This window comes from Streptomyces sp. NBC_00659 (assembly GCF_036226925.1).
Lineage (GTDB): Bacteria > Actinomycetota > Actinomycetes > Streptomycetales > Streptomycetaceae > Streptomyces.
On record NZ_CP109031.1, the window covers coordinates 6,314,461 to 6,371,184 of the forward strand.

Genomic DNA, 56,724 nt, shown 5'->3' on the forward strand with positions numbered 1-56,724 from the left:
CCCGTCCGGTCCCTCGGCCACCGGCGGCCGCGCCGATTCACCGTTCCACGGCACCGCGCAGAACAACTGCCCGCCGGGGGAGCGCAGTACGGCCCACCCGTCGTGGTCCGCGACGACCGTGGCACCCAGCCGCAGTGCCCACTCCACCAGCGCCGGTACGTCCTCCACGGACAGGTCGAGATGCGCGCCCCCGACGCCGTCCCCGACACCCTGGGCCTTCACGCACGCGTCCCCCTCGCCGGGCAGCAGCGTCACGAACTCCCCCTGGTCGCCCCGGGGTTCGGGCAGTTTCGTGCCGGTGACCGCCGTCCAGAAGCCGAGGGCCGGTCCGAGCTCCGCCGCGGGCCGGTCGACGAAGACGTGGGTCCACCGGACGGCCGGCCCCGTGGTCACCGGGGGCTTGCCCGTCTCACCGTCCGTACGGTTCATACCGCCTCCCCGGCGATCAGGGCGCGCAGCGACGCCTTCATCCGTGCGACGAAGGCGTCGCGGGTCCCGGGGGAGAGGACGTCCAGGGAGAGATACGGGTTGAGGTCCTCCAGCTCGACGAGGAGCAGCTCGCCGCCGGGTGCCCGGCAGGCGTCCACGCGCTGGATGCCGTACGCGATGTCGTTCCATTCGACGAACCGCTGCGCGAACTCCCGGTCCTCGTCGGTCGGTTCGTACGGCTCCAGGGCCCAGCGCCGCTCCGGGTCGGGCGCGTACAGGGCGTACTGGAGGGTGTGGTCGACGAAGTAGAACGACACCTCGTAGCGGAAGTCGACGCGCGGCTGGACGAGGAGGTCGCCGAACGGCAGGGAGGCGAGTTTCTCGCGCGGAACGAACTCCAGGCCGATGGAGTCCGCCCCCTGCCTCGGTTTCACCACGTACATGGCGGCCTCGGGCAGCAGGTCCAGGTCCTGTGCGCGGTCGACGGTCGGGATGACGGGGAATCCGGCCGCGGTCAGCTCCAGCAAGTAGCCCTTGCCGGCCATGTCCCCCTTGCCCGAGAGCTGGTTGTAGACGCGGACCCCCTCCGCGAGCGCCCGTTCGCGGAACGCGTCGTACGCGGCCTGGTGGTGCAGGACGGGCCCGCTGTTGCGTACGACCACGGCGTCGAAGCCGGTCATCAGCGCGGCCGCGTCCAGCGGGTGGCACACGGCGATGTCGAAGTCCTCGCGCAGCCGGGAGGTCAGGGCGATGTCCTCGTCGCAGTACCGCCGCCCCTTGGCCGGATAGGCCAGGTCGCTGACGAACAGGACGCGGGGGCGTGCGGACGGCACGGATGGCTCCTCGAAGCGTTCGGACGGTTCGCCCCGCGGGCCGATCATGGCCGCGGAACACGGACGTAGTGTCCCTCCCCCTTGATCCCGGCCTCCCGTCGCCCCCGTCAGCGGGCGGCGCGCTTCTCCGCGAAGCGCAGGAGGTTGCCCGCCGGGTCGCGGAAGGCACAGTCCCGCAGGCCGTACGGCTGGTCCTCGGGCTCCTGGACGACGTCGGCGCCCGAGGCGCGGACCCGCTCGAAGAGCTCGTCGCAGTCGGTCGTCGAGAAGATCACTCCGCGCAGCATCCCCTTGGCCAGCAGTTCGGCCATGGCCTGCTTGTCCGCGGGAGAGGCGTCCGGGTCCGCCCCCGGGGGCTCCAGGACGATCTCCACATCCGGCTGGAGCGGCGAGCCGACGGTGACCCAGCGCATTCCCTCGAACCCGACGTCACCCCGGACCTCCAGGCCCAGCACGTCACGGTAGAAGGCGAGCGCCTTGTCGTGGTCGTCGACGGAGATGAAGCACTGGGACAGTTTCAGATCCATGCGTCCAACCTAGTGCCGCGACAGGCAACGTTCGCCCCGTCGCGGCGCCCGGCACGCACTCTCGCCGCACCGGCCGAAAGCCCAAGTACATCCAGTACGAGGACTTCCGGCCGGCACACCGAGAGCACGCACCGGGCGCCGCTCCTTGAGGGCAAACATTGCCTGCCGTGGCACTAGAGCCTGCCGTTCGCGTCACGCGGCCGGACGTGGACAGGACGGCGGACCCCAGTGCCCCGACAGGCACTAGAGACGCGTCCCCGGTTCCGCCTCCGGGTTGCGGTGGCGGGCCGGGCGGGTGAGCCGGCGGGCCACGCAGGAGGGGATGGGGGCGCCGTGGTCGTGCGGGCGGGCCCGGTACGCGCTCGGGGTCTCGCCCACCAGCTCCGTGAACCGCGAGCTGAACGAGCCGAGCGAGGTGCAGCCCACCGCGAAGCACACCTCGGTCACCGTCAGGTCGCCGCGCCGCAGCAGAGCCTTCGCGCGCTCGATCCGCCGGGTCATCAGATACGTGTACGGCGTCTCGCCGAAGGCTTCCCGGAAACTGCGCTGGAAGTGTCCGGGCGACATCAGCGCGGTGCGCGCGAGCGTGGCCATGTCCCACGGCTCGGCGTACTCGCGGTTCATCCGGTCGCGCGCCTGCCGCAGCCGGACCAGGTCTTCGAGCGGTCGGGGATTCGCCACCTCCCCAGAATGGCACACGGACCGCCGCCCCCCGGGGGATCACTGGCCCGGGGGACGGCGGTGGTCGTGCGTACGCGGGGGTGTCCGTGCCGTCAGGCGGCGAGGACCTTGGCCTTGGCCTTCTCGAACTCCTCGGCCGTGATGTGGCCGTGGCTCTTGAGGTCCGCGAGCTTCGCCAGTTCGTCGGCCTTGCCGGTGGTACCGGCGGTCTCGCGGATGTAGGAGTTCATGTCTTCCTGGTTCTTCTGGATGCGCTTCATCTCGCGCTCACCCATTCCGCGGCCCCGTGCGATCAGGTACACGAAGATGCCCAGGAAGGGCAGGATGACGACGAAGACGCACCAGCCCGACTTGCCCCAGCCGCTCAGCGAGTCGTCGCGGAAGATGTCCCCGATGACGCGGAAGAGCAGCATGAACCAGAGGATCCAGAGGAAGAACCACATCGTGGTCCAGAAGACGTTCAGCAGGGGGTAGTCCGCTGCCAGATTGAGCGTCGAGCCATTCATGGTCGAACTCCTGTCGGTTGTGCGACATCTCCGCGGGCGTGACGTCTTGCTTCGGCTCCAGAGTGCGGTCACCCCCCGCCCCGGCGGATCACCCTCCGCGGGTGAGCTCGCGGATCCGCCTCCGCGGGCTCCTCGACGACCGGCGCCGACGCCGTTCCTGGTACCGGCACCCGCCACGGGGATGACACCGGTACCGGCATCCGCCACGGCGACGGCTCCGGCATCGGCGACGGCGCCCGGCGGATCCGCCCCAGCCGGTCACCCCCGGAAGCCTCGGCGGGGCCGTTCATCCGTCGCCCTGAGGCGCCTCGCGCCCACCGCGCTCCTCGCCTTCCTGAAACTGCCCGCGCACCTCGCGCCCGTCACGCTCCTCCGCGAGGGCGTCCCGGAGGCGGGGGAACCGGGCGTCGAGCTCCTCGTCCACCCAGGTCAGCCGCCTGGTGAGGGGCGCCCCGCCGCGGCCCGCCCCGCGCAGGTCCTCCAGGAGGGTCCGGAGGCGGATCAGGACCATCGGGGAGTTCCGGGCGGCCGGGATCACCTCGTCGACGGCGATCCGCAGGAAGTCCTCCCAGCCCGGCAGCGGGACGACCACGCGAAGGCTGCCCGCGCGGTCGGTGATCTCGCGGGGCCGGGCCCGCGCCGGGACCGGCCGGCGCAGCAGATCGTCCACGGCGTCCAGGGCCTGGACCGCCGTGGCGGGGTCGTTGACCGCCGGGGACAGCGCCCTGAGCGCGATGTCGGCGAGCAGCCGGAAGGCGAGTCCGGGGTCCTGGTCGAAGACGCGTTCGGCGCCGGTCTCCAGACCGCGCAGCACGGCGGAGGCGGCCAGTTCGCCGCCGTACACCTCGGCGACGGTCGTGCCCTGCTGCACGGTGGTGCCGGGCGTCACCCGGAGCACGACGACCGCGTCCACCGCCCGTGCCGCGCCCGCCAGCAGGTCCTCGTCCACGCGTTGCAGCACCGCGCCGCCCTTCGGCCAGCGGACCGTCGAACACGGCCCGCCCGGACCGGCCGGGTCTCCCAGGTCTCCCCGGGTGCCCGGATACAGGACGTCGAGGTTGTGCCGGCCCCGTTCCGTGATGGAGCCGAGCACCGGGGCCAGCTGGATCGCGGCGACGGCCCGCAGCAGGAGGGCGCGCAGCAGCGTCAGCAGAAGGAGCAGCAGGACGCCCGCGCTGATCGGCACGACCACCGAGACCTCGTCCCGGTTGGCGATGGTCAGGGCCGCGGTGGCACAGAAGACGGTCAGTCCGACGGCGAAGGCGAACGTCCGCCACACGATCGGCGCGTCCCGGAAAAGGGTGAGCCGAGGGGTGAACGTGGTGGCCGCCCACTGCACCACCAGGAACAGCACGGAGAAGATGACGGTGGCCGCGCCGAGCACGCCGAAGCCCGTCGCCAGCAGCATCTCGGCCACCTGGCGGGACGGCAGCACGGGTCCTCGGGTGAACTCCGGGACGAGGAGGCCGAGGCCCAGTCCGATGCCGATGAACAGCAGTTGGAGGAGGCCCGCGCGCCACCACCGCCGACGGCGGAACGCGGCGTGGCCGGTGCGGACGGAGGTGCCCCGGCCGGCTGCCGCGAGAGCGTTCATCGGCCATCCTCCGAGGCGGTCCCGGGGGCCGCCGGAACGCGGACCCGCCTCCCCAGGTTCGCCGCCCGCGCGGTCACCCGCATCACCCGTCGAAGGTGAGCCCCCGTGCGGCGAGGGCCCGCTCACCCTTTTTCGGCCTTTTTCGTCGCCCGGAGGGCGTAGCGCCGGGGTACGGGTGGAAGGTGGAGTGGCGAGGGTGTGAGCGGGAGAGTTCCGAGGTGGGCGGATGTCGCCCGCACCGGGGGATGTCACATCGGCGCGGGCGGCCGACGATGGCAGAGCTTCGCAGCGGACCCCGCGCCCCGGCCCCGAGGGAAGTGCTCGTATGCGCTATGAATTCCGCATCGCCGGCATTGTTTCGGACACGCTCGCCTCGGCCTTTTCCGAACTCGACAAGGTCCGTACGAAGGAGCAGACCCTGTTCTTCGGCACCGTGATCGACGACGCCCATCTCTACGGACTGCTCACCCGGTTCCAGGCCCTGGGCCTTCGGGTGATCGAGATGCGTCAGCTTCCCGTGTGACCGAGTCGGCATGCGCCCATGACCCGCGTGGAGACCGCGGGACGCCCACCGCCCCAGGAAAGCAGTACGCACCCGGACCGTAGAGCCGCCGGGAACGGCGGCTCTACGGTCCGGGTGCGTACAGACGGGCGACGCGATCCGCGCGGACGCGGCTCGGACGCCCGGACGAAGGTCAGGCCTTCTTGGTCTCCCAGAAGATCTTGTCGATCTGGGCGATGTAGTCCAGCGCCTTCTGGCCCGTCGCCGGGTCGGTGGACGCCTTCGCGGCCGAGAGGGCCTTGAGGGCGTCGTTGACCAGCTGGTGCAGCTCCGGGTACTTCTCGAAGTGCGGGGGCTTGAAGTAGTCGCTCCAGAGCACCGACACGTGGTGCTTGGCGAGCTCGGCGCGCTGCTCCTTGATGACCGTGGCGCGAGCCTGGAAGTGCGGGTCGTCGTTGCCGGCCATCTTGTCCTGAACGGCCTTGACCGACTCCGCCTCGATGCGGGCCTGGGCCGGGTCGTACACGCCGCAGGGCAGGTCGCAGTGCGCGCTGACCTTGACCTTGGGGGCAAACAGGCGGGAGAGCATTGAGCTGTCCTTCCTCGTGATCGTCTTCTCAGGTGGGACATTACTCCGTGGGAGACGCTATTTCGCGAGTGCCCCCATGGGCTTAGGACAAAAGTCCGGGGTGAAACTGGGACTGGTGGAGGATAGGACCGGGGAGGTGCCGGTGATGCCGGAGCTGTCGCAGGAGACCGAGCGGGGGAAGGCTCTGCTGCCGTTCGGGGCGGCGGAGGTGACGGGCCCTTCGATGGTGCCCACACTCCAGCACGGGGATCGGCTCGTCGTTCAGTGGGGGGCGAGGGTGAGGCCGGGCGATGTCGTCGTCCTGCGCCATCCGTTCCAGCAGGACCTGCTCGTCGTGAAGCGGATCGCGGAACGGCGTGAGGGCGGCTGGTGGGTGCTCGGGGACAACGCGTTCGCGGGCGGGGACAGCACCGACTACGGAACCGTCCCCGAGGAACTCGTCCTCGGGAAGGTGCGGTTCCGTTTCCGGCCGCCGAAAGCGGGTCAGCGGTCGCCGTTCGCCGTCGTCCGCTGGGTGCTGGTGGCCGCGAGGCCGGTGCTTCCCGTCCGGTCCGCCTCCAGGCGCTTGCGGGCTCGGTAGGCCGCGACGTTGGCGCGGGTCGCGCAGCGGTCCGAGCAGTAACGCCGGGAGCGGTTGGTGGAGGTGTCCAGGTAGGCGTTGCGGCACGGGGCGGCCTCGCACAGGCCGAGACGGTCCACGCCGTACTCGGTCAGATGGAAGGCGAGGCCCATCGCCGCGATCGCCGCGTAGCCCGCGGTCGCGTTCGACGGGTGATCCGCCAGATGCATGTGCCACAGCGGGCGGTCGTCGTCGTCGCGGTGGTCGTGCCCCGAGATCTGCGGGCTCACCGGGAATTCCAGGAGCAGGGAGTTCAGCAGGTCCACCGCGAGGGTCTCCTCGCCGCCGGCCGCCGCCTCGAAGACCGCGCGCAGCCGTCCCCGTACCGAGCGGAAGCGGGTGACGTCGGCCTCCGCGGCACGGCGGGCAGCCGAGGCGTTCCCCCCGAACAGGTCACGGACGGCCTCGACGGAGGTCAGCGAGTCCTTGCCCCGGGCCGGTTCCTCGGTGTTGACGAGGCGGACGGCATAATCCGAGTAATAGGCCAGTTCCACTTGTAGTCCTTACGGAGGCGCTCTATCGTCGTGACGGTGGTCAGGTAACAGCTGATCGCCCTTACAGGGTATTACGTCGTCGACTGGAGGAGGGGCCTTCATGGCCATCGGCACCGGAACCGACTGGCATGCCTGGCAGCAGAGCTGGGACCGGCAGCAGGAGTGGTACATGCCGGACCGCGAGGACCGCTTCCGGGTGATGCTCGACATGACCGAGGCGCTCGTCGGACCCGCGCCCCGCGTCCTCGACCTCGCCTGCGGGACCGGCACCGTCACCGCCCGGCTGCTCGCCCGCCTCCCCGGAGCCACCAGCACCGGCGTCGACCTCGACCCCGCCCTCCTCGCCATCGCCGAGGGCACCTTCGCCGGCGACGACCGGGTCTCCCTCGTCACCGCCGACCTCAAGGACCCCCGCTGGCGCGAGCGGCTGCCGTACGACACGTACGACGCCGTCCTGACCTCCACGGCCCTGCACTGGCTGCACAGCGAACCCCTCACCGTCCTCTACGGCCAGATCGCCGGACTCGTCCGTGACGGCGGTGTGTTCATGAACGCCGACCACATGATCGACGAGACGACACCCCGGATCAACGCCGCCGACCGCGCCCAGCAGCACGCCCGCAGGGAGCAGGCCAAGAAGGACGGCGCCCTCGACTGGGCCGACTGGTGGGAGGTGGCCGCCCAGGACCCGGTCCTCGCCGGCCCCACCGCCCGCCGCTTCGAGATCTACGGCGAGCACGCCGACGGGGACACCCCCTCCGCCGACTGGCACGCGCGCGTGCTGCGCGAACAGGGCTTCGGCGAGGCCCGCCCGGTGTGGCGCTCCCCCTCGGACGCGCTGGTGCTCGCGGTCAAGTAGGCCACCCGCGAACCCTGTTGGAGGCGGTACGGAAAATCCGTACCGCCTCCACTGCGTCCCGCGGCGCCGGGTTCCAGGTGAAGCAGCGGGGAGGGCACGACAACGGGGGAACCGGAACGGGGGCATGAGGAAGGGGCGGTACGGGAGACCCGTACCGCCCCTTGTTCCCTGCGCTCAGGAGTGCCGACGTCCCGGTCAGAGGACCTTCGACAGGAACGACTTCGTGCGCTCGTGCTGCGGGTCCGTCAGGACGTCGCGCGGGTTGCCGGCCTCGACCACCACACCGCCGTCCATGAAGACCAGGCTGTCGCCGACCTCACGGGCGAAGCCCATCTCGTGCGTGACGACGACCATCGTCATACCGGACTCGGCGAGGTCGCGCATGACGTCGAGGACGTCACCGACCAGCTCCGGGTCCAGGGCCGAGGTCGGCTCGTCGAAGAGCATCAGCTTCGGATCCATCGCCAGCGCGCGGGCGATCGCCACCCGCTGCTGCTGGCCGCCGGACAGCTGCGAGGGGTAGTTCTTCGCCTTGTCGCCCAGTCCGACGCGCTCCAGCAGTTCCATCGCTCGGTCCCGGGCGTCCGACCTCTTCGTGCCCTTCACCTGCATCGGCGCTTCCATGACGTTCTCTACGGCCGTCATGTGCGGGAACAGGTTGAAGCGCTGGAAGACCATGCCGATGTCACGGCGCTTCAGAGCGACTTCGCTGTCCTTGAGCTCGTAGAGCTTGGAGCCCTTCTGGCGGTAGCCGACCAGGTCCCCGTCGACGTACAGCCGCCCGGCGTTGATCTTCTCCAGGTGGTTGATGCACCTCAGGAAGGTCGACTTGCCCGAGCCGGACGGGCCGATGAGGCAGAACACCTCGCCGGTGTTCACCTCCAGGTCGATGCCCTTGAGGACCTCCACAGGACCGAAGGACTTGTGGACGCTCTCCGACTTCACCATCGCGGTCATGCCTTGCCCCTCTCACTGCCGAGCCCGAGCATGTTCGTCTTGATCTTGTGGAACACGGTCGGCGGCAGGCTGCGGCTGGAGCCGCGGGCGTAGTAGCGCTCCAGGTAGTACTGGAAGACGCTGAACACGCTGGTCATGGCCAGGTACCAGATGGAGGCGACGAACAGCATCTCCATCACGGCGTACGACGTGGAGCCGATCGCCGAGGTGGAGCGCAGCAGCTCGTTGTACGTGACCGCGTACACCAGCGACGAGGTCTTCAGCATGTTGATGAACTCGTTGCCGGTCGGCGGCACGATGACACGCATCGCCTGCGGGATCACGATCCGGCGCAGCGTCTTGGTGTGGCTCATGCCGAGCGCGTGCGCGGCCTCCGTCTGACCCTCGTCGACGGCCAGCAGGCCGGCGCGGCAGATCTCGGCCATGTACGCGGCCTCGTTCAGACCGAGACCCAGCAGGGCGCACATGAACGGAGTCATGACGTCCGTCATCTCGTTCTTGTAGATCGGACCGAGATTCAGAACGGGGAAGATCAGCGCCAGGTTGAACCACAGCAGCAGCTGGACGTACACCGGCGTGCCGCGGAAGAACCAGATGTACAGCCAGGCGACCGAGCTGGTCACCGGGTTCTTCGAGAGCCGCATCACCGCGAGGACGACGCCCAGCACCACGCCCACGATCATGGCGAGCACGCTGATCAGCAGCGTGCGGCCGGCGCCCTGGACGACACTGGACACGAAGAGCTGGTCGCCCACCGTGGACCACATGATGTTGCCCTGGGAGAAGGCGTAGATCAGCGCCACCAGGAGCGCGACGACGATGATGCCGCTGACCCACCGGCCCCAGTGCCGGACGGGGATCGCCTTGATGGCTTCCGGGGACGGCCCGGACGCCCCGCTCTTGGACACCGCGTCGCCCGGGGGCGGGGTGTCCGAGGGGGACTTGTCGAGATTGTCAGTCACGTGACTGCCCTTCAGTGGTGCGCTCGGCTTACTTGCCGCCGTTGATCGCGGACTGCTCGATCGCGCCGGACTGGGCGCCCCACTTCTCCAGCACCTTCTGGTACGAGCCGTCCTTGATGATCGCGTCGACGGCTTCCTTCAGCACGTCACGGAGCTCGGTGTTCTTCTTGCTGAGGACGATGCCGAAGGGGCCGGCGTCGTACTGCTTGTTGATGACCTCGAAGGCCTTGCCGCCGTCGGCCTTGTTGGCCAGGTCGACCGCCACCGGGTAGTCGTTGATGCCGGCCACCGCGCCGCCCGACTTCACGCGGGTCTGGGCCTCGGTGTCGTTGTCGAACGACTCGATGTTGATGGCCTTCTTGCCGCCGTCCGTGCACTTCTTGGACTGGTCCTTGAGGGCCGTCTCGTACGTCGTGCCCCGCTGTACCGCGACGGTCCTGCCGCAGAGGTCCTCGAGGCCCTTGATGCCCTCGGGGTTGCCCTTCTTCACGTAGATGGCCGTACCGGCCGTGAAGTAGTCCACGAAGTCGACGCCCTCGCCGAGCTTCTTGCCCTTGTCGTCCAGGCCTTCCTGGCGCTGCTTGTTGTCCGTGATGGACGACATCGCGATGTCGTAGCGGCCGGAGTTGACGGCCGTGATCAGGCCGTCGAAGGAGCCCGAGGTGAAGGTGAACTTCACGCCGAGCTGCTTGCCCAGCGCGTCGGCCAGGTCGGGGTCGACGCCGACGATCTTGCCGCCGTCGACCGACTCCATGGGGGCGTACTCGGCGTTCGTGCCGACCTTGATGACGCCCGCGTCCTGGATCTTCTTGGGCAGCTTGGAGAACAGCGGAGCGCTGTTGGACTTGGCGGACTCCGTGGAGCTGCCGCCGCCGTCGTTCGTCTGGTCACCGCAGCCGGTGAGGATCAGGGCGCCGGCGACCGCGATCGCACCGACCGCTGCTATCCGGGACCGGGCGGTGGTACGACGGGTGGTGCGTGCGGTCATGAGGGTTCCTCCGGCGGATCAGGGAGTAGCCGATAGGTCGACGGAAACACACACCTTCGAGTGTCGCGACCTCGTGTAATGACGGCATCTTGCCATTCGGACGGCGGGATTCACGGTGCCCGCCATGTCAAAATCGGATAACGGGTGACCCCCGAACCATTACCGGCCGGTCACGTACGACCGGATCATGTGCGGGAATCGTCCCCTCCGGCCGGAAGATCTTCGGTGCCGCGCAAGAAGCGGAAGACCGCTAGGCGGCACTCACACCCGAACGAGGACATATCCGGAAGTGTCAATGGATCCAGGCATGAATCATCTCACCGCCATGTGATCTTGGCTCTATGGACTCGTCCTCGGCACCGTCCGTCCGGTAAGAAGGTTCTTTACACCCCTCATCCGGGGCTCAGGGCGCGTGTGCGGCGCGCCCGTCGCGCAGCGGCCCGTACGCAACCACGGCGGCAGGGCCTGCGCGGTGCCCGCCCACCCCTCAACCAGGAGTGGTCACCCTCAAACAATGAAGACTTAAGGGGTAAAACAAAGTGGCAGCGGAGATCGTCAATCCTCGCAGCGACAGCAGTACGGATCACGAAGGCGGGGCCGAGCCCCTCGATGCCTTCGACCCGGCTTTCGCGCTGCACCGCGGCGGCAAGATGGCTGTGCAAGCCACTGTGCCCATCCGCGACAAGGACGACCTGTCCCTGGCTTACACGCCCGGCGTCGCGAAGGTGTGCAGCGCGATCGCCGAGCAGCCGGAACTCGTCCATGACTACACGTGGAAGTCGTCCGTGGTCGCTGTGGTGACCGACGGGACGGCAGTGCTCGGGCTCGGTGACATCGGCCCGGAGGCCTCGCTCCCCGTCATGGAGGGCAAGGCCATCCTGTTCAAGCAGTTCGGCGGTGTGGACGCGGTGCCGATCGCGCTCGCCTGCACCGGCGTCGACGAGATCGTCGAGACGGTGGTCCGGCTCGCTCCCTCGTTCGGCGGCGTCAATCTGGAGGACATCTCGGCACCGCGGTGCTTCGAGATCGAGCGCAAGCTCCAGGAACGACTGGACATTCCCGTCTTCCACGACGACCAGCACGGGACCGCGGTCGTCACCCTCGCGGCCCTGCGGAACGCCGCCCGGCTGACCGGGCGCTCGCTCGGCGACCTGCGCGCGGTGATCTCCGGAGCGGGCGCGGCCGGTATCGCCATCGCCAAGTTCCTGCTGGAGGCGGGCCTCGGCGATGTCGCGGTCGCCGACCGCAAGGGCGTCGTGTCCCGTGACCGGGACGACCTGACGGACGTCAAGCGCGAGCTCGCGGAGATCACCAACAAGGCGGGGATCTCCGGTTCGCTGGAGGAGGCGCTCGCGGGCGCCGACGTCTTCATCGGTGTCTCCGGCGGTACGGTGCCGGAGCCGGCGGTCGCCTCCATGGCGAAGGGGGCCTTCGTCTTCGCGATGGCCAACCCGAACCCCGAGGTGCACCCCGACATCGCCCACAAGTACGCGGCCGTCGTCGCGACCGGGCGGTCGGACTTCCCGAACCAGATCAACAACGTGCTGGCCTTCCCGGGAATCTTCGCCGGTGCGCTCCAGGTCCGGGCCTCCCGGATCACCGAGGGCATGAAGATCGCGGCCGCCGACGCGCTGGCCGCGGTGGTCGGGGACGACCTCGCCGCGGACTACGTCATCCCCTCGCCGTTCGACGAGCGGGTGGCTCCGGCGGTGACGGCCGCGGTGGCCGCCGCCGCCCGTGCGGAGGGCGTCGCCCGCCGCTGACGTGGTGTCCTGCTTGGCCCCGCCGGGATGGTTTCCTCCCGGCGGGGCCATCTTTTTGCCCGCCTTTTGTCCGCGGGAGGAGAGGGCGAGGAGAGGCTGTCGCCCGGTGGGGCTTGCGCCGGGGGTGCCGCGGGACGCGTGTCACACGGGGAGTCGGTTCCCCAGGCCGGGGGCGGAGCCTATCGTCGAGGTCATGTTCGCTGCCTACGCCACCCGAATCGACCGTGACCAGCCGCTGAACGGCCTGGAGTTGGGGGAGCGCCCGGCCCCCGGACAGAGGCCGGGCTGGACGACCGTGAACGTACGGGCCGCCTCCCTCAATCACCATGATCTGTGGTCGCTGCGCGGCGTCGGCCTCGCCGAGGACAAGCTGCCGATGATCCTCGGCTGCGACGCCGCCGGAATCGACGAGGACGGCAACGAGGTCGTCCTGCACTCCGTCATCGGCCAGAGCGGGCACGGGGTCGGCCCCGACGAGCCCCGGTCCATCCTCACCGAGCGCTACCAGGGCACCTTCGCCGAGCAGGTCTCCGTACCGACGTGGAACGTGCTGCCGAAGCCCAAGGAACTGTCCTTCGCGGAGGCCGCCTGTCTGCCGACGGCCTGGCTGACGGCGTACCGCATGCTGTTCACCAACGCCGGGGTCCGGCCCGGCGATTCCGTGCTCGTCCAGGGTGCCGGCGGGGGCGTGGCCACCGCCGCGATCGTGCTCGGCAAGGCCGCCGGGCTGCGGGTCTTCGCCACCAGCCGTGACGAGGCCAAGCGGAAGCGGGCGCTCGAACTCGGAGCCGTCGAGGCGCTGGAGTCCGGGGCGCGGCTGCCGCAGCGGGTCGACGCGGTCATCGAGACGGTCGGCGCCGCCACCTGGTCGCACTCGGTCAAGTCGCTGCGTCCCGGCGGCACCGTCGTCATCTCGGGTGCCACCAGTGGCGACCGGCCCTCGCACGCCGAGCTGACGCGGATCTTCTTCCTCGAACTCAAGGTGGTCGGCTCCACCATGGGAACGAAGGACGAGCTGGAGGACCTGCTGGCCTTCTGCGCGGCCACCGGTGTGCGGCCCGTCGTCGACGAGGTGCTGCCGCTCGACCGGGCCCGCGAAGGGTTCGAGCGGCTGGAGTCCGGCGATCTGTTCGGGAAGATCGTGCTGACGGCGAGCTGACAGAGGGTTGTTCCAGAGGGTTGTCGCGGCGGGTCCGGGTTTCCGGGCCCGCCGTTTCGCGTGTCCGGTGTCCGGTGTCCGGTGGGTGTGGTGCGGGTGCGCCCCGGCGGTGTCAATTTTGGTTGACAAGAGCGAGGTGTCAACGTAGGTTGACGTCATGACCGAAGCAACGGATCTTGCCGAGCGCGCGGGTGACCGCGATCCGCGGATCGGGCTGCGGGCGGTCTCCGCGCTGCGGAGGCTGCTGGAGCAGTTGGAGGCGGTACAGGTGCGCAGTGCGCGCCATCAGGGCTGGTCGTGGCAGGAGATCGCCGCGGAACTCGGCGTGAGCAGGCAGGCAGTGCACAAGAAGTACGGGAGGCAGTGATGTTCGAACGCTTCACGAAGGATGCGCGTGCCGTCGTCGAGGGCGCGGTGTCGCACTCCGGGCGGGTGGGCGCCGAGACGGTCGAGGAGGAGCACATGCTGCTGTCCCTCCTGGACCGGGAGGGCAGCCGGGGTTCCTTCGCGCTGACCTCGCTCGGGGAGTCCGGGTTCCGGGAGTCCCTGGAGCGGGACCTCGCCGAGGCGCGGCGAAGGGGCGGACTCTCGCGCGCCGACGCGGACGCCCTCTCGGGGCTCGGCATCGACCTGTCCGAGATCGTCTCCCGGATCGAGGAGGCCCACGGAGAAGGCGCCCTGGAGTCGGGCGGGCGGGGCGGGAACGGCAGGCGGGCCCGTCGTCGGCCCTTCGGGCAGGGGGCGAAGGACGTGCTGGTACGAGCCCTGCGGATCGCTGCCGCGCGACGGGACCGGCACATCGGGGACGAGCACCTGCTGCTGGCGATCACCCTGCGGGGCGGGGTCGCCGCAGAGGTGCTGGCCGATCACGGTGTCACCTACGAGTCGGTGACACGAGTGCTGTACGGCGGCGCCGGGGCGGCCGGCGAGGGCGGTGTGGCGCAAGCGGGGTGAGCCACGCGAGCAGGCCGGCGTGACCGGCGTTACCGGTGCGACCGGTCGGTGCCGTGCGCCGTCCGGCCGGCGCGCGGTGGACGGCCGGGGTGCGGGCTGGGTCCCGCGCGGGCGGGTGTGTCTCGTACGGACCGGTGGAGCCGTGCGGACCGGTGCAATCCGTGCGGCCCGGTGCGACGTGTGGCCCGGTGTACCCGGGCCGGCGAAGGCCGCTGAGCCGTGCTCGACGCCGGCCGGTGACAACCGGGGTGACCGGGCCGGCAGGGCCGCGTGTGTGGTCCCGCCCGGCCGGTCGCCCCGGCGCCCGTGAGGAGGGCCGGGGCGTCGAGGGTCGCCGGGGGAGTTACGGCCGCCTGCCTCGCAGCGTCGAGCCGATGTGGGCCGCCGCTGTCGACAAGTGGCGGCGGATGTCGCCGAGTTGGTCCTCGGTGACACCGTGGTCGCGGGACGCGTCGCGGATGTCGTCACGGAAGCGGTCCAGCAGACGGTCCAGGTCCCGGACGGGGTTGCCCGTGGAGTCCTCGTGCGCCCAGGCCGGTTCGTACTCGGCGGGAAAGTCCTCCGCCGTGGCCGAGTACTCCGGATCCACGGGCGCTCCGGACGGCGTGCGGCCGAATCCGAACTCCTTGCCGAGGTCCTTCCCCAGGTCCTTGCCGAAGTTCTTCCCGAAGTCGCCGAACTCCTTGGCCAGCTCGGTCAGCCCCTCGCGCACGCCCGTCGGCCAGTCCCCGCGCGCGAAGTGGTCCTGGACCTGGTCCTGGACGTGCTTGGCCATGCGCTGCATCTCCTCCTGGGCCTGCGCACGGGCCTTCTCCTGGGCCTCCTTGGCCTGGCGGCGGGCGCGCTGCGCCTCGTCGCGGGCGCGACGGCTCTCGTCCTTCGCGCGGCGGGCCTGTTCCTTCCACTCCTGACGGACGCGCCGCATCTCCTCCTTCGCCGCCCGCCACGACTCCCTGTCCTGGAAGTCGTCGAGGCCGCCGGACCCGCCCGCCCGATCGTCCTGCTGCCCCGGCCGGGCGCCGGCCCTGGAGCCGTGGCGTGCCTCCGTGGCCGCCGCCCGCATCTCGCGGCGCAGGTCACCGGCAGCGCCCCGGACGTCCGCGCGGATCTCCGCCGCGAGCTCCGCGACCGACTCGCGGATCTCCAGCTCCAGATCGGCCAGTTCGCCGCTGCGGTCGGCCAGTTCGGCGCGGCCCGCGTCGGTGATCGCGTACACCTTGCGGCCGCCCTCGGAGGTGTGCGTGACGAGTCCCTCGGCCTCCAGTTTCGCCAGCCGCGGGTAGACGGTGCCCGCCGAGGGCGCGTACAGGCCCTGGAAGCGCTCCTCCAGGAGGCGGATCACCTCATAGCCGTGGCGCGGGGCCTCGTCCAGCAGCTTGAGGAGGTACAGGCGCAGTCGGCCGTGGGCGAAGACGGGGGCCATGTCAGAGCACCTTCTTGTCGGTCGAGGAGCCGGCCGGACGGCCCTCGGTGGCATCGTCGTCCGGTGTGCCGCTCGCTGTGCCGTCAGCGGTGTCCGTCGCGGAGTGGTCGTCGGCGGTGGTGGCGGAGTGGTCAGCGGTGTCCGTCGCTGTGTCGTCAGTGGTGGCGGGCGCGGAGTCGCCTGCGGTGTCGTCCGCCGAGCCGCCCGTCGCGTTGTCCGCCGAGCCGCCCGCAGTGGCGTCCGGGGTGGTGTCCGCGGTCGTTGCCGGGCCGGCCGAAGGCGCCGCGTCCCGCGGTTGGGGGACCTCCTCGTACGGCTCGTCCTCCGTCGGGGGCCTGCGCAGCAGGGCGATCGAGCCCGAGACGGTCATCGCCCTCAGCCTGCCGTTGCCCGCGCCGAGGCGGCCGGTGATCTTCTTGGCGCCCCACTGGCCGTTGACCCGCAGGTCCTCGAACGCACTGGAGACGCTGCCGCTGGCGGTGTTCGCCTCCACCTCGGCGTCCGCGGGATGGGGGAGCCGGATGGCGATCTCGCCCGAGACGTTCGACAGCCGGACGTCGGTCGGCGTGCCCGTGGCGTCGAGGTCCACGATCATCGAGCCGCTCACCGACTCGGCCCGCACGGAGGTGCCGGAGCCCTCGACGACGGTCAGGTCCCCGGAGACCGAGTTGAAGTGGAGGTCGCCGGTGACGGCCTGGGCCTCCAGGTTCCCCGAGACGGTCTCCACGCGCACGGGGCCGGAGACGCGGACGAGCGTGGTGTCGCCGGTGACGCCCTTCACCTGGACCCGTCCGTCCGTCCCCGAGACCACGGCGGCGGCGCCGACCACGCCCACCTCGACGTGCGTGCGCGCCGGGACGGCGAGCGAGACGACGGCCGCGCGGCGCCAGCCCTTGCGGTCGAGCCACTTCAGGAAGCCCTTCCAGGGAAGGTCCTCGTAGGCCACCGTGAGCGTGCCGCCCTCCTGGGTCACCTGGAGGGGAGGGCCGTCGAGCTCCGACACCTCCAGCCGGGCGGAACTCTCGTCGGTTCCCACGACGTTCACTGTTCCGTTGACGATGCGCACGTGCAGCGTCTGCACTGGGCCGTCGAAGGAGAGCTTCTTCGGCTCTGTCACGGACCACTCGGACATGGTGCAGACCTCCTCGAACGGACCGGACCCTCGTACGAGTCCGAGCTCGACACGCCATATCGCGTCTCTCATATTCACGATATATCGCGGATATCGAAAGTCAAGACACCCGTTCTGGGGATCATTGGTGCATCAAAGTGGGCAATTCGCCCTAAAGTGGGGCTATGTCGACTCCCTCCGGCGCGTCCAGGGGCGACCGTCCGGCCCCCGGCGCCCTGCTGTTGTGCCGGGCCCGTCCGGAGTCGGTCGGTCCCGCCGTCCATCTGCTGCGCGAGCGGATGCTGCTCGCCGGGGCGGGCCCCGACTGGAGCGTGCTGGTCCCCGAGGGCAAGCCCTGGCAGGAGGGCGCGGAACCCGTGGACCGCGTGCTCACCGGCTGGGCCGCGGCGCTCGCGGTCGGCGCGCCCTGGCCCGTCCTCGCGCTGTGGTGGGACACCGACCGCAGCGGGTTCACCCTGGCCTCGGGCTTCCGTCGCACCGTGGGCTACGAATGGCTGGCGAACGGCACCCCGGTCGGCGAGGACGAGGCGATGCGCACCTTCGCCGCCCGCCTGGGGCTCGACCCGGTGCTCGACATGCAGGTCCTGGAGCCGCTGACGCAGCCCGACCCGGAGGCCGACGCCCACGCGCGCGTGAGCGGGCTGCTCGCCGTCCTCACGCGCGCGGGGGTGCTGCTTCCCGCCGGGATCGACCCCGGGGAACCCGTGGAACAGCTCCGTGACGCGGTACGGATCCGGCCGGACGCCGAGCAGATCGAGTGGACCGGCTGGCGGGCCGCCGTGGGCGCCGAGCTCGACGTCGTGGAGAGCGGCGGTCTCGGACCCTGGCTGCGCGGCCCGAGGGCCCGCACCCTCGCCGCGGCCCAGCTCGCCGTCGGCCTCCCGCTCACGGCCTGGGGGATCCGGCGCCACAGCGGCGGCTGGATCGTCGCCGGCGCGGTCCTGATGCTCCGCGGTGCCCTCGGCCTGGCGTACGACCACCTGCGCGCCTACGACTGACCGTCCTCGCGCGGGAGCGGTGCCCCGGGCTCGCGCTCCTACTCGTCGTCCTCGTCCTCGTCGTCCAGTCGGGCCAGCCAGGTCGCCAGCCGCTCCACCGGTACCTCGAAGTCCGGATTGAGGTCGACGAACGTACGCAACTGCTCGGCGAGCCACTCGAAGGTGACCTCTTCCTCGCCGCGCCGCTTCTCTAGTTCCTCGATGCCGCGGTCGGTGAAGTACATGGATGGTGCTCCGTCGGTGAAAGGGAAGTGGAACGCTGGGAAAAGGATAGGCGGGGTCAGGAGGCGGGTGGAGGGCCTCTGTCGTGCGCGGGCCCCGGCCGCTAGCCTGCAAGGTCGGCTCGAACCACGGGGGCGTGGGGGAACGGGGGATGCCATGAGTGACGCGGTGACGCGCATCGCACGGATCGAGATGCCCGACGGAACACCGGTGTGGGCCCGGATCTCGGGGGCCGACGAACTGGAGGATCCCGGCGGCGAGCTGTCGCTGACGGACGTCGGCTTCGCGGAGCGTGTCGAGGCGCAGGTCGAGAGCCTGCACGCGGTGATCACCGGCGTCGCGCGCTCGCTCGCCGCCCCGCTGCGCGCGGTGCGGCCCGACGAGGTCAGCGTCGAGTTCGGCATCGAGCTGACGGCGAAGGCCGGCAAGGTGGTCGGGCTGCTCGCGGACGGCGAGGCCAAGGCGGGCATCACCGTGACGCTCACCTGGAACGGTGCGCCGCCCGACCTGGAAGGAGATGGGACCGGCGTCCCCCACGCGGGGCCACCCGGTCCGGCGGGGGACGGGACCGCCACCCCGCACGCGGGCGCGTCTCCCGGCGCCCCGGCGCACGGTGGAGCCACCGACCCCTCCGGCGGGGGCGGAGCATGACGGACGGGCACGCCCCGGGCGCACCGGGCGGCCCCGGAAACGCTCACCGTGCGCTGCGTGATCTCGTCATGGCCGCCACCGTGCGCATCCATCGCGCGGGCCCCGGGTATGCCCTCGACGAACCCGGCACGTTCCTCGGGAGCGGCTTCTTCATCGCTCCGAACTGGGTTCTGACCTGCGCACATGTGGTCCGGAGCGGGGAGGGGAACGAGGTGCGGGTGGTGTACGAGAGAGGGCCGGGCCGCGGTACGTCCGCGGTCACCGGCGAGGTCGCGACGGTCCTCCCGGACCGCGCGGGGCTCCCGGCGCGCGGCACCTGGCCGTCCCCCGACCTCGCCCTGGTACGGCTGCGCGAGCCGGTGGACCACGACTGCGCGTACGTCACCGAACGCCCGGCCGCCTACTACGAGGAGGGCGTCGTCCTGTACTCCGGCTGGTCCGTGGTCGGCGGGGAGCTGCGCCGGCTGAGCGGCACCTGCACGGTCCAGGGCACGCTCGGCGGCTGGTCCGACGACGAGCAGATCCGCCTCGGCGGCGACGTGCTGCCGCCCGGCGTCTCGGGCGGGCCGGTCGTCGACCCCGTACGCGGTGAGGTCGTCGGAGTCCTGAAGTCGCGCACGGACCGGGGGCTCGGCGGCACCTGCACGGGGGTGGAGCAGTTACGGTCCCTGCCGGTGCCGGCCGAGGAGACGGCCGCCGAGCACGACGATCCGTACCACGCCGTCTTCCACGCCCACGACCGCTACCACCGGGACCGGCAGCGCCACCCGGACACCGACCGCAGCACCTGGGCCGACGTCCAGAACCAGCTCGGCGCCCGGCCCGGCCGCGCCCTGAGCCCCGAGGAGCGGACGCAGCTGCTCGGCAGGCTCGCCGATCTGCCGCCGCCGGCCAGCACCCGCGCCCTGCTCGGCCTGCTCGAATCCCTCCTGGGCGACCAGGCGGCGATCCCGCATCCGGCTCCGCGCGGCTGGCGCGACGGACTCGGGGCGCTGTACGAGAGCTCGCGCCAGGACGCCGCCCTCGACCTCGTCCTCGACTACGCCATGCGGGCGATGTCCGCCGACCGCCCCTTCGTCACACCGGGCACCCGGGCCGCCGAACGGGCGCTGTGGGAGTGGGTGCGGCAGACCGCCGAGGGCCGTCCGGGCCCCGCGTACCGGCGCCGCCTCGGTCAACAGTGGATCGAACGGCTCCAGGTGGCGCCCCGTGGCCCCTCGGCGGCGGAAGCAGAGGCGGCGCACGGCACCGCGTACGGCGCCGGCCGTGCGCCCCGTCTCTTCGTCCTGCTCGAACTGGAGCAGCTGGGCTGGGAGCCGGGCCGCTGCGACTGGCACGTCTCGGTGGGCCGACCGACCGGAGAGGTGGTGCGGCTGCGTGACGGCGAACGCACCCCGCTGGAGGAGCTGCCGGCCGTTCTCGCACCCGTCCTGACGGAAGCCTTCCGTCAGTGCGACGAACCCGGACGGCCCGCCGACCTCCAGGTGGCCCTGCCCCATCTGCTGCTCGGACTCGACGTCGACACCTGGCAGTTCGGGCCGGACGAAGTGCCGCTCGGCGCCCACCGGCCCGTCGTCGTGCGCTGCGCCGACCGGGAACAGCTTCCCGAGCCCGCCGACGCGGCCGCCCGGGCCGGAAAGACGCTCCCGGCCGACGAGGAGCGGCACGAGCGGGAGGCCCGCTGGCGGTGGATCCACGAGCACGGCGCACAGGCCGAAGTACTCGACTGCGAGGACGGGTTGCGGGTACCCGTACCAGTGGCGGAGTCGTTGCGCGGCCTGCCGCACAAGACCGTTCCCGTGCTCTGCCGCTACGGCGACCACCGGTTCGAGGACGACCCGGTCGCGCTCGTGCGGATCGTGCACGGCGGATACGGCGTCGCCCTGTGGCGGCGCTGGCGGGGGCAGTCCGAAGCGGTCTGCGGCGAGTTCCACCGAAGAGCCGGCGACACGGTGGCGGGCGCGGGCGGCGCGGACCGCCTTCCCGAACTGGTGCACGCCCTGCGGGCCGGGCTGCGCGAGGGCCGGCCGGAGACCTACTGGGCCCATGGGATCGCCCTGTTCTACGACGACCCGCGCCGGCCCCTGCCCGGGACCGGGGACCTGCTGGAGGCGCCATGACCGCATCGCTCGACCCGCTGTCGCGCGACGCTCGAACCAGGCCGAAGTGGGCTGCTGTGAGCCCCTCTTGGGGCCTTACGAGGCCCTCCGCGGGTCGATACGGTGAGGCGACGATCGACGGCTGCCGGGGTGGACGAGTGACGACGAGGACTGGGCAATGACCGATTCCAGCGAGTGGCTCATCTACCGAGGCGCAGGCGAACCCCACGACGGCCTGAACCGGCTTCCGGCCCCACCGCCGTGGCGTGACTTCGCGAGCCGGGACGCCGCCGGGAGCGACGGCGACGGCTCCGAGGACCGCAGGCTGGGCGCGTACCGGCATCTGGCCGAACTGCACCGGCCCGGCGCCGAGGAACTCGAAATGATCAACGCGGCGCTCTATCTGCGCCGGCCCCTGCTGGTCACCGGCAGCCCCGGCGCGGGCAAGAGCACGCTCGCGCACTCGGTGGCGTACGAACTCGGCCTCGGCAACGTCCTGCGCTGGCCGATCGTCAGCCGGTCCACGCTGCGGGACGGCCTCTACCACTACGACGCGATCGCCCGGCTCCAGGACGTGCAGCTCGCCGCGCCGCACGGTGGCGACCCGGCCGCGACCGGCGCCCCCGGTTCCGTCGAGGGCATCGGCAGCTACATCCGGCTCGGCCCGCTCGGCACCGCGCTGCTGCCCTCCGAGACCCCGCGCGTGCTGCTCATCGACGAGCTGGACAAGAGCGACATCGACCTGCCCAACGACCTCCTGAACGTCCTGGAGGAGGGCGAGTTCGCGATTCCCGAGCTGGAACGCGTCGCCGACCGGCTGCCCGGCGGCGAGGCCGCGGTGCTCACCGACGACGGCACCAAGGCGCGGGTGCGCGACGGCCGGGTGCGCTGCCACGCCTTCCCCTTCGTGGTGCTCACCAGCAACGGCGAGCGCGACTTCCCCGCCCCGCTGATGCGCCGCTGCATCCACCTCGAACTGGGCCGCCCGGACCACAAGCGGCTCGCCACCTTCGTACGCGCCCACCTGGGCGACGAGGCCGCGCGGGTCGGGGACGATCTGATCACCCACTTCCTGGAGCGCTCACGCAGCGAACTCGTCGCGGCCGACCAGCTGTTGAACGCCATCTACCTCACCGACGCCGCGGCCCCGCCCAGCCGGGACCGGCTCGCGGACCTGCTCATCCAGCGACTCGACCGCCCGAGGTGACGCGCTGATGACCGGCGGCGACCCGATCGCCGAACTCATCGCCCGGATACGGCAGGCCGGGCTGGATCCCGATGCCCGCCAACTGGCCGACGCCCTGTGGCTGGCGCGCTGGTCGCGCCCGCCGGACCGGGCCGGGACCGAGTGGGGGAGCGCGCCGGCGTCCGGTCACAAGGGGGCGGCCGAGGACCCCGCCGCCGGGCGCCGGGACACGCGGCGGGAGGAACGGCCACCGCCCGGCGACCGGCCCGCACCGGCCCGGCGGGACACGGAGACGGACCGGCGCGTCGCGCTGTACCCGGTGCCGCGCGACGGCGCGCCGCGCGGCTACGGGCAGGGCCGGTCGGCGGTGCTGCCGGTCGGCGTACCCGCCGCGCCCGCGTTCCCCTCCCCGCTCGAACTCCAGCGCGCATTACGCCCGTTGCAGGGCTACCGCACCGCGGCACCGCCCCTGCGTGAAGTCCTCGACGAGACCGAGACCGCCGAACGCACCGCCCGGGCCGGCGGACTGGTCCTGCCGGTGTTCCGCGGGGTGACCCGGGCCGACGCCACCCTCCAGCTCGTCATGGACGCCTCCTCGTCCATGCGCGTGTGGGACCGGATGTTCGCCGAACTGGAGCAGGTCTTCAGCGGGCTCGGCGCCTTCCGGGACATCCAGGTCAGCCACCTCCACCAGGGCCCGGACGGAGAACCCGCCGTCAGCCGCAGCCCCGAGCCCGGCACGGCCCCCCTGCACTCCGCCGACCGGCTGAGCGACCCGACAGGCCGCCGCGTCACCCTCCTCGTCAGCGACTGCGCCGGCCCCCTGTGGCACAGCGGCCACGCCCACAGGCTCCTGCACCACCTGTCCCGGCTCGGCCCCGCCGCCGTACTCCAGCCGCTGCCGCAGCGCATGTGGAACCGCACCCGGCTTCCGGTGTCGTACGGCGAACTGACCCGCGGCGAAGCCCTCGCGGGCGCCGCCACACTCAAGGTCCGGCTGCCCGCGGGCACCCCGCCGGAAGCACGCGACGGCGCGCTCCCCGTGCCCGTCCTGCCGCCCGAGCCCGCCGCGCTCGGCGCCTGGGCACGCCTGCTGTCCGGAGCCGGCGCCGGACCCGTGGCCGGTGCCGTCGGCTGGGTGCGCAGGCACCACGAGTCCGCCCGGAGCACCCGGCCCGGACGCCGCATGTCCGGGCTCGAACTGGTCAGCCGGTTCCGCTCCAACGCCTCCAAGACCGCCGGACGACTGGCCGGCTATCTGGCCGCCGCCCCGCTCAGCCTCCCCGTGATGCAACTCGTCCAGCGCACCATGCTCCCCGACTCCGGGCCCGCCGAACTGGCCGAGGTCCTGCTCAGCGGTCTGGTCTCACGCGCCAGGACCGAGGAGTACGGCGCGGACGGCACCCAGTGGTACGAGTTCGCGCCCGGCGCCCAGGAAGCCCTGCTGTCCCCGCTGGGCCTCGACGAGGCCATGCTGGTGCTCAAGCACTGCTCCGAATACATCGAGCACCGCTTCGGCAAGGGAGGCCCCAACTTCCCCGCCCTGGCGCTCGCACAGCTCGGCGAGGGCGGCTCCGGACCGCCGTTCTCGCCCGGCGCCGGATATCCGGGCGAGAACGGCGACAACGGCGGCGCCACCCTCGTACCCCAGCCCTTCGCCGAGGTCGCCGCACGGGTACTGGAGCGATTCATGCCGCTGCCGGAACACTTCGCCACCTACGCGCCGGCCCGCGGCCCCGACGGCCCGCCCGACCAGCGGCCCACCCACCCCGCCGTGCACAGGGCCCGCTCACTGGCCGGCCAGTTCGGCAGCGACGGCATGGTGCAGGACCTCATCGACGCCGTCCAGCTCCTGCGCGGCGCGACCGAACACGAACCGGTCCCCGGCGCCGACCCGGAACTGTGGGCCGAGTACGCCAACTGCGTACTGCTGCTGTGGGAGGTACAGGGCGGCGCGGACCTGCTGCGCGAGGCGGAGGCCGCCGCCGAACGCGCCGTCGCGCACCCCCGCGCCCTGCGCGAGAGGGCCAGCCTGGCCAGGGTGCTGCACGCCGCCGCCACCGACCGCAGGCGGCGCGGCGACCGGCGCGGCGCGCTCGACCTGCTGCAACGCGCCGACCGCGAGTACGCGGTGGCCTGCGCCGCGCCCGAACTGGACGCCGCCGAGGCCCTGCGGCTCACCCTGGAGCGGGTCCGGGCGCTGGAGGCGCAGTGGCGCCTCGGCGGCGACAGCGCGCTCCTCCAGGGCGCGGTCGGCATGCTGGAGGCGTTCGCCGACGCCTGGCCCGACCGGCGCAGCCGCCCCACGGGACTCCCGCTCGCCCACGGCCGTGTCCTGCTGCGCCTGTCGGGCGCCACGGCCGATCACGAACAGGCCAGGCTGTACGCGGAGCAGGGCGCGCGCTCCCTGCGCGCCGCCCTGGAAACCGGCCCCGAGGACACGCCCGCCGCCGGTGAGTCCTCGCGCGTCCGTATCCTCCTCGATCTCGTCGACGCGCTCCTGAGGTCCGGCGGCGCGCTGGACGACGCCCGCGACCATGTCGAGGAGGCGCTGGCCCTGACCCGCGAACAGGGGCTGCGTTCCGCCCTGCTGGTGCGCGCCGGGCGCATCCACGTCGCCCGGTACGCCGACACGGGCGACCCGCGCGAACTCCAGGACGCCGCCGCACGGTTCGAGCAGGCCTCCCGCGGAGTGCCCCGGGACGCCCCCGCGCACGCGGACGTCCTCGCCGAATGGGGCGAGGCACTGCTGCGGCACGCCGTGCCGGATCAGGGACGCGCCCCGAGCGAATCGCTGTACCGGGCCATCCGCGTGCTGCGGGACTGCCGCACCGAGACACCGGCGGGCAGCACCGAACTCGCCCACCGCCTGCTGCTGCTCGGCCGCGCGCTGATGCTGCGCTACCGCGCCCGCGGTGACCGGGTCGACCTGCGGGAGGCCGAGCACCTGTTCGGCCTCGCGGCCCTTGAGGACGGCCCGCCGCTCACCACCGCCCGCTGCTGGCTGGAGCTCGGACAGGCCCAGATCGAGGCGTACCAGAGCCTCGGCCGCAAGGCGCGGCTCGACGAGGCCGTCGACGCCTTCCGGGCCGCGGCCGAGTCGGCCCGCGAGGCCGAGGAGGAGGCCGAGACGGAGCGCATGCGCCAGGAAGCCGTGGAACTGGCCGCTCGGGCACAGCACTGGCGGGGTATGTCCTATGAAGCGGCGGCGCGTCCGCGTGCCGCGCGCGAGGCCTACCGGGCCGCCCGGACCGAGTGGTCCCGGCTGCCGGACGGTGTCGCGAGCACGGGCGAGCCGACGGCCCGGCAGACGGCACAGCGGCTGGCCGAGCTGGAGTGAGGAGCGCCTGCCGGCGGCCGCCGGGGCGGAGTCAGGGAAGCCGAGGGAGAAGACATGGGCGCACGCGACGACGTACCGGACGGCGCACGGGACCGCGAGAGCGCGGGGGAGCGGCTGCCGCAGTCACCGGGCCCGCGAAAGACCCCGGGCCCGCGAAAGACCCCGGGCCCGCGAAAGACCCCGGACCCGCGAAAGACCCCGGGCCCGCGAAAGACCCCGGACCCGTCACAGGCGCCGGGGCTTGAAGGAGCGCCGTGCGGTCCGACGGAGGTGCCGGATCCGGCGGAGCTTCCCGAGCTGCTGGACCTGGATCTGGCGGAGCTGCGGACCGTTCAACACCCGGTGCTGGCAGAGGTACTGGCCGATCTGCGGACGCGGTCCGGACAGCCGAGCGAGATCCTGTGGGGGTTCAACAGCGCTTTCTGAGCGGCAAAGCGAGGGAGGGCTCGGTCAAACACCACTCACGAGCAGCCAGTTCCGGTCTCCCCTCGTGAATGAACCGGACAACTTCGACGGGGTGACGTTTGTGTCCGGTCCGCGGCCGGGAATGTCGCCCCGTACGGGCAGGGGGCCGTGGCGCGGTTCGCGGCGTGGGATCGCGCGGCCGTACAGCATGGGGGTGCCGGAGTGTCTGCAGAGGTGACCTCCCCGATCCCCGTGATCTCCGTGCCGCACCTCGAACCGCCTTTGCCCGAACGGGCCCTGTCCGAACCGCCAAGACCCGAACCGCCTTCTCCCTTCCGGCAGTTCATCGTCAAGATGCACGGCCGCTGCAACCTGGCCTGCCGCTACTGCTACCTCTACGAGGGCCCCGACCGCACCTGGCGCGGCCGCCCCACCGCGGCCCCGCCCGGCGTCCTGGAGCGGACCGCGTCGAGGATCGGCGAACACGCCCGCGCCCACGGCCTGACGGCTCTGTCCCTGGTCCTGCACGGAGGTGAACCGCTGCTGGCGGGCGTGGACACCCTCGCCCGGTTCACCGGCCTCGTCCGCGACCGGGTCCCGGACGGCTGCACCGTGCACGCCACCGTCCAGACCAACGCCACCCTGCTCACCGAGCGGCGGCTCGCCGTCCTGGCCGGGCACGACATCCGCGTCGGCATCAGCCTGGACGGCGGCCTGCCCGAGCACAACACGCTGCGCACCGACCACGCCGGCCGCCCGTCCTGGCCCGCGGCCGCACGCGGCGCACGCCTGGTCGCCGAACGCCATCCGGAGGCGTACGCCGGGATCCTCACCGTCGTGGACCCCACCACGGACCCGGTCGAGCTGTACGAGTCGCTGCTCGCGCTGCGGCCGCCGGCCCTCGACCTGCTGCTCCCGCACGGCAACTGGTCCGCGCCGCCACCCCACCGGGAGGGCCCGGGAACTCCCTACGGCGACTGGCTGTGCGCCGTCTTCGACCGCTGGTGGCAGGCCGGGCGACGCGAGACGCGGGTACGGCTCTTCGAGGAGTGCGTCGCGCTGCTCCTCGGGCTGCCCGCCGCCACCGAGTCCCTCGGCCTCGCGCCCTTCGACGCCGTCGTCGTCGAGACGGACGGCTCCATCGAGCAGGTCGACTCCCTCAAGTCCTGTTACGAGGGGGCGGCCAGGACCGGCCTCGACGTCTTCCGGAACAGTTTCGACCAGGCCCTGCGCCACCCCGGCGTCGCGGCCCGGCAGGCGGGCGCCGCCTCGCTGGCCGCGGCCTGCCGGGCCTGCCCCCTGCTCACCGTGTGCGGCGGCGGACACTACGCGCATCGATACCGGGCCGGACACGGCTTCACCAACCCGTCCGTGTACTGCGCCGACCTCCAGCGCTTCATCCCCCATGTCGCGGGGAGGCTGGCCGGGGCCGCCGTCTCCGCCGCTTCCGAAGGAGACGTCCCGTGATCCTGCCGGCGGTCCCGGACCGGGCCGTGGACGAACTCGGCCGCACCGAAGGCGGTCCCGAGACCCTCGGGCTTCTCGTCCGCGACCAGCACACCCGACGGCTGCTCCTGCTCCGCGCGGTCCTCGACGCGGCCGAGTCGGCCGGCCCGGGCGTCTGCCCCGCCGCCGCCCTGGCCCGGCTGCGCGAGGACTGGGCCCTGCTGGAGGAGGCCGAACGCCTGGAGCCGTCCGCCCACCGCCGGGGACGGCCGTACCGGGACGGTCCGGTGTCCGGGCGGCCGGACGGGTCCGTGCCGGTGTCCGAGGGGCCGCGTGGGTCCGTGCCGGTGTCCGAGGGGCCGCGTGGGTCCGTGCCGGTGTCCGAGGGGGGTGCGGTGCCCGGGAACCGTCCACCGCCGTCCCCTGTCCGGGCCCTCCTCCTCCACCCGTTGACCGGTCCATGGGCCCGGGACACCCTGCGCGCGCTCAGGTCCGGAACGGGCCCGCTCACGGGCCGGGACACCCGTGAACCGGCCCGCGCGCTCGCCCACTTCGGGTCACTCGCCGCCGTCGCCGCCGCGCGGGCCGGGGTGTCCTACGCGGTACGGCTGACGGCTCACGACGGTGTGCTGACGCTGCCCTCGCTCGGCGCGCTGCGCACCGGCGGTCCCGGTTCCGGGGAGACGGAGGTGGCCGTCGTGCACCGGAGGGGGCGGCTGACGCTCCGGCGGCCCGGCGAGGCGGACGTGGTCGTCCGCCTGCAGAGCGGTGCCGGCGCCTGGTCGGAGGCCGCCGCCTGGACGTCGGCGTACACGCTGCCCGGTCTCGTGCTGGACTCCGCCGCCGTACCGCTGGACGACCTCGACCCCTATCGGACCGCGCGCGGCGGACCCCGCCCGGACACCCTGAGCGGCCCGGCCGTCCTCGACGAAGCCGACCGCAAGCACTGGCTGCACACCTGGTCGGGCACCGCCGCGGCGCTCGGACTCGGCGGCGAGCGGCGCCTCGCGGAAGCGGTGACCCTGCTCCGCTGTCTGGTCCCGCTGGCCGCCCCGCCCGGCTCGGTGCCGGGCGGCGCCGGCGGAAGCTGCAGCGGCACCCGGCGGGAGGCCTTCGGCGCGGTGCTCAGCAGCGCGCCGGCGACGGCGACCGTGTTCGCGGCCACCCTCGTCCACGAGATCCAGCACACCAAACTCGCCGCGCTCAGCGAGATGATGACGCTCCATCACGCAGGTCCGGAAGCACGCCACTTCGCACCCTGGCGCCCCGATCCACGCCCCTACGACAACCTTTTGCAGGGCGCCTACTCCCACCTCGCGCTGGCGGACTTCTTCCAGCGCAGCGCGCTCGCCGCCACGCTCCCCACCCTCCGGGACGCCGCCTGGGCGGAGCACGCGCGCTATCAGGCACAGGTCGGGGCCGTCCTGCCGGCGCTCGTCGGATCGGGTGATCTCACCGTGCGGGGACGCAAGTTCGTCGACCGCATGGTCGAGGTGTACGAACGGCTCGCCGAGCAGCCGCCGCCGCGCGGACACGCGGCGCGCGCGACGGCGTACGTACAGGCGGCCCGGGCGCTGTGGACCCGGCGCCACGCACCGGGCGAATGAACCGCATGCCTCCAGGGGGCGCGGCGCGGGGTCGGCCGAGTCGGACCGGGCCCGCCGAACGCGCCCCGCGCGCCCGTCGAACACCTCACGCCTCGCCCCGATTGGGCCATCCTCGCCGAAAGCCGCGGGTTCCCGGACACGGGAGGGCCAGTGCGCCAAGATCGTCGCTGAACACCTTTGAAAAGGAACCGTGGAGCAAGCGACCGGTGTGCGTCGGCGCCCTATCGCCGGCCCTCGCGGCGGTTCTAAAATCACGCGCGGGGAGGCCGCTGCATGTCTGGAGTTCGTACGCCGGTCGGGCCAGCCGAAAGGGGGTCCGCGAAGCAGACCGTCACCATCAGCTTCGCCGGTTTCAACCGGGCCTGGGCGGCCTGGATCGGGGACCGTCTGGAGCGGCGTGGACAACGCGTGGTGTACCAGCGCTGGGACTCCCCGGCCGAGGTGCCCCTCGTCGACCTGCTGCGGGACCTGACCCTGGCCAAGGGCCGCATCCTGATCGTCGTCAGCGAGTGGTACTTCCAGCTCGGCCCGCGCACCCACGAGGAGTGGAACGCCGCGCTGCGCGAGGTCGTCGCGCCCGACCCGTCCCGCTTCGCGGCCGTCTCCGTCACCAACAGCACGCTGCCGACGGCCACCACCGTCCTCGGCGCGGTCGACCTGAACAACATGGGCGCCGACGAGGCCGAGCGCCGCGTTCTCGAACGCCTCGACCTGCCCTCCGAACCTCTCCCCGAGTCCGTCGAAGGCGCCCGGCGCGGCCCCCGCTTCCCGGCCGCGATGCCCGAGGTCTGGGGCGGAGTGCCGCGTCGCAACACCCGCTTCACCGGCCGCGAGCCGCTCCTGAACGACGCCTACCACCTGCTCCAGGGCGCCGAGGCGGGCGCGGGCGTGGTCACGCTGCACGGCATGTCCGGCGTCGGCAAGACCCAGCTCGCCGCCGAGTACGTCTACCGCTTCGGCTCCGAGTACGACGTGGTCTGGTGGGTCAACGCCGAGAAGCGGGTCACCTACCGGCGCCGACTGGCCGAACTGGCACCGCAGTTGGGCCTGTCGACCGGGGCGGAGTACGGCGAACGGCTGCGCGCCGTACGCGACTCGCTGCGCCGGGGCGACCCGTACTCCCGCTGGCTGCTGATCCTGGACGGCGCGGACGAGCCCGACCAGATCTACGACCTCGTCCCCACCGGACCCGGCCACGTCCTGATCACCTCGCGCAACCCCGAGTGGAGCGAGCACAACAGCAAACTGCTGGAGGTGCCGGTCTACGCCCGCGACGAGTCCGTCGCCTTCATCCGCCGCCGCGCACCCCGCCTGACCGAACCCGAGGCCGACCAACTCGCCGAAGCCCTGGAGGATTTGCCCCTCCTGCTGGACCAGACGGCCGGCTGGCTCAACGACTCGGAGCTGTCCGTCCAGGAGTACATCGCCCTGCTGGACGGGGGCATCGACCAGGACGTCGTCAAGATCTCCGCCGACTTCCCGGTCGCCTTCCAGACCGCCTGGTCGATACTGCTGAACAAACTCCGCGACACCGTCCCGGAGTCCGTCGACCTGCTCCGCCTGTGCACCTTCTTCGCGCCGGGGTTCATCCCCGTACGCCTGCTGAAGGAGATGCCGCACGACCAACTGCCGGAACAGATCGCGGGTCTGCTCAACGATCCGCTGCTGTGGAACAAGGCCATCAACCAGCTCCGCCAGTACTCCGTCGTCCGCCTGGAGTCCCACGAGGCGGCCGGCGACGAGGCGGCCTCCTCCGGCGAGTCCCTGTATCTGCACCGCATGGTCCACCAGATCGTCCACAAGGACATGCCCGACGAGGACCGCCGCGAGTTCATCGACGTGGTCCGCCGCGCCCTGGCCGCGGCGGACCCGAGGCGCCCGACGGACACCCGGCTGTGGCCGGGGTACGCCGAGATCGTCCCGCATCTGAAGTACGCCGACGTCCTGCAGAGCAAGGACCCGGCGGTGCAGGGGCTGGTCTTCAACTGCCTCCGCTACATGTACCTCTCGGGCGAGTACGTGGCCGGCATCAAGCTCGGCGAACGCGCCATGGAGGCCTGGCGGATCCTGCTCGGTGAGAACCACGCACGGGTCTGGGAACTGACGCACCACTACGCCAACCTGCTGCGCGTGGTCGGCGACTACCAGCGCACCGAGGCGATCGAACGCGCCGCCGTCGAGCACCTGCGCGAGGAACGCGGCCCCCAGGACCTGGAACACCTCCGCGCCGCCACCGGCCTCGCCGCCGACCTGCGCGGCCTCGCCCGCTACGACGAGGCACTGGAACTCTCCCAGTGGATCTTCACGGCCTACCGGGACCTCCTGGGCGACGCCGACTCCCGCACCCTGGGCGCCCAGAACAACCTGGCGGTGTCCCTGCGCCTGCTCGGCCGTTTCGAAGAGGCCCTGGACATCGACCGGCGCACCATGGAGTCGCGCAGACAACTGCTGCGCGGCCGGCATCTGTGGACCCTCTCCTCCGAGATCCACTACGCGACCGACCTGCGCCACCTCGGCCGTTACACCGAGGCGGAGTCCATCCAGACGGAGAGCGTGCGCGAACACCGCATCGTCATGGGGGCCGACAACCCGCAGACCCTGGACGCCGAACACAACCTGGCCCTGTGCCAGTACCGCAGCGGCGACCGCCGGGCCGCGGGGGCACTGTTCGCCCGTGTACTGGAGCGCTGTGAACGCGTGCTCGGCGAGACCCACCCGCAGACCCTGCGGTTCGCCGCCACCACGAGCTGCTTCGTGCGCGAGCACGGCGACATCGACCAGGCGAGGGAGATCGGCGAGTCCGTCATCGCCCGCTACGAGATGATGCTCGCCGAGGGGCACCCCTACATCGCCGGTGTCCGCGCCAACCACGCCCTGGTCCTGCGGAGCGTCGGCGAACGCGATCACGCTCACGTCGCCATCGACGAGGCACTGGCCGACATGACCGTGGCGGTCGGCGAGAACCATCCCTGGACGCTCGGCTGCGCCATCAACGCCGCCGCCCTGCGCAACCTCATCGGCGACCCGGAGTCGGCCGCGGCGCTCACCCAGGACACGGTTGCCCGTGCCACCGAGGTCCTCGGCCGCACCCACCCGCTGACGCTCTCGGCCCGCATCGCCCTCGCCGCCGATCTGCGCGGCCTGCGGGACCGCCAGCAGGCCGAGAAGGTCGAGCAGGCGGCCCTCGACGACCTGGCGGCCACCCTGGGCCCCCAGCACGTCCACACCATCTCCGCCCGTTCCCGCAACCGGCCCTTCTGGGACTTCGAACCGCAGGAGACGTGAGGGAGACATGAGGCCCGTGCCGGATCGTCCGGCCCCGGCACCGCCCAGAAACCAAAAGGCCCGCCCCCGAGTCCACCAGGACTCGGGGGCGGGCCCCTTCACGCTGTCGTGCCGGAGGCCTACGCCTCGAACACCTCACGCACCAGCTGCTCCTGCTCCGCCTGGTGCCGCTTCGCGGAACCGACGGCGGGGGAGGAGGAGTGCGGACGCGAGATGCGGCGCAGGCGCTCGGCGCCCGGGACGTCCGCGCCGACCGCCAGGTCCAGGTGGTCGATCAGGTTGAGCGCGATGAACGGCCAGGCACCCTGGTTCGCCGGCTCCTCCTGGGCCCACAGGTACTTCTCGGCGTTCGGGTACTTGGCGATCTCCGCCTGGAGCTCGGCACCCGGCAGCGGGTACAGGCGCTCGATACGGATGATCGCCGTGTCCGTGGAGCCGCGCTTCTTCCGCTCGGCCTCCAGGTCGTAGTACAGCTTGCCGGCGCAGAACACGACCTTGCGCACGGCGGCCGCCTCGACCGAGTCGTCACCGATGACCGGGCGGAACTGGCCCGACGTGAACTCCTCCGCCTTCGACGCGGCGGCCTTCAGGCGCAGCATCGACTTCGGGGTGAAGACCACCAGCGGCTTGTGGTGCGGGTTGTGCACCTGCCACCGCAGGAGGTGGAAGTAGTTCGACGGGGACGTGGGCTGGGCGACCGTCATGTTGTTCTGCGCGCACAGCTGGAGGAAGCGCTCGATCCGGGCCGAGGAGTGGTCCGGGCCCTGGCCCTCGTAGCCGTGCGGGAGCAGCAGGGTGACGCCGGACGTCTGGCCCCACTTCTGCTCGGCGGCCGAGATGTACTCGTCGACGACCGTCTGCGCGCCGTTGACGAAGTCGCCGAACTGCGCCTCCCACATCACCAGCGCGTCCGGGCGGGCCAGCGAGTAGCCGTACTCGAAGCCCATGACCGCGTACTCGGAGAGCAGCGAGTCGTAGACGTTCAGGCGGGCCTGGTCCTCCGAGAGGTACTGGAGCGGGGTGTAGTCCTCGCCCGTGACCCGGTCGATCAGCACCGCGTGACGCTGGCCGAAGGTGCCGCGGCGCGAGTCCTGGCCGGACAGCCGGACCGGCGTGCCCTCCAGGAGCAGCGAACCGATGGCGAGGGTCTCGCCCATGCCCCAGTCGATCGTGCCGTCCTCGATCATCGCCGCGCGCCGCTGGAGCTGCGGGAGCAGCCGCGGGTGCACGGTGACGTTGTCGGGGATGTTGACCTGGGACTCGGCGATCCGCTTCACGATCTCCTGGGAGACCGCGGTGGACACGGCGACCGGGAACTCGGCCTGGACGTCCGGGACATGAGCCTCGGGCGCCTGCGCGACGGCCTCGCGGACCTCGGTGAAGACCTTCTCGAGCTGACCCTGGAAGTCCTGGAGCGCCTGCTCGGCCTCTTCGAGGGTGATGTCGCCGCGACCGATGAGGGACTCGGTGTAGAGCTTGCGCACCGAGCGCTTCTTGTCGATCAGGTCGTACATCAGCGGCTGCGTGAACGCCGGGTTGTCGGACTCGTTGTGTCCGCGGCGGCGGTAGCAGATGAGGTCGATCACGACGTCCTTGTTGAACGCCTGACGGAACTCGAACGCGAGCCGCGCGACACGGACGACGGCCTCGGGGTCGTCACCGTTCACGTGGAAGATCGGCGCCTCGATCATGCGGGCCACGTCGGTGGCGTACATGGAGGAGCGCGACGACTCCGGGGCGGCGGTGAAGCCGACCTGGTTGTTGATGACGATGTGGACCGTGCCGCCCGTGCGGTAGCCGCGCAGCTGCGACATGTTGAGCGTCTCGGCGACCACACCCTGGCCCGCGAAGGCCGCGTCACCGTGCAGGGCGACCGGCAGGACCGTGAAGTCCGTGCCGCCCTTGTTGATGATGTCCTGGCGGGCACGGACGATGCCCTCGATGATCGGGTCGACCGTCTCCAGGTGGGACGGGTTCGCGGCCAGCGCGACCTTGATCTGCTCGCCGTCCAGGCCGGTGAAGGTGCCCCGGGCGCCCAGGTGGTACTTCACGTCGCCGGAGCCGTGCATCGACTTCGGGTCGAGGTTGCCCTCGAACTCGCGGAAGATCTGCGCGTACGACTTGCCGACGATGTTCGCGAGGACGTTCAGGCGGCCGCGGTGGGCCATGCCGATGACGACCTCGTCCAGACGGGACTCCGCGGCGCTGTCGATGACGGCGTCGAGGAGCGGGATGACGGACTCGCCGCCCTCCAGGGAGAAGCGCTTCTGGCCGACGTACTTCGTCTGCAGGAAGGTCTCGAAGGCCTCGGCGGAGTTCAGCCGGCGCAGGATGCGCAGCTGCTCCTCGCGCTCCGGCTTGGAGTGCGGGCGCTCGATGCGGTCCTGGATCCACTTGCGCTGCTTCGGGTCCTGGATGTGCATGAACTCGATGCCGGTGGTGCGGCAGTACGAGTCGCGCAGCACGCCGAGGATGTCGCGCAGCTTCATCAGGGACTTGCCGGAGAAGCCGCCGACGGCGAACTCGCGCTCCAGGTCCCACAGCGTGAGCCCGTGCTCGGTGATGTCGAGGTCGGGGTGCTTGCGCTGCTTGTACTCCAGCGGGTCGGTGTCGGCCATGACGTGGCCGCGGACCCGGTAGGAGTGGATCAGCTCGAAGACGCGGGCGGCCTTCGTGACGTCGTCGTCGTGGCTGGCGTCGATGTCCTTGAGCCAGCGGACCGGCTCGTAGGGAATCCGCAGCGACTCGAAGATCTCGTCGTAGAAGCCGGTCTCGCCGAGCAGGAAGTTCGCGACGATGCGCAGGAACTCGCCGGAGGCGGCGCCCTGGATGACCCGGTGGTCGTAGGTCGACGTGAGCGTCATGACCTTCGCGATGCCGAGCTTGTTCAGGGTGTCCTGGGAGGTGCCCTGGAACTCCGCCGGGTAGTCCATGGAGCCGACGCCCATGATGACCGACTGTCCGGGCATCAGGCGCGGGACCGAGTGGACGGTGCCGAGGCCGCCGGGGTTGGTCAGCGAGACCGTGACACCGGTGAAGTCGTCCATCGTCAGCTTGCCGTCACGGGCGCGGCGGACGATGTCCTCGTAGGCCTGCCAGAACTCGAAGAAGTTCAGCGTCTCGGCCTTCTTGATGCCCGCGACGACCAGCTGGCGGTCGCCGTTGGGCTTCACCAGGTCGATGGCGAGGCCGAAGTTGACGTGCGGAGGCTTGACGAGGGTGGGCTTCCCGTCCTTCTCCACGAAGTGCCAGTTCATCGACGGCATGGCCTTGATGGCCTGCACCATCGCGTACCCGATGAGGTGGGTGAAGGAGATCTTCCCGCCCCGGGCGCGCTTCAGATGGTTGTTGATGACGATGCGGTTGTCGAAGAGCAGCTTCACCGGGACCGCGCGCACGGACGTGGCCGTGGGCAGCTCCAGGGAGGCGTTCATGTTCTTCGCGACGGCACCGGCGGGACCGCGCAGGGTGACGTACTCGGGGCCCTCGGGCGCCTCGGTGGCCGGAGCCGCCTGCGGCTTCGCGGCGGCCGGAGCGGCCTTCACGGGAGCCGGGGCCGCGGCGGCGGGCTTCGGAGCCGCGGGAGCGGCGGCCGGAGCGGGCGCGGCGGGCGCCTGAGGAGGAGCCTGGCGCGCCGCGGGCGGCACGGGAGCGGCCGGCGCGGCCGTGGTGGTGGTCCCTGCGGCCCCCGCGGCCGCAGTACCCGCCGGCGCCGAGGCGGCGGGCGCCCCGGGCTTGTAATCGGCGAAGAAGTCCCACCAGGCTCGGTCTACGGAATTCGGGTCCTGGAGGTACTGCTGATAGATCTCGTCGACGAGCCACTCGTTGGCACCGAAGGCGGCCGCGGGGTTCTTCCCGGCGGCTTGGTCATCGGTCGAGATACTCGAGTTACTGGGGGACTGTGGCGACACGGCGCTAACCGCCCTCTTCCGCTTCGCAAGGTGATGGACAGCGGGAATAAAGGCTACGCCTCCCTGGCCGAGAAGGTCAGGCCGGGCCCGTCCAACGTCGCGTAAGTCACATCGGAATCTGTGTTTCACCCATGGAAATGGCGGGAAACAAGCGTGGTTCCGCAGGGGAATGGGTACGTCGGCCCGAGGCCGCGGCACAGTTCACGCGGTCCTGTGCCTGATCACACGTGTACGCCGGCGGCGACAGCGGTGGATCTTGCGGCTCCGGTTCGAACTTTACGTCAACTTGGCAGAGAAGGAAGTCCCGGAAGGATGACCTGGATCCGGCAACCCCGCTGAGATTCGGCCACACCTATGCGTCCGCCGTGCAGATCCACCGCCCAGCGGGCGATCGCGAGCCCCAGGCCCGTACCGCCGTCGCTGCCCGGACCGTGCGGCGCGGGCACCCCGCCGCGGTTGAACCGCTCGAAGACGCGGTGCCATTCCGACTTCGGAATGCCGGGCCCCTCGTCCAGGACCTCCAGGGCCAGCGACTCGGGAAGGTCGCCCCGCCGGGCCCGTACCGTCACCCGGCCGTGCGGCGGGCTGTGCTTGACCGCGTTGTCGATGAGATTCGCCACGACCTGGTGGATCCGCTCCGGGTCCGCGTGCGCGGTCAGCTCCGGCGGGGACACGTCGAGGTGCAGATGGACGTCCTTGCGGGTGTGACCGCCGCCGGAGCCCGAGGTGAGGTCCGCGCGCGCGGAGGCGACCATGTTGGCCTCCTTCAGCACCCCGGACAGATACGGCCACACCTCGAAGCGCCGCCTGCGCAGCGGTACGACGCCGTTGTCCAGCCGGGACAGGTCGAGGAGGGTCTCCACCAGCCGCCCCAGGCGTTCCGTCTGCTTCAGCGCGGTGCGCATCGTCTCGGGATCGGCCGCCGAGACGCCGTCCACGACGTTCTCCAGGACCGCGCGCAGACCCGCGATGGGGGTCCGCAGCTCGTGCGAGACATTCGCCACGAGCTCCTTGCGCTGACGGTCCTGGGCCTCCAGCTCGTCGGCCATGAGGTTGATCGTCTGGGCCAGGTCGCCCAGCTCGTCGCGCCGGTCGTCCCGCACCCGGCGGGTGTAGTCCCCGTGCCAGATCGAGCGGGCCACCGCGTTCATCTCGTCCAGCGGCGCGGTGAGCGAGTGCGCGACGAACTGCGTGATCAGCAGGGTGGCGATCATCGAGAACACCGTGATGAAGCGGAGCTCCGTCTTGGTGTGTACCGCGATCATCGACAGACCGGTGGTGATGAGCACGGAGATGACGACGAGCGCGCCCAGCTTCGTCTTGATCGAGAAGGGCCGCACCTCGCCCCAGGAGCCCGAGCTCCTGCGCTCACCGGACGCGCGCTCGCCGAGCCCGCGTCCCCGTTCTCCGAGTCCGCTCATCACATCAGCCCCTCACCCGGGTCCCGGTCACCCGGGTCCCGACCCTCCTGCGGAGTCCCGGCTCAGGGAGTCGGGGTCTCCAGTGCGTAGCCGACGCCGTGCACCGTACGGATCCGCTCGGCACCGATCTTGCGGCGCAGCGCCTTGATGTGGCTGTCGACGGTCCGGGTACCGGAGGCGTCCGCCCAGTCCCACACCTCGGCGAGCAGCTGCTCGCGCGAGAGTACGGCACGCGGGGTGTTCGCGAGGCAGACCAGGAGGTCGAACTCGGTCGGAGTGAGGTGTACGTCCTCGCTGCGGACCCGCACCCGGCGCTGCGCGTGGTCGATCTCCAGCTCGCCGAGCCGAAGGATGCCGCTGCGCGGAGTGGAGGCCGCGACGACCGCGCGCTCGACCCTGCGGAGCAGGACGTGCACCCGGGCCGCGAGCTCGCGCATCGAGAACGGCTTGGTCATGTAGTCGTCGGCGCCGACTCCGAGCCCGACCAGCATGTCGGTCTCGTCGTCGCGCGCGGTGAGCATCAGCACCGGCACCGGGCGGGCGGCCTGCACACGCCGGCAGACCTCCAGACCGTCGAAGCCGGGCAGCATGATGTCGAGGATCAGCAGATCGGGCTGCCATGCCTCGGCGGTGTCGACGGCGGCCGGGCCGTCACCCGCGGTTTGCACGAGGAATCCCTCGGCTCGCAGACGGGCCGCGATGGCGTCGACGATCGTGGGGTCGTCCTCGACGACCAAAACCCGGCGCTGAGCGCCCGGGGTCGCCGCCGTGCCGTTCTGGGAGGTGTGTGTCTGCTCCATCGCCCGCCCCTGAAGTGTGCTTTCCGGAATCCGTGGGGTGATCCCATGACTGCGCTTGACGCTTGAATGATCCGCGTCAGGCAAGCAGGGTACGGGCAGTGGGTGCGGCTCGGCTATCCAGGCCTCACCGCGAGATGCACCACGTCGGGAACGCCCCGGGCAACGGGGATCACTTCGGTACGGACCTGTCGGAATCCGGCATTCCGCAAGGTAACTTCAAATTCCGGAGAGGGCTGCGCCGACCACACGGCGAGGACGCCGCCAGGCCTCAACGCCCTTGCGCAGCCTGCCAGTCCGGACGCACCGTACAGTCCCGCGTTGCCTTCGGTGACCGTCCAGCCGGGTCCGTTGTCGATGTCGAGACACAGGGCGTCGAACGTGTCGGAGATCTCATTGACGTAGTCGACGAGGTCCCTCTCGACGATGTCGGTGCGCGGATCGGCGAGCGCCTCCGCGGACAGTTCGGCGAGCGGGCCGCCCCGGTGCCAGTCGATGATGGCCCGTTCGCGCTCGACAACTGTGATGCGCCCCCAGTGACGGTCGGCCGCGGCGTGCGCCAGCGAGAACCCGACGCCGAGCCCGCCGATCAGCACGCTCGGCTCCGGGCGCCCGTCCAGCGCGTCGTACGCCGCGTCCATGAGCAGCCGCTCGGAACGCCCGTCGGAGGTGTCCATCAGGAAGCATCCGTTGGCGATGATCTGGAGCAGTGCTCCGTGGCGCCGCAGCACGACCTCGCCGTACGGGCTCTGACGGCGGTCGATGACTTCGGGAGTCTCGTACGAGGCGGTCATGGCCGCCATCCTGGCATTTTCACCTGTACGGGTCGCGGGAATCGGCCGGGGGCGGGGAGATGGCGTGAAGGGGTGACGGCGGGCGCGGCGAGGTTGACGCGGCGCCGAGCCGGAGGCCCCGGACGCGGCTCAGGCTGGCCCTCGACGACCGCCGACCCGAGCCTCCGTCCTTACCGGCCGGGCCTCCACGCTCACCGGCTGGGCTTCCGCTCCCACGGGCTGGGCCTCCGCCTTACCGGCCGGGCTTCCGCCCTCGGCCGACCGAGCCTCCGCCCTCCGCCGGCGGATGGGGAGATGGCGTGAAGGAGTGACGGCGGGCGCGGCGAGGTTGACGCGGCGCCGAGCCGGAGGCCTCGGGCGCGGATCGGGCCGGCCCTCGGCGACCGCCGACCCGAGCTGTCGCCGTCCGCCGGCCGGGCTTCCGCTTTCCGCCGGCCGAGTCTCCGCTCCCACCGGCCGAGCCCTCGCGTCCGTCGGCCACTCCCCGAGCGGCCGTCCATCGGTCACTCCCCGAGTGGCTCACGGGCCTCTTCGTCCGCCCCCTCGCGGACAAGAAGCGACCCGTTGAGCCGTAAGAGGGACGGCCGGGCGCCTGTTCAACGGCGGGGTGCCCCGTTCTGGGCGTCGGACGCGGACTGCCAGGCCTGCACGCCCGCCAGGGAGGCCTCCTTGGCCTGTCGCCACTTCATGGCCGCCACCTGCGAGGGAGGCACATCCATGGCGCGGAGCATGCGCCGGCCCGCGGCGAACACGGCGGCGGCCGCGATGACCATGCCGGTGCACGCCACCAGGGCACCGGCCGCGGTGAGCACGGCACCGGCCGTGACGAGCCGGGTGTCGATCTCGAGCTTGTTCTGGGCGAGGTGATGGTTCATGACTCCAACCATCCGAGGCCGGTGGCCACCTCGCATCCCGAAGACGGCCCGGGAGGCCCCGAAGCGCACGAGGCCGGGACGCCCGCACCGGGTTCACAAGCGATCGCTCACAGCGAACGGCCTCCGGGGAACATTGCGGAGTCCCCGTGCATTGAGTCGGCATAGCTCAACTTGACTGCCGAAGGGGAGATCATGGCTTCGACGTCCGCATCACTCACTCTGCCCGTGCTGCCGCTCGACGACGAGGTAGTGCTGCCCGGAATGGTGGTTCCGCTGGATCTGAGCGACCCCGATGTGCGGGCCGCGGTGGAGGCCGCTCAGGCCGCCGCCCGTTCAACGCCCGGGAAGCCTCAGGTACTCCTGGTGCCGCGTATCGACGGGACCTACGCGAGCACCGGTGTGCTCGGCACGGTCGAGCAGGTCGGCCGGCTGGCCGACGGTGACCCGGGCGCGCTGATCCGAGGGCGTGGGCGCGTGAGGGTGGGCGCGGGGACCACGGGTCCCGGCGCGGCACTGTGGGTCGAGGGCACCCGGGTCGAGGAGACCGTGCCCGACCCGCTGCCCGGCCGGGTCACCGACCTGGTGAAGGAATACAAGGCCCTGGCCACGAGCTGGCTGCGCAAGCGCGCCGCCTGGCAGGTCGTGGACCGGGTGCAGCAGATCGACGACGTTTCCGCCCTTGCCGACAATTCCGGTTACTCACCGTTCCTTTCCGTGGAACAGAAGGTCGAGCTGCTGGAGACCGCCGACCCGGTGGCCCGGCTGAAGCTCGCCACCGAACAGCTCCGCGAGCACCTCGCCGAGCAGGATGTCGCCGAGTCCATCGCCAAGGACGTCCAGGAGGGCGTCGACAAGCAGCAGCGCGAGTTCCTGCTGCGGCGCCAGCTGGAAGCCGTACGCAAGGAGCTGCGCGACCTCAAGGGAGAGGAAGGAGAGGACGAGTCCGGCGACTACCGCGCCCGTGTCGAGGCCGCCGACCTTCCCGAGAGTGTCCGCGAGGCCGCCCTCAAGGAGGTCGAGAAGCTGGAGCGGTCCAGTGACCAGTCGCCCGAGGGCAGCTGGATCCGGACCTGGCTCGACACCGTCCTGGAGCTGCCGTGGAACGAGCGGACCGAGGACGCGTACGACATCCGGGGCGCCCAGGCCGTGCTCGACGCCGAGCACGCCGGTCTGGACGACGTGAAGGAGCGCATCACCGAGTACCTCGCCGTGCGCAAGCGGCGCTCCGAGCGCGGTCTCGGAGTCGTCGGCGGCCGGCGCGGCGGCGCCGTCCTCGCGCTCGTCGGCCCGCCCGGTGTCGGCAAGACCTCACTGGGCGAGTCCGTCGCGCACGCCATGGGCCGCAAGTTCGTCCGCGTCGCCCTCGGCGGCGTCCGGGACGAGGCCGAGATCCGCGGACACCGCCGTACGTACGTCGGCGCGCTGCCCGGCCGGATCGTGCGCGCCGTCAAGGAGGCCGGGTCGATGAACCCGGTGGTCCTGCTCGACGAGATCGACAAGGTCGGCTCCGACTACCGGGGCGACCCGGCGGCGGCGCTGCTCGAAGTCCTCGACCCGGCGCAGAACCACACCTTCCGCGACCACTACCTGGAGGTCGAACTCGACCTCTCCGACGTCGTGTTCCTCGCCACGGCCAACGTTCTGGAAGCCATCCCGGAGGCACTGCTCGACCGTATGGAGCTGGTCCGCCTCGACGGCTACACCGAGGACGAGAAGGTCGTCATCGCCCGGGACCACCTGCTGCCGCGCCAGCTGGAGCGGGCGGGCCTGGAGAAGGACGAGGTCGTCCTCGACGAGAGCGCGCTGCGCAAGCTCGCGGGGGAGTACACCCGGGAAGCGGGCGTGCGGAACCTGGAGCGGGGCATCGCGCGGCTGCTGCGCAAGGTCGCGGCCCAGCACGAACTGGGCCGCCGGGAGCTGCCGTTCACGGTGAAGGACACCGACCTGCGCGAGCTCATCGGGCGTCCGCACCATGTGCCCGAGTCGGGGCAGGACCCGGCCGAGCGCCGTACGGCGGTGCCCGGCGTCGCCACGGGTCTCGCGGTCACCGGCGCGGGAGGTGACGTCCTCTATGTGGAGGCGTCGCTGGCCGACCCGGAGACGGGCGCGGCCGGTCTGACCCTCACCGGCCAGCTCGGGGACGTGATGAAGGAGTCGGCGCAGATCGCGCTCTCCTTCCTGCGCTCGCACGGCGCGGAGCTCGAACTCCCCGTCGGCGATCTGAAGGACCGGGGCGCGCACATCCACTTCCCGGCGGGCGCGGTCCCCAAGGACGGCCCGAGCGCGGGCGTCACGATGACGACCGCCCTGGCGTCGCTGCTGTCGGGCCGGCTGGTCCGCACCGATGTGGCCATGACGGGTGAGGTGTCGCTGACCGGCCGTGTCCTGCCGATCGGCGGGGTGAAGCAGAAGCTGCTCGCCGCGCACCGGGCGGGTGTCACGACCGTGATCATCCCCAAGCGCAACGAGGCCGATCTGGACGACGTCCCGGCCGAGGTCCTGGAGAAGCTCGACGTCCACACCGTCACGGACGTCCGCCAGGTCCTGGAGCTGGCACTGGCGCCGGCGACGAACAGCGCTGTGCCGGAGGTTTCGGTGGCCGCGTGACGGAGGCTGCCGGAAGGGAAGGCCCGGGTCCCGTGAGGGAGGCCCGGGCCTTCGCCGTGCCGCGCGTCGGGCGCCTTCGCCGTACGCCGGCTGTCCTGCCGTACGTCAGGCGCCTGTCAGCCGTTGGCCAGTGCCTGCACCCGGTCGAGCGCACCGTTGAATTTGTCGTGGTCCCCGACCGTCGGGCCCGACGACGTGTACTGCCACATCGTGTAGAAGCCCCAGCCGGCCGGGAGCGTCCCCGGATCGGAGGCGTACCGCGCTATCCACAGGGGATGGGCGGACGCGAAGCCGCCGTAGTTGCCGGTGCACTGGGTCCACCAGCTCGCGGCCGTGTAGATCACCGCGTCACGGCCGGTCCTGGCCCTGTACTGGGTGAGGAAGCTGCTGATCCAGCTGACCATCGCGCTCTGCGTCTTGCCGTAGCAGGCGGCCCCGTACGGGTTCCACTCGATGTCGAGCGTGCCGGGCAGCGTCTTGCCGTCGCCCGACCAGCCGCCGCCGTGGTCGACGAAGTAGTTGGCCTGGGTGGCGCCGGTCGTCGTGTCCGGGGTCGCGAAGTGGTACGACCCGCGGATCATGCCGATGTTGTACGCGCCGTTGTACTGCTGGGCGAAGTACGGGTTCGTGTAGTACGTCCCCTCGCTCGCCTTGGTGTAGGCCCACCTGACCCCGCTGTTCCACAGCGTCGACCAGGCGACGTTGCCCTGGTAGCCGGCCACGTCCACACCTTCTGTCTGGGTGGCGTCACCGGTGGACGGCGTGCCGTCCTGACCGTCGTGGTCGATGACCCCCATGCCCATCCGGGCGGAGCCGCGGGCGGGGGTGTCGGCGGCGGAGGAAGGGAGGGCGGAGAGGAGGGAGAAGGCGGCGAGCAGGGTTCCTGCCACGAGCATTCGCAGGCGGCGGGCGGTTCCGGATCCGTGCACGGACATGTGCGTGCCTCCGAAGGGCGATGGAGCTCCGGAGCCCGGGGGAGCTCGGGGGAGCTCGGTGGGGGGAAAAGCGCGGGCATGCGTGCCCCGGGGGGATCAGGTCGTCCTTGACCTGGGAGTGGCGTGCGCATGCCAGTAAAGGTGTCTGATAAAGAAGCTACGCACGTAGACGACGGTGTGGGAAGAGGGGCCGGGGGCTGCCGTTGGTCTACGCCTGCGAAATACTGGCGGAGCTGCGACAACGGCGAGTTCTGGCAGAAACTTTCAGGATCGGGAAACCGGGTCAGGGGTGCTGACGTGCACGAGGGCGGAAACGACGGCGGACGTCCGGTCGAATCCGGCGTGTCGGGAAATGGTATGGACCGGCCCGCGGCGCACGGCGGTGTGGAGCGCGAGTTCCTTTCCCTGGAACGCGAGTTGACCGTGTTTCTGCGCCGCGCTCGCGCCAACCAGGGGGAGATGGCCCGCGAGGTCCATCCTGACCTGGAGTCCGCCGCGTACGGGCTCCTCGTCCGTCTGGAGGAGTGCGGTCGCCAGCGCGCCACGGAACTCGCCGCCTACATCGGCGTCGGCAAGGCCACGATGTCCCGGCAGCTGCGCGCCCTGGAGGAGCTGGGCCTGGTCGCGCGCGAACCCGACCCCGCCGACGGCCGCGCCTGGCTCGTCCACCTCACCGATGAGGGCCGTGGACGTGTCTCCAGCGTTCGCGAGGCCCGCCGGGCCCGCTATGTCCGCCAACTCGCCCACTGGGACCAGAACGAGGTCGCGGAACTCGCCCGCCTGCTGAACCAGCTGAACCGCGGCATGGAGAGGTAGCACCGCCCGGTCGACATCCGCACCTCAGGACAGCTCTCCGCGCGGTTCCCCGAAGGGCGCGCCGTGCAGTGCCGTCCACGGTTCCCCGCGCGGTTCCCCGAAGGACAGCTCTCCGCGCAGCGCCCTTCGCGGTTCCCCTCGCGGCCCCGCTCACAGGTCCACGAACACCACCGTCGCGTCGTCGTGCGTCTTGCCCCGCCGGGACCCCGGCCGCTCCGCCGCGTCCGAGCGCTCCAGGCGCCGTACGCGCTCGACGAGCGAGGCCGAGCCCTCTTCGCGCACGAGAGCGAACAGCTCGGTCCAGTCGCCCGCGTGGAACCTCTCCACCCACCGGGTGGCGCCGTCCGTGAGAGCCGTCAGGGCGCGGACCGAGGACCGGGGGAGGGTGCCCGCCACCGCGCGCGAGGCGACCGAGGGGTCCGCGGCGGCCGTGAAGAAGCCGCCCTCCTTGTTGCGGACGGTGGAGTCGGCGACGGCGTCCGAGGCGAGGGCCGTGCGCGGGAGCCGGGAGAGGCGGTCGTCCAGCAGGGCGGTGACCTCGCCGGAGGGGGATTCCACCAGCAGGGCCGAGTCCGAGAGGATCAGGTACTCGACCCGCGACGCGGACCACCGCGCGAGGACCACGGTTGCCTGGGGCGTACGCGGGTGAGAAAGGTCACAGGTGCCGGCGTGTGCGTCGGCGACGCGGCGAATCGCCCGCGCCAGGACCTCCCGCAGGGGTAAATCCCCCTGCGAAACGGACAGTTCGGTCAGCGCGCCGCCGAGCCGCGCGGAGAACCAGTGGACCGAATGCAGACAGCCGTCGCCACCCCGGGGCGGCGTCACCCCGTCGAGCGCGACCAGTGAACCGCCCTGTCCTGAAGCGGGAAGCCCGACCGATGCGAAGTCCTCATTGGGGTGGTCCGGGTCTCCGGGCTCCGACACGAGTTCAGTGCGCATTCCGCCAGTCTGCACGAGCCCTTCACAAGGGCGCCGGAAGGATGCCGGGCAACGCCCGACGTGCGGTTCAGCAGCTCAGGCGCCGGGTTTGGCATGGAATGATCGACTCCGGCAAAACGTGGCGGCGAATACTGCCAAAGCCCGTCCCCGACGTCCAACCGGCCCGCCGCGCGGGCCCGCAGCGGGCACCGGGGAGACTTGCCCGCCAACTCCCCTCCGATGTTCACTCCTTCGGGTGGCGGGTCAGATGATGCGGGACCACTGCCCACCGGCACTGGGAGGGTCGGGAGCCGTACCGGGCGTACGCCCCGATTGACGGGACGTCACCCGGGCCCCAAATGGGTACACGAGTCAGGAATGCGAGCACCGGTGCAGAAGACGCGGCCGAGGCGCACAGGCAAGAAGACGGCCTCCAACTCCACAGAGGGTGGCGCCGTCGGCGACGCCACCGGCTCCACGGGCCGGGGCAGGACCGCCCATGTACGCAACCGGCTGATCGTGGCCGTGGCGGTCGTCGCGGCCGCCATCGCCGGAGCCGGCGCGCCCATGGTCCTGTCGGCCTCACAGCAACTGAACGATTCCCAGAATCTGGTGACGCTCGCCCAGCGCACCCAGCAGGCGCTGACCCTGGCGCACGCGCTGGCCGACGAGCGCGACGAGGTCACCTCCTACGTCGCCGCCGGCAGGCCCAAGGCCAAGGCGCCCTCCGAGCGGCGCAGCGCCCTGGTCGACCGGCAGGTCGACGAGCTGCGCGCGGACGCGGACGCCCCCGCCGCGCTGCTCGAGGACCTCGACGGCATCCCGACACTCAGGCGATCGGCGCTCACCGGGAAGAGCTCCGCCCTGGAGGCGCACCAGGCGTACTCCGGCGCCATCGCCGAACTCCACGCACTCGCCGAGGACCTGGCCGACCGGATGCCGCCGCGCGCGGGCGCCGGTTCGCACGCCCTCGCCGAGCTGGACACCGCCGTCCAGCAGTCCGCCGCGGCCCGCGGACTGCTCCTGGCGGCCCTCGGCATCCCGCACACCACCCAGAGCGTCTACAACCCGGTCACGGGTCTGACGAGCACCACGAACACCTCGTCGGCCGCCGACGCCAAGCAGCGCGACGCGCTGAGCGCCGCCGCCCAGCAGGCGCGCCTCCGCTCCGACGCGGCCATCGCGGACTTCCGCGAGACCGCGCCCAAGCAGGCCGTGACGTCGTACGACTCCACGGTCACCGGCCCCGACGTCGGCTCCGCGGACAAGTACCTGGCCAACCTCACCGCGCAGCCGAAGCTCTCGGACTCCGCGCTCGGCACCGGCGTCAAGAAGCTCGACGCCGCCCTGTCGGCCCGGATCGAGCTGATGCGCGGAGCCGAGGCCTCCCTCAACGACCACCGCACCAAGAACGTCGAAGCGCTGCGGGACGACGACGTCACCGCGCTGGAGCTCCGCGTCACCCTGCTCGGCGTCCTGATGCTGGTCGCCGCCGGCATGACGATGGCCATGGCCCGCAGCCTGACCAGGCCACTCGCCGTCCTGCGGCTCGGCTCGGCCCGGCTCGCCGCCGACCCGGCCTCCGGAGAACCGGTCAAGTTCACCGGCCGCAACGACGAGTTCGCCCAGGTCGTCCGCTCCGTCAACGCACTGCACGCGCACGCCACCGGTCTGCACGAGCGGATCGCCACCCTCGAGAGCGACCGCAAGCACCTCGTCGGCCAGCGCCAGCAGATGGCCGACGAGCGCGACCGGCTGCGCTCCGAACTCGCCGAGGCGGCGGCCAACCTGGAGCAGGTGCGCGGCACCATCCACAGCACCTTCGTGAACCTCGCGCTGCGCACCCTCGGCCTCGTCGAGCGCCAGCTCGGCGTGATCGAGGGCCTGGAGGAGCGCGAGCAGGACCCGGACCGCCTCTCCACCCTCTTCAAGCTCGACCACTTCGCCACCGTCATGCGGCGGCACAGCGAGAACCTCCTCGTTCTCGCGGGCGCCGAGCACGTCCAGCACCACGCGGGCCCGGTCCCGCTCGTCGACGTCGCCCGTGCCTCGGTCAGCGAGATCGAGCGGTACGAACGGGTGCGGATCGCCGCGCTGCCCCCGCACGCGCACATCGCCGGGTTCGCCGCCGACGACCTCAGCCACCTGGTGGCCGAACTCCTGGAGAACGCCACCTCGTTCTCGCCGCCCGACGTGCCCGTCGAGCTCTCCGGCTGGCTGCTGGAGAGCGGTGACGTGATGCTCTCCGTGCAGGACGAGGGCATCGGCATGACCGACGACCGGATGAGGCACCTCAACGCCCGCCTCTCCGAGTTCGACCCGGAGGACACGTACGACCAGGAGAGCGGCGAGGGACTCGGGCTCGGCCTGTACGTCGTGGCCCGGCTCGCCCACCGGCACGGTGTACGGGTGAAGCTGCGAGAGCAGAAGCAGGGCGGGGTGGCCGCCGTGGTCGTCCTCCCGAAGGCGCTGCTCGCCGCCGCCCCCGCGTCCACCGTCCCCGCCTCCGTCAGGCTCGCCGGCGGAGCCCCCGCGGTGGCCCTGCCGGGCGCGGACGCCGAGGCCAACTCCAACGTGCTGCGCGGCCGTTCGATCCTGCGCGCCTCGGTCGTGGCCTCGGCCGATGCCGAGGACCCGCTGATCGCGGCGGCCGAGGCGGCCATCGAGGAGTCCGCCACCGAACCGGAGGCGGTGCCCGAGCGGACGCAGGCTTCCGGGTCCGGGCCGGCCGTGCAGGCTCCGGTCATCCCGGCGCCCCGTGAGCCCGAGCCGGAGCTCACCTCCGAGACGACGATGGAGCTGCTCCTCCCGGAGCTCGCCCCGCAGGCCCCCGCGCAGGACGCCGCCGAGGAACCGGCCGCCATGGCCGCCACAGCCGTCACCACGGGGACGGCCGACGCACCCGGCCCCGGATCCCCCGAGCCGGCCCAGGCCCTCGCCGGGGACACGACGACCGCACGCCCGGACACGACGACCACGCGCGCGGACACCACGCCCGCCGGTGTCACGGAGACCGCCTCCCGCACGGACGGGACGGCCCCCGGTGTCACACAGACCGCGTCCGACCCCCGTGTACCGGCCGCGGAGCGCACTCCGGCGGCGGACGTCCCCCAGGGAACGGCCACCGAGGCACTCGCGGGGTCCGCGGCCGACACCCCGGCCGCAGGTCCGGCAGCCGCCGACCCGTACGCCATCGGCCCCGACGACCACGAGCGTGTTCCCGACGAACACCCCAGGGTCACCGACAAGGGCCTGCCCAAACGCACACCGAAGATCTCCGCCCCCGCGACCGCACCGCGCCCCCGCGTGGGCGGCGTGGACGCCGACGCACTGCGCCGCAGGCTCGGCGGGTTCCACCGGGGCGCGATCGAGGGCCGACGCGATGTGGAGGCCGAGATCGCGGACCGGACGGCGGAGACCCCCACGCCCGAAGGACAGACCCCGCCGGCCCCCGCACCCGCACACGCGCCCGCAGGACCCGCGTCCACCGATCACCGGACCGGCGCACAGGACGTAGAAGCATCGGGGGGCACAGCCGAGGAGGCAAGCAGTTGACCGCGACCAGTACCTTCGGCCTGAGCAGCGAAGCACGTAACCTGCACTGGCTGCTGACCAATCTCGTCGAGGAGGTGCCCGGCCTCCAGTCGGTCGCGGTCGTCTCCTCCGACGGCCTGCTCCTGCTCTCCTCCGACCCCGGCCACAACGCCGAGGCGAGGACGGCCGACAGCGTCAAACCGAAGGGCCCCAAGGGCTCCGCGGCCGACCTCGCCACCATCGTCTCCGGCATCGGCAGCCTCACCCTCGGCGCCGCCAAGCTGATGGACAACGGCGGCGTCAAGCAGACCATGGTCGCGATGGACGAGGGCAGCCTCTTCGTCATGGCGATCAGCGACGGCTCGCTGCTCGGGGTGCACGGCGCCGCGGACTGCGACATGAGCGTCGTGGCGTACCACATGGCGCTCTTCGTCGGCCGGGCCGGACATGTCCTGACCCCCGAGCTGCGCATCGAGCTCCGAAAATCCCTCGAGGCCGACGCTTCCGGGAGTGCCGGATGACCGCGTCGAACGGCGTCAAGAAGCTCCCGGTGCGCGGCGGCGACCGCAAGCCCGCCCGCGTACGCCCCTATTCGCTCACCGGTGGACGTACACGCTTCGGCCACGTCCTGCTGGTGGAGACGTTCGTGGCCGCGCTGGAGGCCCCGGAGGCGCGCAAGGAGCTGACCAACGGCTCGCTCACCACCCGGGTCATGCCCGAGATGCGGGCCATCGTCGAACTCTGCCGCCGGATGCGTACGGTGGCAGAGATCGCCGCTCTCCTCACGATGCCGCTCGGAGTGGTCCGGGTGCTTCTGAGCGACCTGGCGGACCAGGGAAAGATCCGCGTGTACGGAACAGGTCACGGCCCGGGACAGCCGGACCGCGCTCTGCTGGAAAGGGTGCTGAGTGGACTCCGCCGTCTCTGACGCCGAACCTGGCGTCGCCCCCCTCCTCGACGAAGAGGAGAACCTGAAGGCCTGGCAGACGGACCGCACGCGCGCGCCGATCGCCACGAAGATCGTGGTGGCCGGAGGCTTCGGCGCCGGCAAGACCACCCTCGTCACATCCGTCTCGGAGATCACGCCTCTCCAGACGGAGGCGCTGATGACGCAGGCCAGCGAGGAGACCGACGACCTCACGGGTACGCCGGACAAGCTGACCACCACCGTGGCCATGGACTTCGGGCGCATCACGCTCGACGACGACCTGGTGCTCTACCTCTTCGGCACGCCGGGCCAGCAGCGGTTCTGGTTCATGTGGGACGACCTGGTGCGCGGCGCGATCGGCGCGGTGGTCCTCGCCGACACCCGCCGACTCTCGGACTGCTTCCCGGCGCTCGACTACTTCGAGAGCTGCGGACTGCCGTACGTCGTCGCCGTCAACCACTTCGACGGCAGCGACGAGTTCGAGCCCGACGACGTGCGCGAAGCACTCACCGTGCCTTCACACATACCTGTCATGATCATGGACGCGCGCCGCCGGATCTCGGTCGTCGAGACCCTGCTCGCACTCGTCGGCCACGCGCTCGAAGTCAGCCCCGAATAGGGACGCCCGAGTCCTAGGAGAAGCAACCCGCATGCGGAAGATACTCGTCGTGGGAGCCGGCCAGTCCGGACTCCAACTCGCCCTCGGACTCCAGTCGCACGGGTACGAGGTCACCCTGATGTCGAACCGGACGGCGGACGAGATCCGTTCCGGCCGGGTCATGTCGACGCAGTGCATGTTCGACACGGCGCTCCAGCACGAGCGCGATCTTCAGCTGAACTTCTGGGAGTCCCAGGCCCCGAAGATCGAAGGGCTCGGGGTCTCCGTCGCCGTCCCCGGCTCCTTCGACCCGGGCCCCTCGCAGCGTGCCATCGACTGGGTCGGCAAGCTCGACGGCTACGCGCAGTCGGTCGACCAGCGGGTCAAGATGGCGGGCTGGATGGAGACGTTCGCGCAGCGCGGCGGCCAACTGGTCATCCACGGTGCCGCGGTCTCCGACCTCGACTACTTCTCCCGCGCCTACGACCTGGTGCTCGTCTCGGCGGGCAAGGGCGAACTCGTCTCCATGTTCGGCCGTGACGCCTCCCGCTCCCCGTACGCCGAGCCGCAGCGCGCCCTCGCGGTGTCCTACGTGCACGGCCTGGGCCCGCGCCCGGAGCACCCGGACTACGACGCGGTCCGCTGCAACCTGGTCCCCGGTGTCGGCGAGCTCTTCATCATGCCGACGCTCACCACCTCGGGACGCGCGGACATCCTCTTCTGGGAGGGCATTCCCGGCGGCCCGCTCGACGTCTTCAACGGCGTCAAGGACCCCGCCGAGCACCTCTCCCTGACCCTGGAACTCATGGAGCGGTTCACGCCCTGGGAGTACGCGCGCGCCACCAACGTCGAACTGACCGACGCGGGCGGCACGTTGTCCGGACGGTACGCCCCCACCGTCCGCAACCCGATCGGCCGGCTGCCCGGCGGCGGACTGGTCCTCGGCGTCGCCGACGTCGTCGTGGCCAACGACCCGATCACCGGCCAGGGTTCCAACTCGGCATCCAAGTGCGCCGCCGCCTACCTCGCCTCGATCGTCGAGCAGGGCGACAAGCCCTTCGACGAGGAATGGATGCAGGCGACGTTCGACCGCTACTGGGACACCGCGCAGCACGTCACCAAGTGGACCAACGCGATGCTGGGCGTCCCGCCGGAGCACGTGCTCAACCTGATCGGAGCGGCGGGCCAACTCCCGCCCGTGGCAGACCGGTTCGCCAACGGCTTCAACAACCCGGCCGACTTCGAGAACTTCTTCTACGACCCCGAGAAGACGGGCGCGTACCTGGCGTCGGTCACCGGGGCCTGACGGTCTCAAGGTCCGCCGCCCGGCCCTCACCCGCGCCGGGCGGCGACAGGCCTCACCCGTCCGCCGGCGGCTACGTCCGCCGACGGCTAGTCGCAGCCGGGCGGGTTCTTCCTGGCCGGCACGAATTGCAGCGTGGGCATCCCGGCCGCGTCGAAGTTCGCGGTGTCCGGGCCGATCAGGGTCATATAGCCGGCGAGCGTCTGGGTGTACCGCGAGGGTTTCTTCCCCCGGACCTGCTCGACACCGGGGAAGACCGTGTCGAGGACCCACCAACGCCCGCCGAACCTGGCCCACTTGATCCCGCAGTGCGTATAGAGGTCGTACGGGTACGGCTTGTGCTGCACGGGCTTGGCGGGCCCTTCCTTCCAGTGGCCCCCTTCGGCGGTGCGGGCGGGCAGGGTGGGGCCGCGGTACCCCTCGGCGGCCGGGGTGTCGGTCGGGGACGAGCAGCCGGTGAGCATCAGCCCGGCGCTCAGGAGCAGGACGGCGGTTCGGTGCGATGTCTTCATGGTCCCAGGACGCACGAGGTTCGCGGTCCGTTCGATTCCGGCAGGACGCAGAGCATCCGGCCCGGCGAAACGGGTCCCGCCTCCCGCCCGTCCGGGACCGGAGCCGGTCCCATCTCCCGCCCGTCCGGGAGCTTCCACTACCTCGGTGCGGTCACCGGAGCGGCCGAGGCGTAACCCTCGTCGGATCCGTCCGTGGCGCTCTCGGGAAACTCCGGCGGCGTGTAGTGGCGCAAGGGCTCCCCGTCCGGGTCCGGGCGTACGGCACCCAGCAGCGGGTTGGCCGCGATGGGGGACACCTTGATCCTCGCCCCCGGCCGCGGGGCCTGCACCACCATCCCCTCGCCGAGGTAGAGGGCGACGTGCGTGGCCTCGGGGAAGTAGATCACCAGATCACCGGGACGCAGCTTGTCCAGCGGGACTCTCGGAAGCTCGGCCCACTGGTCCTGGCTGGTGCGCGGGATGGACCGGCCGGCCCGCTCCCAGGCCTGTGACGTCAGCCCCGAGCAGTCAAAGGTCTTCGGCCCCTCCGCACCCCACTCGTACGGCTTCCCGATCTGCTCGACGGCGTAGCGCAACGCCTCCTCGCCCTCCCGCGTGGGCGGCCGCACGCTGCTGAGGGCGCCGGACGCCATGATCTTCTTCTGGGCCGTGTCCGTTCCCGACTTCTCCACCCGGTCCAGTTCGGCGATCTGTTCCGCGGTCAGGGAGGCGAGCAGCCGCTGTACGTCGTCGAGACGCTCGCGCACCTCGTCCCGCTCCTTCTGTCGGCGTGCGGCGAGGGAGAGCTGTGCGTCCAGCGCCTTGCGGGCCGCGCGCGCGAGCCCGTCGGCCTGCTTCTCGCGGCCCGTGAACCGCCGCACGGTCTGGGCCCGCTCCAGCGACAACTGCCCGATCAGGTGCCCCTGGTCGAGGGCGTGCTGCGGATCCCGGGCGAGCAGCAGCCGTACGTACGGGGAGATCTCGCCCCCGCTCTGGTACTGCTGCCGGGCCAGCCGTCCGGCGGCGACCCGGCTGTCCTCCAGCGACAGACGGGCCCTGGCGAGGCGGGCATCGAGCCCGGCGACCTCCGCGCGCTGCTTCTTCAGTTTCTCGGCGGTCCCGTTGTACGTCTCGGTGGCGCGTTCGGCGTCCCGGTAGAGCCGCTGAAGTTCCGTCAGCAACGAGGTGACGGACCGCTGGGCGCCGGTGCCGGAGGCCGGGCCGGGCTCGGGGGCGGCCACCGCGGGCGTGGAGGGGAGGAGCGCCCCGACCGCCACCGCCGCCGTACAGACCAGACGCAGAAGCCTTCCTGACATGCCGTCACCTCCGTTGCCGGGGTGGCCGGTCCGCCACCCGTTTCGCACCGGCAGGATCGGGCCGCCGCATCCCGGGCGCGCGCCGGAAGAGCGCTTCGGCCCAAGAAAGTCACTCGTCGGCGTTGCCGCCCGGCGTGGCGCCGCCGCCCTCGTCCTTGTGCGTGCCCGGGGACCAGGGCAGCTTGAACCGGCGCTCCGACGCGTCGCCCTCGGGGGCGTACTCGTACTTCCACCCCTGATGCAGACCGAGCCGCTTGCTGGTGGCCGCCTGGACACGCCGGTAGACCAGAACGGTGGACTTGCCGCCGTCCGGGTCGGGCACCGGGATCCGGTACGTCTTCGGCGGGTGGCCGGTGATCCCGAGCAGGACCGGCAGGACGCGCCCGTCCAGCGGGCCGCCGACAAAGGGGGTGTCTTCGCTCTTCACCGGACCAGTGTCACAGCAGGTGGCCCGCATTCTCGACAACGGGCAGCACCCGCCGGACCAGCGCCCCCGCGATGCCGTCGGGGCGCTCCATCGCGAGCGCGGCCCGGACCACCGCGGCGGTCTGCGGATCGCTCCCGGCGCTCGCCGCGAGCGCCGCCGTGAACTGCTCGACGAGCCAGTCCCGCAACTCGTCCAGCGGCGGTTCCTTGTCCTCGTCGAGCCAGATCAGCGAGGCGGCCTCCACGGCCGTGATCCACATCCGGACGGTCATCCGCAGCCGGGGCCCGGGATCCTTCACCGCCAGATGATCGAGAATGTGCTCCGCGGCGGCCCGGCGGACTCCGTCGACTATGGCCGTGGTCCGCGAGGTCTCGATGACGCTGCCGCCCTGGAGCAGAGCGCTGAATCCGGCGTCGTGCTGGTCCACGAACGCGAGGTACCGGTCGAGGGCCCGGGACAGCCGCTCGGTCAGCGGCCCCTCCGGGGGCTCCGCGAAGCACTGCTCCAGCTCCTCGGCGGCGGACCGCAGGGCAGCCTCGTACAACTGCTGCTTGCCGCCGGGGAAATACCGGTACACGAGCGGCCGCGACACCCCGGCCGCCTCCGCCACATCGTCCAGCGAGACCTCCTCGGGCACCCGCTGGGCGAACAGGGACAGCGCGGCTTCGAGCAGCTGACTGCGCCGCTCCTCGACACTGAGCCGACGGTAAGCGGGGGTGGAAGCCTGCGAGGTCATGTCCGGCAGCGTAACCGCCCATCCGCACACCCTCGCGAACAGCGCGGAAGAGCGGACACCGAGGCCTGTCCGGGGCCCGAGCCCCGTACCTCCCGCAGCCGCCGTACAACGCGAGGGGCCGTGCCGGTACATCACATGCCCGCAGGCCGGACGGATCACGACGCGCGCCCGCTTGGAACGCCGGTGGGATCCGTTCGGATGCGGGCGGATGCACCGGCGCGGCCCCGCCCCCCATCGGACGCCCGGCGTCCCCGGGCCGAGCGCCACCCCGAAACCGAAACGGGTCCGGAGCCGCATCGGACGCCCGGCACCCGGGCCGAGCGCCCCCGAACCCCGCGCGAGTCCGCAGCCGCCCGGGAGTCACTTCAGGCCAGCAGCCCCGACGACTTCCACAGCCGCCGCCCGGCCCCCCGCAGCACCCCGATGTCGTCCAGGAAGTCCGTCAGCTTCCTGGCCCCGGTCTGCATCACGTCCCGCCGGTGCCCACTGGCCTTCACCTGGGCCAGGGCCTCGCGCTTGTCGAGCCCGACGTTCGTGTAGACCTCGGGGTTGACGAAGGCCACCGAGAACACGCGGGCGAACTCGCCCGAGGTGACCCGGGTGAACTCCTGCGACCACCGCGGCGCGGTGAGCATCTGCCGCCGCAACTCCTCCCGGGCGTACCGGACATGGCGCGCCTCCTCCACCACGTGGATCCGCGTGACCCCCCGGACGAGGGTCTGCACCCGCTCGTCCGGGAACGTCAGCCGCTGCATCCAGTCGAGGATCTCCTCACCGAGCAGTGTCGCCGTGAAGGACCCCGGAGTGGTCGAGATGGTCTTGAACAGCCGTCCCAGATTCCGATGCGCCCGGCTCACCGGGTAGTACGGCGTGCCCCCGCGCGTGATCAGGCGCGCGAACATCTTCGAGTGCCGGCACTCGTCCTCGATCTCGGTCAGCGCGTACCGCACATGCGCGCTCGTCGCCGCCTTGTCGTAGATGTGCCGTACCAGCAGCTGCATCAGGATGATCTCGAACCAGATGCCCAGCGAGGCCAGCGCGGCCGCCTCGTGCCGGGACAGCGCGATCCGCTGCTCCTCGCTCATCCGCCGCCACAGCGGGGTGTCGTACAGCGACACCAGCTCGGGCGGCCAGAACCACTTGCCCTCCTCGAAGGGCGCGTCCCAGTCGAGTTCCTTGTCGGGGTCGAAGGAGTGCTTGGCGGAGGAGTCGAGGAGGCGCTCGGCCACCTGCTCCCGGTCCTTGAGCAGACCGAGCGCGTCACGGAGCACATCGGCTTCGGGCACCGTCGTCATGGCTGTTCCCACCTCGTCGTACGGGATCTCTATGGGTTACCGGCGGTCACCACTTATGAGACTGCTTGTCAGCAAGCTCGTCAATCCCCTGTGCCGGACTTGTTGACGGCGCGTCTACTCCGTGTGAGCCTGCGAAGTATGCCGACGCATGAGCTGTACGCCGCGGACTCGGGAGATCCCCACTGGCAGATACCGGCCTCGGGGGCGGCCCGCTTCAGCTGGGAGTACGACGACGGTCGTGACCGGCTGCTCGCCCTCTACCAGAAGGGCAAGGACAAGCAGTGGGACGGTCAGAAGCGCATCGACTGGGGCCTGGAGGTCGATCCCCTCGATCCGCTCGGCACCCCCGACGAGGCGATGACCCTGTACGGCACCCCGTACTGGACGAAGATGACCGACCGGGACAAGGGTGAACTGCGCAAGCACTACGCCTCCTGGCAGTTCAGCCAGTTCCTGCACGGCGAACAGGGCGCGATGGTCTGCGCGGCGCGCATCGTCGAATCGGTCCCCGACCTCGACGCCAAGTTCTACTCGGCCACCCAGACCATGGACGAGGCCCGGCACGCGGAGGTCTACTCCCGCTTCCTGCACGAGAAGATCGGGATGCTCTACCCGATCAACGACAACCTCCGGTCCCTCCTCGGCGACACCCTGCGCGACTCGCGCTGGGACATGCCGTACCTGGGCATGCAGGTCCTGATCGAAGGCCTGGCGCTGGCCGCCTTCGGGATGATCAGGGACACCACCGACAAGCCGTTGCCGAAGCAGATCCTGTCGTACGTGATGCAGGACGAGGCCCGCCATGTCGCCTT

The 56,724-nt window shown here is 71.4% G+C and carries 50 protein-coding genes (2 of these 50 cut by a window edge); 24 read left to right on the forward strand and 26 right to left on the reverse strand.

Annotated features, from left to right (window positions below):
• The 6 genes from OG410_RS27695 to OG410_RS27720 all read right to left on the reverse strand — a co-directional run.
• On the reverse strand, window positions 1-429 hold the 5' portion of the coding sequence (locus OG410_RS27695; RefSeq protein ID WP_329301608.1) for a VOC family protein. 363 nt of this gene lie to the left of the window's left edge; only the first 429 of its 792 coding nucleotides appear in the window; its start codon is at window positions 427-429; the stop codon falls past the left edge of the window.
• Window positions 426-1,262 carry a hypothetical protein gene (locus tag OG410_RS27700; RefSeq protein ID WP_329301609.1) on the reverse strand — a complete coding sequence of 279 codons (837 nt, stop codon included), beginning with the start codon at window positions 1,260-1,262 and terminating at the stop codon, window positions 426-428. Before OG410_RS27700 ends, OG410_RS27695 begins: the two co-directional genes overlap by 4 nt.
• Before the next feature lie 107 nt (window positions 1,263-1,369).
• Entirely contained in the window at window positions 1,370-1,789 is a 420-nt protein-coding gene (locus OG410_RS27705) for a VOC family protein (protein WP_329301610.1), read from the reverse strand.
• Window positions 1,790-2,032: 243 nt separating this feature from the next.
• Window positions 2,033-2,413: a helix-turn-helix transcriptional regulator gene (locus OG410_RS27710; RefSeq protein ID WP_326790800.1), complete on the reverse strand. Its 381-nt coding sequence runs from the start codon at window positions 2,411-2,413 to the stop codon at window positions 2,033-2,035.
• Between the two features lie 149 nt (window positions 2,414-2,562).
• Window positions 2,563-2,976 carry an SHOCT domain-containing protein gene (locus OG410_RS27715; protein ID WP_326785572.1) on the reverse strand — a complete coding sequence of 138 codons (414 nt, stop codon included), beginning with the start codon at window positions 2,974-2,976 and terminating at the stop codon, window positions 2,563-2,565.
• Between the two features lie 286 nt (window positions 2,977-3,262).
• Window positions 3,263-4,570 carry a DUF2254 family protein gene (locus tag OG410_RS27720; RefSeq protein ID WP_329301611.1) on the reverse strand — a complete coding sequence of 436 codons (1,308 nt, stop codon included), beginning with the start codon at window positions 4,568-4,570 and terminating at the stop codon, window positions 3,263-3,265.
• 325 nt (window positions 4,571-4,895) lie between these two features.
• On the opposite strand from OG410_RS27720, the gene OG410_RS27725 reads away from it, so the two are divergent.
• The gene (locus OG410_RS27725; protein ID WP_328671357.1) at window positions 4,896-5,093 is read left to right on the forward strand and encodes a hypothetical protein; all 198 of its coding nucleotides are present in this window, start codon (window positions 4,896-4,898) and stop codon (window positions 5,091-5,093) included.
• A 172-nt stretch (window positions 5,094-5,265) separates the two neighbouring features.
• Here the strand turns inward: OG410_RS27725 and sodN are convergent, their stop codons facing one another.
• Complete coding sequence (sodN, locus tag OG410_RS27730; RefSeq protein WP_261707948.1) at window positions 5,266-5,661, reverse strand: superoxide dismutase, Ni; 396 nt, start codon at window positions 5,659-5,661, stop codon at window positions 5,266-5,268.
• A 145-nt stretch (window positions 5,662-5,806) separates the two neighbouring features.
• Between sodN and sodX the strand changes: the two genes are divergently transcribed.
• Entirely contained in the window at window positions 5,807-6,241 is a 435-nt protein-coding gene (sodX, locus tag OG410_RS27735; RefSeq protein ID WP_326785569.1) for a nickel-type superoxide dismutase maturation protease, read from the forward strand.
• Here the strand turns inward: sodX and OG410_RS27740 are convergent.
• Window positions 6,145-6,774, reverse strand: coding sequence for a CGNR zinc finger domain-containing protein (locus OG410_RS27740; RefSeq protein WP_328671358.1), 630 nt, complete (start codon window positions 6,772-6,774; stop codon window positions 6,145-6,147). The two genes, sodX and OG410_RS27740, sit on opposite strands and share 97 nt — an antisense overlap.
• 100 nt (window positions 6,775-6,874) lie before the next feature.
• Here OG410_RS27740 and OG410_RS27745 point away from each other — a divergent pair, with 100 nt between their 5' ends.
• Window positions 6,875-7,633, forward strand: coding sequence for a class I SAM-dependent methyltransferase (locus OG410_RS27745; RefSeq protein WP_329301612.1), 759 nt, complete (start codon window positions 6,875-6,877; stop codon window positions 7,631-7,633).
• 195 nt (window positions 7,634-7,828) lie between these two features.
• On the opposite strand, the gene OG410_RS27750 is transcribed toward OG410_RS27745, so the two are convergent.
• Genes OG410_RS27750 through OG410_RS27760 form a run of 3 tightly spaced genes read right to left on the reverse strand, consistent with a single transcriptional unit; the run spans window position 7,829 to window position 10,540 of the window.
• Window positions 7,829-8,590 (reverse strand): amino acid ABC transporter ATP-binding protein, encoded by a 762-nt coding sequence (locus tag OG410_RS27750; protein WP_329301613.1) that lies wholly within the window; start codon window positions 8,588-8,590, stop codon window positions 7,829-7,831.
• On the reverse strand, window positions 8,587-9,552 hold the full coding sequence (locus OG410_RS27755) for an amino acid ABC transporter permease (protein WP_329301614.1): 966 nt from the start codon (window positions 9,550-9,552) through the stop codon (window positions 8,587-8,589). Before OG410_RS27755 ends, OG410_RS27750 begins: the two co-directional genes overlap by 4 nt.
• A 28-nt stretch (window positions 9,553-9,580) precedes the next feature.
• On the reverse strand, window positions 9,581-10,540 hold the full coding sequence (locus OG410_RS27760) for an ABC transporter substrate-binding protein (protein ID WP_329301615.1): 960 nt from the start codon (window positions 10,538-10,540) through the stop codon (window positions 9,581-9,583).
• Between the two features lie 539 nt (window positions 10,541-11,079).
• On the opposite strand from OG410_RS27760, the gene OG410_RS27765 reads away from it, so the two are divergent.
• The 4 genes from OG410_RS27765 to OG410_RS27780 all read left to right on the forward strand — a co-directional run bounded on the left by OG410_RS27765 (window position 11,080) and on the right by OG410_RS27780 (window position 14,416).
• A complete protein-coding gene (locus OG410_RS27765) occupies window positions 11,080-12,303 on the forward strand; it encodes an NAD(P)-dependent malic enzyme (protein ID WP_326785563.1) in 1,224 nt (407 codons plus the stop codon).
• A gap of 193 nt (window positions 12,304-12,496) precedes the next feature.
• Window positions 12,497-13,462: a zinc-binding dehydrogenase gene (locus OG410_RS27770; RefSeq protein WP_329301616.1), complete on the forward strand. Its 966-nt coding sequence runs from the start codon at window positions 12,497-12,499 to the stop codon at window positions 13,460-13,462.
• Window positions 13,463-13,619: 157 nt separating this feature from the next.
• On the forward strand, window positions 13,620-13,829 hold the full coding sequence (locus OG410_RS27775; RefSeq protein ID WP_148010429.1) for a helix-turn-helix domain-containing protein: 210 nt from the start codon (window positions 13,620-13,622) through the stop codon (window positions 13,827-13,829).
• Window positions 13,829-14,416, forward strand: a complete 588-nt coding sequence (locus OG410_RS27780; RefSeq protein WP_329301617.1) for a Clp protease N-terminal domain-containing protein — start codon at window positions 13,829-13,831, stop codon at window positions 14,414-14,416. Before OG410_RS27775 ends, OG410_RS27780 begins: the two co-directional genes overlap by 1 nt.
• 343 nt (window positions 14,417-14,759) lie before the next feature.
• On the opposite strand, the gene OG410_RS27785 is transcribed toward OG410_RS27780, so the two are convergent.
• Complete coding sequence (locus OG410_RS27785) at window positions 14,760-15,839, reverse strand: PadR family transcriptional regulator (RefSeq protein WP_329301618.1); 1,080 nt, start codon at window positions 15,837-15,839, stop codon at window positions 14,760-14,762.
• 1 nt (window position 15,840) lies between these two features.
• On the reverse strand, window positions 15,841-16,971 hold the full coding sequence (locus OG410_RS27790; RefSeq protein ID WP_329304272.1) for a DUF4097 family beta strand repeat-containing protein: 1,131 nt from the start codon (window positions 16,969-16,971) through the stop codon (window positions 15,841-15,843).
• 164 nt (window positions 16,972-17,135) lie between these two features.
• Here OG410_RS27790 and OG410_RS27795 point away from each other — a divergent pair, with 164 nt between their 5' ends.
• Window positions 17,136-17,969 (forward strand): hypothetical protein, encoded by an 834-nt coding sequence (locus OG410_RS27795; protein ID WP_329301619.1) that lies wholly within the window; start codon window positions 17,136-17,138, stop codon window positions 17,967-17,969.
• A 38-nt stretch (window positions 17,970-18,007) separates the two neighbouring features.
• Here OG410_RS27795 and OG410_RS27800 read toward each other — a convergent pair whose 3' ends face one another.
• Entirely contained in the window at window positions 18,008-18,193 is a 186-nt protein-coding gene (locus OG410_RS27800; protein WP_007266501.1) for a DUF6104 family protein, read from the reverse strand.
• A gap of 154 nt (window positions 18,194-18,347) precedes the next feature.
• Between OG410_RS27800 and OG410_RS27805 the strand changes: the two genes are divergently transcribed.
• The 8 genes from OG410_RS27805 (at window position 18,348) to fxsT (ending at window position 32,210) form a co-directional block, all read left to right on the forward strand.
• Window positions 18,348-18,842: a CU044_2847 family protein gene (locus OG410_RS27805; RefSeq protein WP_329301620.1), complete on the forward strand. Its 495-nt coding sequence runs from the start codon at window positions 18,348-18,350 to the stop codon at window positions 18,840-18,842.
• A complete protein-coding gene (locus tag OG410_RS27810; protein WP_329301621.1) occupies window positions 18,839-20,962 on the forward strand; it encodes a VMAP-C domain-containing protein in 2,124 nt (707 codons plus the stop codon). Before OG410_RS27805 ends, OG410_RS27810 begins: the two co-directional genes overlap by 4 nt.
• Before the next feature lie 157 nt (window positions 20,963-21,119).
• Window positions 21,120-22,148, forward strand: coding sequence for an AAA family ATPase (locus tag OG410_RS27815; protein ID WP_329301622.1), 1,029 nt, complete (start codon window positions 21,120-21,122; stop codon window positions 22,146-22,148).
• Between the two features lie 7 nt (window positions 22,149-22,155).
• Window positions 22,156-25,467 (forward strand): SAV_2336 N-terminal domain-related protein, encoded by a 3,312-nt coding sequence (locus OG410_RS27820; RefSeq protein ID WP_329301623.1) that lies wholly within the window; start codon window positions 22,156-22,158, stop codon window positions 25,465-25,467.
• 270 nt (window positions 25,468-25,737) lie between these two features.
• A complete protein-coding gene (fxsA, locus tag OG410_RS27825; protein WP_329301624.1) occupies window positions 25,738-25,893 on the forward strand; it encodes an FxSxx-COOH cyclophane-containing RiPP peptide in 156 nt (51 codons plus the stop codon).
• A 333-nt stretch (window positions 25,894-26,226) separates the two neighbouring features.
• Window positions 26,227-27,339, forward strand: a complete 1,113-nt coding sequence (locus OG410_RS27830; RefSeq protein ID WP_329304273.1) for an FxsB family cyclophane-forming radical SAM/SPASM peptide maturase — start codon at window positions 26,227-26,229, stop codon at window positions 27,337-27,339.
• Window positions 27,336-28,925: an aKG-HExxH-type peptide beta-hydroxylase gene (locus OG410_RS27835; RefSeq protein WP_443063800.1), complete on the forward strand. Its 1,590-nt coding sequence runs from the start codon at window positions 27,336-27,338 to the stop codon at window positions 28,923-28,925. Before OG410_RS27830 ends, OG410_RS27835 begins: the two co-directional genes overlap by 4 nt.
• A gap of 273 nt (window positions 28,926-29,198) precedes the next feature.
• The gene (gene fxsT, locus OG410_RS27840) at window positions 29,199-32,210 is read left to right on the forward strand and encodes an FxSxx-COOH system tetratricopeptide repeat protein (protein ID WP_329301625.1); all 3,012 of its coding nucleotides are present in this window, start codon (window positions 29,199-29,201) and stop codon (window positions 32,208-32,210) included.
• A gap of 119 nt (window positions 32,211-32,329) precedes the next feature.
• Here the strand turns inward: fxsT and OG410_RS27845 are convergent, their stop codons facing one another.
• The 5 genes from OG410_RS27845 to OG410_RS27865 form a co-directional block, all read right to left on the reverse strand.
• A complete protein-coding gene (locus tag OG410_RS27845; protein ID WP_329301626.1) occupies window positions 32,330-36,121 on the reverse strand; it encodes a multifunctional oxoglutarate decarboxylase/oxoglutarate dehydrogenase thiamine pyrophosphate-binding subunit/dihydrolipoyllysine-residue succinyltransferase subunit in 3,792 nt (1,263 codons plus the stop codon).
• Between the two features lie 281 nt (window positions 36,122-36,402).
• Complete coding sequence (locus OG410_RS27850) at window positions 36,403-37,542, reverse strand: HAMP domain-containing sensor histidine kinase (RefSeq protein WP_329301627.1); 1,140 nt, start codon at window positions 37,540-37,542, stop codon at window positions 36,403-36,405.
• Between the two features lie 62 nt (window positions 37,543-37,604).
• A complete protein-coding gene (locus OG410_RS27855; protein WP_037620929.1) occupies window positions 37,605-38,342 on the reverse strand; it encodes a response regulator transcription factor in 738 nt (245 codons plus the stop codon).
• A gap of 113 nt (window positions 38,343-38,455) precedes the next feature.
• Window positions 38,456-39,133: a spermidine synthase gene (locus OG410_RS27860; RefSeq protein WP_329304275.1), complete on the reverse strand. Its 678-nt coding sequence runs from the start codon at window positions 39,131-39,133 to the stop codon at window positions 38,456-38,458.
• Between the two features lie 596 nt (window positions 39,134-39,729).
• Window positions 39,730-40,008 carry a hypothetical protein gene (locus OG410_RS27865; RefSeq protein ID WP_326785549.1) on the reverse strand — a complete coding sequence of 93 codons (279 nt, stop codon included), beginning with the start codon at window positions 40,006-40,008 and terminating at the stop codon, window positions 39,730-39,732.
• A gap of 192 nt (window positions 40,009-40,200) precedes the next feature.
• Here OG410_RS27865 and lon point away from each other — a divergent pair, with 192 nt between their 5' ends.
• Window positions 40,201-42,615: an endopeptidase La gene (gene lon / locus OG410_RS27870; RefSeq protein ID WP_329301628.1), complete on the forward strand. Its 2,415-nt coding sequence runs from the start codon at window positions 40,201-40,203 to the stop codon at window positions 42,613-42,615.
• 116 nt (window positions 42,616-42,731) lie between these two features.
• Here lon and OG410_RS27875 read toward each other — a convergent pair whose 3' ends face one another.
• Window positions 42,732-43,550, reverse strand: coding sequence for a lysozyme (locus OG410_RS27875; RefSeq protein ID WP_329301629.1), 819 nt, complete (start codon window positions 43,548-43,550; stop codon window positions 42,732-42,734).
• Window positions 43,551-43,847: 297 nt separating this feature from the next.
• Here OG410_RS27875 and OG410_RS27880 point away from each other — a divergent pair, with 297 nt between their 5' ends.
• Window positions 43,848-44,366 (forward strand): MarR family winged helix-turn-helix transcriptional regulator, encoded by a 519-nt coding sequence (locus OG410_RS27880; RefSeq protein WP_329301630.1) that lies wholly within the window; start codon window positions 43,848-43,850, stop codon window positions 44,364-44,366.
• A 150-nt stretch (window positions 44,367-44,516) separates the two neighbouring features.
• On the opposite strand, the gene OG410_RS27885 is transcribed toward OG410_RS27880, so the two are convergent.
• The gene (locus OG410_RS27885; protein ID WP_329301631.1) at window positions 44,517-45,305 is read right to left on the reverse strand and encodes a protein phosphatase 2C domain-containing protein; all 789 of its coding nucleotides are present in this window, start codon (window positions 45,303-45,305) and stop codon (window positions 44,517-44,519) included.
• Between the two features lie 357 nt (window positions 45,306-45,662).
• Between OG410_RS27885 and OG410_RS27890 the strand changes: the two genes are divergently transcribed.
• From OG410_RS27890 to OG410_RS27910, 5 genes are read left to right on the forward strand one after another with little or no spacing between them, the layout of a single operon-like run.
• A complete protein-coding gene (locus OG410_RS27890) occupies window positions 45,663-48,839 on the forward strand; it encodes a sensor histidine kinase (protein WP_329301632.1) in 3,177 nt (1,058 codons plus the stop codon).
• Complete coding sequence (locus tag OG410_RS27895) at window positions 48,836-49,339, forward strand: roadblock/LC7 domain-containing protein (RefSeq protein WP_329301633.1); 504 nt, start codon at window positions 48,836-48,838, stop codon at window positions 49,337-49,339. The genes OG410_RS27890 and OG410_RS27895 overlap by 4 nt, the downstream gene beginning before the upstream one ends.
• Entirely contained in the window at window positions 49,336-49,746 is a 411-nt protein-coding gene (locus OG410_RS27900) for a DUF742 domain-containing protein (protein WP_329301634.1), read from the forward strand. Before OG410_RS27895 ends, OG410_RS27900 begins: the two co-directional genes overlap by 4 nt.
• Window positions 49,727-50,365: a GTP-binding protein gene (locus OG410_RS27905; protein ID WP_328448271.1), complete on the forward strand. Its 639-nt coding sequence runs from the start codon at window positions 49,727-49,729 to the stop codon at window positions 50,363-50,365. Before OG410_RS27900 ends, OG410_RS27905 begins: the two co-directional genes overlap by 20 nt.
• Window positions 50,366-50,396: 31 nt before the next feature.
• Window positions 50,397-51,650, forward strand: coding sequence for a styrene monooxygenase/indole monooxygenase family protein (locus OG410_RS27910; protein ID WP_329301635.1), 1,254 nt, complete (start codon window positions 50,397-50,399; stop codon window positions 51,648-51,650).
• 86 nt (window positions 51,651-51,736) lie between these two features.
• Here OG410_RS27910 and OG410_RS27915 read toward each other — a convergent pair whose 3' ends face one another.
• The 5 genes from OG410_RS27915 to OG410_RS27935 form a co-directional block, all read right to left on the reverse strand.
• Window positions 51,737-52,159, reverse strand: a complete 423-nt coding sequence (locus OG410_RS27915; RefSeq protein WP_329301636.1) for a hypothetical protein — start codon at window positions 52,157-52,159, stop codon at window positions 51,737-51,739.
• A 137-nt stretch (window positions 52,160-52,296) separates the two neighbouring features.
• On the reverse strand, window positions 52,297-53,454 hold the full coding sequence (locus OG410_RS27920; RefSeq protein ID WP_329301637.1) for a C40 family peptidase: 1,158 nt from the start codon (window positions 53,452-53,454) through the stop codon (window positions 52,297-52,299).
• Window positions 53,455-53,563: 109 nt separating this feature from the next.
• Complete coding sequence (locus OG410_RS27925) at window positions 53,564-53,881, reverse strand: hypothetical protein (protein ID WP_329301638.1); 318 nt, start codon at window positions 53,879-53,881, stop codon at window positions 53,564-53,566.
• A gap of 10 nt (window positions 53,882-53,891) precedes the next feature.
• On the reverse strand, window positions 53,892-54,617 hold the full coding sequence (locus tag OG410_RS27930) for a TetR/AcrR family transcriptional regulator (protein WP_329301639.1): 726 nt from the start codon (window positions 54,615-54,617) through the stop codon (window positions 53,892-53,894).
• A 365-nt stretch (window positions 54,618-54,982) separates the two neighbouring features.
• Complete coding sequence (locus OG410_RS27935) at window positions 54,983-55,912, reverse strand: AurF N-oxygenase family protein (protein ID WP_329301640.1); 930 nt, start codon at window positions 55,910-55,912, stop codon at window positions 54,983-54,985.
• A 138-nt stretch (window positions 55,913-56,050) separates the two neighbouring features.
• Here OG410_RS27935 and OG410_RS27940 point away from each other — a divergent pair, with 138 nt between their 5' ends.
• Window positions 56,051-56,724, forward strand: partial view of a ferritin-like domain-containing protein gene (locus OG410_RS27940; RefSeq protein ID WP_329301641.1) — the 5' portion only. The gene runs 436 nt beyond the window's last position; 674 of the gene's 1,110 nt are visible here — the first part of the coding sequence; the start codon lies at window positions 56,051-56,053; the stop codon falls past the right edge of the window.

What these genes read in the sequence shown, in the direction of transcription:
- OG410_RS27705 (WP_329301610.1), bottom strand. Translation starts at nt 1,789, where the DNA reads ATGGATCTGAAACTGTCCCAGTGCTTCATCTCCGTCGACGACCACGAC.
- OG410_RS27710 (WP_326790800.1), bottom strand. Translation starts at nt 2,413, where the DNA reads ATGAACCGCGAGTACGCCGAGCCGTGGGACATGGCCACGCTCGCGCGC.
- OG410_RS27715 (WP_326785572.1), bottom strand. Translation starts at nt 2,976, where the DNA reads ATGAATGGCTCGACGCTCAATCTGGCAGCGGACTACCCCCTGCTGAAC.
- OG410_RS27720 (WP_329301611.1), bottom strand. Translation starts at nt 4,570, where the DNA reads ATGAACGCTCTCGCGGCAGCCGGCCGGGGCACCTCCGTCCGCACCGGC.
- OG410_RS27725 (WP_328671357.1), top strand. Translation starts at nt 4,896, where the DNA reads ATGCGCTATGAATTCCGCATCGCCGGCATTGTTTCGGACACGCTCGCC.
- sodN (WP_261707948.1), bottom strand. Translation starts at nt 5,661, where the DNA reads ATGCTCTCCCGCCTGTTTGCCCCCAAGGTCAAGGTCAGCGCGCACTGC.
- sodX (WP_326785569.1), top strand. Translation starts at nt 5,807, where the DNA reads ATGCCGGAGCTGTCGCAGGAGACCGAGCGGGGGAAGGCTCTGCTGCCG.
- OG410_RS27745 (WP_329301612.1), top strand. Translation starts at nt 6,875, where the DNA reads ATGGCCATCGGCACCGGAACCGACTGGCATGCCTGGCAGCAGAGCTGG.
- OG410_RS27750 (WP_329301613.1), bottom strand. Translation starts at nt 8,590, where the DNA reads ATGACCGCGATGGTGAAGTCGGAGAGCGTCCACAAGTCCTTCGGTCCT.
- OG410_RS27760 (WP_329301615.1), bottom strand. Translation starts at nt 10,540, where the DNA reads ATGACCGCACGCACCACCCGTCGTACCACCGCCCGGTCCCGGATAGCA.
- OG410_RS27770 (WP_329301616.1), top strand. Translation starts at nt 12,497, where the DNA reads ATGTTCGCTGCCTACGCCACCCGAATCGACCGTGACCAGCCGCTGAAC.
- OG410_RS27775 (WP_148010429.1), top strand. Translation starts at nt 13,620, where the DNA reads ATGACCGAAGCAACGGATCTTGCCGAGCGCGCGGGTGACCGCGATCCG.
- OG410_RS27780 (WP_329301617.1), top strand. Translation starts at nt 13,829, where the DNA reads ATGTTCGAACGCTTCACGAAGGATGCGCGTGCCGTCGTCGAGGGCGCG.
- OG410_RS27785 (WP_329301618.1), bottom strand. Translation starts at nt 15,839, where the DNA reads ATGGCCCCCGTCTTCGCCCACGGCCGACTGCGCCTGTACCTCCTCAAG.
- OG410_RS27790 (WP_329304272.1), bottom strand. Translation starts at nt 16,971, where the DNA reads ATGTCCGAGTGGTCCGTGACAGAGCCGAAGAAGCTCTCCTTCGACGGC.
- OG410_RS27795 (WP_329301619.1), top strand. Translation starts at nt 17,136, where the DNA reads ATGTCGACTCCCTCCGGCGCGTCCAGGGGCGACCGTCCGGCCCCCGGC.
- OG410_RS27800 (WP_007266501.1), bottom strand. Translation starts at nt 18,193, where the DNA reads ATGTACTTCACCGACCGCGGCATCGAGGAACTAGAGAAGCGGCGCGGC.
- OG410_RS27805 (WP_329301620.1), top strand. Translation starts at nt 18,348, where the DNA reads ATGAGTGACGCGGTGACGCGCATCGCACGGATCGAGATGCCCGACGGA.
- OG410_RS27810 (WP_329301621.1), top strand. Translation starts at nt 18,839, where the DNA reads ATGACGGACGGGCACGCCCCGGGCGCACCGGGCGGCCCCGGAAACGCT.
- OG410_RS27815 (WP_329301622.1), top strand. Translation starts at nt 21,120, where the DNA reads ATGACCGATTCCAGCGAGTGGCTCATCTACCGAGGCGCAGGCGAACCC.
- OG410_RS27820 (WP_329301623.1), top strand. Translation starts at nt 22,156, where the DNA reads ATGACCGGCGGCGACCCGATCGCCGAACTCATCGCCCGGATACGGCAG.
- OG410_RS27830 (WP_329304273.1), top strand. Translation starts at nt 26,227, where the DNA reads ATGCACGGCCGCTGCAACCTGGCCTGCCGCTACTGCTACCTCTACGAG.
- fxsT (WP_329301625.1), top strand. Translation starts at nt 29,199, where the DNA reads ATGTCTGGAGTTCGTACGCCGGTCGGGCCAGCCGAAAGGGGGTCCGCG.
- OG410_RS27850 (WP_329301627.1), bottom strand. Translation starts at nt 37,542, where the DNA reads ATGAGCGGACTCGGAGAACGGGGACGCGGGCTCGGCGAGCGCGCGTCC.
- OG410_RS27855 (WP_037620929.1), bottom strand. Translation starts at nt 38,342, where the DNA reads ATGGAGCAGACACACACCTCCCAGAACGGCACGGCGGCGACCCCGGGC.
- OG410_RS27860 (WP_329304275.1), bottom strand. Translation starts at nt 39,133, where the DNA reads ATGACCGCCTCGTACGAGACTCCCGAAGTCATCGACCGCCGTCAGAGC.
- OG410_RS27865 (WP_326785549.1), bottom strand. Translation starts at nt 40,008, where the DNA reads ATGAACCATCACCTCGCCCAGAACAAGCTCGAGATCGACACCCGGCTC.
- lon (WP_329301628.1), top strand. Translation starts at nt 40,201, where the DNA reads ATGGCTTCGACGTCCGCATCACTCACTCTGCCCGTGCTGCCGCTCGAC.
- OG410_RS27875 (WP_329301629.1), bottom strand. Translation starts at nt 43,550, where the DNA reads ATGTCCGTGCACGGATCCGGAACCGCCCGCCGCCTGCGAATGCTCGTG.
- OG410_RS27885 (WP_329301631.1), bottom strand. Translation starts at nt 45,305, where the DNA reads ATGCGCACTGAACTCGTGTCGGAGCCCGGAGACCCGGACCACCCCAAT.
- OG410_RS27890 (WP_329301632.1), top strand. Translation starts at nt 45,663, where the DNA reads ATGCGAGCACCGGTGCAGAAGACGCGGCCGAGGCGCACAGGCAAGAAG.
- OG410_RS27900 (WP_329301634.1), top strand. Translation starts at nt 49,336, where the DNA reads ATGACCGCGTCGAACGGCGTCAAGAAGCTCCCGGTGCGCGGCGGCGAC.
- OG410_RS27910 (WP_329301635.1), top strand. Translation starts at nt 50,397, where the DNA reads ATGCGGAAGATACTCGTCGTGGGAGCCGGCCAGTCCGGACTCCAACTC.
- OG410_RS27915 (WP_329301636.1), bottom strand. Translation starts at nt 52,159, where the DNA reads ATGAAGACATCGCACCGAACCGCCGTCCTGCTCCTGAGCGCCGGGCTG.
- OG410_RS27920 (WP_329301637.1), bottom strand. Translation starts at nt 53,454, where the DNA reads ATGTCAGGAAGGCTTCTGCGTCTGGTCTGTACGGCGGCGGTGGCGGTC.
- OG410_RS27930 (WP_329301639.1), bottom strand. Translation starts at nt 54,617, where the DNA reads ATGACCTCGCAGGCTTCCACCCCCGCTTACCGTCGGCTCAGTGTCGAG.
- OG410_RS27935 (WP_329301640.1), bottom strand. Translation starts at nt 55,912, where the DNA reads ATGACGACGGTGCCCGAAGCCGATGTGCTCCGTGACGCGCTCGGTCTG.